The organism is uncultured Friedmanniella sp., from assembly GCF_964244005.1.
Classification (GTDB): Bacteria; Actinomycetota; Actinomycetes; order Propionibacteriales; family Propionibacteriaceae; genus Microlunatus.
Window position 1 is genome coordinate 1 of record NZ_CAXTHG010000033.1, and the last position, 46301, is coordinate 46301.

Sequence of the window (46301 nt, forward strand, 5' to 3'; positions counted from 1 at the left end):
GTGATCAAGGTCGGCGCGGCCACCGAGGTCGAGCTCAAGGAGCGCAAGCACCGCATCGAGGACGCCGTTCGCAACGCGAAGGCGGCCGTCGAAGAGGGCGTCGTCGCTGGTGGCGGCGTCGCGCTCGTCCAGGCTGCGGCCATCGTCTTCGAGACCCTGCACCTCGAGGGTGACGAGGCCGTCGGCGCGCAGATCGTCAAGGTCGCCGTCGAGGCGCCCCTGCGTCAGATCGCCATCAACGCCGGCCTCGAAGGTGGCGTCGTGGTCGAGAAGGTCAAAGGTCTGCCCGTCGGCCACGGCCTGAACGCCGCGACCGGTGTCTATGAGGACCTGCTCGCCGCTGGCGTGCCGGACCCGACGAAGGTGACCCGCTCTGCGCTGCAGAACGCGGCCTCCATCGCGGCGCTGTTCCTCACCACCGAGGCCGTCATCGCCGACAAGCCGGAGAAGGCTGCTCCGGCCGGCGGCGGCGACCCGTCCGGTGGCATGGGCGGTATGGACTTCTAGTCCGCTCAGATGGGCTGACTTCTGAGTCCAGGCACCTAGCACCAACAAGGAGAGGCGGTCCCCGACAGGGGGCCGCCTCTTCAGCGTCTCCAGAACCCGACTTGTCAGCGGCAGTGGCTGCTCCGGCGACCACTGCCGCTGACAAGTCGGAAGAGGGAGAGGCGTGGGCGCTAGGGTTCCTCAGGTGAGCACACTGCGGGTCGTGGACGGGCACAACGACCTGCCGTGGGCGATGCGCAAGGTGGGCTACGACTTCGCGGCCGTCGACATCGCGACCTCCCAGCCGCAGCTGCACACCGACCTGCCGCGACTGCGGCTGGGCGGCGTGGGCGCCCAGTTCTGGTCGGTGTTCGTCCCCTGCAGCCTGGTCGGTGAGTCCGCCGTGACGGCGACGCTCGAGCAGATCGACGCCGTCTACGACATGATCCAGCGCTACGTCAGCGACCTCGTGCTGGTCACCAGCGCCGACGGGCTCGAGCGGACCCTCGCCGACCCGTTCCTGATCGGCAGCCTGTTGGGCGCCGAGGGCGGGCACTCGATCAACAACTCTCTCGGCACCCTACGGACGCTCTACCGGCTCGGCGTCCGCTACCTGACGCTGACCCACAACGAGAACACCGACTGGGCCGACTCCGCGACCGACGCCCCGGCGCACGGCGGGCTGACCGCGTTCGGCCGCGAGGTGGTGGCCGAGATGAACCGGATGGGGATGCTCGTCGACCTCTCCCACGTCGCCCCGACCACGATGCACGACGCCCTGGCCACGACCGAGGCGCCGGTGATCTTCAGCCACTCCTCGGCCCGTGCCGTCTGCGACCACCCCCGCAACGTGCCCGACGACGTGCTCACCGAGCTGGCCACCAACGGCGGCGTCTGCATGGCGACCTTCGTGCCGCACTTCATCAGCCCCACCGTCCGCGCCTGGGCCGTGCAGGCCCAGGAAGCGGCCGAGGCAGCGGGCGTCGACAGCCGCGACCTGACCGCGATGGACGCGTTCTGGGCGACCTACCCCGAGCCGCAGCCGCCCGCCTCCGTCGACGACGTCGTCGCCCACCTCGGGCACCTGCGCGAGGTGGCCGGGATCGAGCACGTCGGCCTCGGCGGCGACTACGACGGGGTCACCTCCGTCCCGGTCGGCCTGGAGGACGTCTCCACCTATCCCGTGCTGCTCGACGCGCTACGGGCCAAGGCGTGGTCGGAGGCCGACCTGTTGGCGCTCACCTCGGCCAACATCACCCGGGTGTTCCGCGACGCCGAAGAGGTGTCGTTCCGGCTACGCGACGCCCGGCCTCCCTCGATCGCCACCATCGCCTCGCTCGACGGCCTTCGACAAGCTCAGGGAACGGGACACACTCAGGACACGACGCCCTCGTGAGTGGTCTGCTCGAGGTCATCGTCCGGCACGGCCCGGACGCGGAACGGGCCGAGGCCGGTGGGGCGGACCGGCTGGAGCTGGTCGGCAGCATGGATCATGGCGGCCTGTCACCCGAACCGGCCCTGGTGCGGGACGTACGCCGGGCCACCAGCCTGCCCATCCGGGTGATGCTGCGGCTGCGCGAGGGCTTTGGTACCGACGGGGGCGAGCTGGTCCGGCTGCAGGGTCTCGCCGCCGCGTACGAGGGGGAGGGTGCCGACGGACTGGTCCTCGGCTTCCTCAACGCCCACACCGAGGTCGACGTCGGCGTGGTCGAGGCCATCGTCGCCGACCGGGAGACGGGCTGGACCTTCCACCGGGCCGTCGACTCCTGCATCTCGACCGACCGGGCCTGGCGCGAGCTGCGACGGCTGCCGGGCCTGGACGCGGTGCTGACGGCGGGCTCAGCGCGCGGCGTCGCCGAGGGTCTGGACGAGCTGGTGCAGCGTGCCCGCGCCGACGACTTCGCCCGCCGGGTGACCATGGCCGGCGGCGGCCTCCAGCCCGAGCACGTCCCCTGGCTGGTCCGCGCCGGCGTCCGCGCCTTCCACATCGGTTCCTCGGCCCGGCCGCTCGGGGAGTACAAGGCCTACGTCGACCCCGAGCTGGTCCGCACCTGGCGGACGCTGCTCGACGAGCAGGTCAGCGCCCACCCCACCCCGTCCGCCCCGTGATCCTGGTCGACGCCCCGACCTGGCCCGGTCACGGCCGGTTCTGGTCGCACCTGGTCAGCGACACCTCCTACGACGAGCTGCACGCCTTCGCCGCAAGCGTCGGACTGCCGCCGCGGGCCTTCGAGCGCGACCACTACGACGTGCTGGACGAACGACTCGAGGCGGTCCTCGCCGCGGGAGCGACCCTGGTCACCTCGCGTGAGATCGTCGCCCGGCTGACCGCCGCAGGACTGCGGCGGCGCAAGGTCTCGCGGCTGGCCGGCTGACGTGTTCGCCTGCAGATGAGTCTCTCGTCGTACGCGGCTGTGAGGGGCAGGATGGGCAAGGACTGAGAGAGGAGCTCCGCCATGGCCAGGTGCGCCGATCTGGACAGCCAACCGCTGACCCCCGTCCCCGCGGGCTTTCGCTACGAGTGCGAGGACTGCGTCGCGGTCGGCGGCCGCTGGGTCCACCTGCGCCGCTGCCTGACGTGTGAGCACGTCAGCTGCTGTGACTCCTCGCCCGCCCGGCACGCCACCGCGCACGCGAAGGCCACCGGCCACCCCGTGATCACCTCGGCCGAGCCCGGGGAGACCTGGCGCTGGTGCTACGTCGACGAGGTCGGTGCGTGAGCCCAACCCACGTCGAGCCGGCGGACGCGAGCAGCCGGGAGCGCGTCGCCCGGCCCATCCTGCTGACCGTCGACGACGACCCGACCGTCTCCCGCGCGGTGGCCCGCGACCTCCGCCGGCAGTACGGCGAGCGGATGCGGATCATGCGCGCCGACTCCGGTCCCGAGGCGTTGGAGCTGATCCGTGAGGTCGTGCTGCGCGGTGAGCAGGTGGCGGTGATCCTCGCCGACTACCGGATGCCGGGGATGAACGGCGTCGAGTTCCTCGAGCAGGCGATGGACCTGGTGCCGCAGGCCCGGCGCGCGCTGCTGACCGCGTACGCCGACACGAACGCCGCCATCGCGGCGATCAACGTCGTCGACGTCGACCACTACCTGCTCAAGCCCTGGGAGCCGCCGGAGGAAAAGCTCTACCCGGTCGTCGACGACCTGATCGCCGCGTGGCAGCGCGAGGGCAAGCCGGCCGAACGCAAGATCAAGATCCTCGGCCACCCCTGGTCGCCGGCCTCGTACGAGGTCCGCGACTTCCTGGCCCGCAACCTCGTGCCGTACCGCTGGTACCACGTGGAGGAGGCCGACGGGCGGCGGCTGCTGGCGGCGGCCGGGGCCGACGCTGACCAGGCGCCGGTCGTGATCACCGCCGGCGGCGCCGCGCTGGTGCAGCCGAGCCTGCTGGAGCTGGCCAACGCGGTCGGGCTGAGCACGCTGCCCCAGGCCGAGCTCTACGACGTGGTGATCGTCGGCGGCGGCCCGGCCGGGCTCGGCGCCGCGGTGTACGCGGCCTCGGAAGGCCTCAAGTCGGTCGTCGTCGAGCGCGCGGCCGCGGGCGGTCAGGCCGGCCAGAGCTCGCGGATCGAGAACTACCTCGGCTTTCCCGACGGGGTCGCGGGCGGTCAGCTGACTGACCGGGCCCGGCGGCAGGCCCTGCGCTTCGGCGCCGAGCTGCTGACCGCCCGTACGGTCACCGGGCTGGAGGTCGCGGGCCCGGTCCGGCGGGTGGTCTTCGACGACGGCACCTCGGTGCTGGCGCACACGGTCGTGCTGGCCACCGGGGTCAGCTATCGCCAGCTCGAGGCCGACGGCGCCGACGACCTCGTGGGCCGCGGCGTCTACTACGGCTCGGCCTCCACCCAGGCCGAGGCGTGTGTCGGCCAGCGCGTGATCATCGTCGGCGGCGCGAACTCCGCCGGCCAGGCGGCCGTCTTCTTCGCCCGGCACGGGGCGTTGGTGACCATCGCCGTCCGCGGGGAGTCGCTCGAGCGGTCGATGTCGAGCTACCTGATCGACCAGATCGCCGCGATCGACACCATCGAGGTCCGCACCCGGACGACCGTGGCCAGCTGTGCGGGCACGGACCGGCTGCAGTGCGTCACCCTGAACCACGCCGACGGGACCCAGCAGGTCCTCGACGCCGGGCACCTGTTCGTCTTCATCGGCGCGGCCCCGCTGACCGACTGGCTGCCCGAGACCGTCGTCCGCGACGCGGCGGGGTACGTGGTGACCGGTCTGGAGCTGCTCACCGGCGACGCCCCGCCGCCGAGCTGGGACCTCGAACGCGACCCCTACCTGCTGGAGTCGAGCGTCCCCGGGGTGTTCGTGGCCGGTGACGTCCGGGCCCAGTCCGTCAAGCGGGTCGCCTCCGCGGTCGGGGAGGGCGCGCTCGCCGTCACCCTGGTGCATCGCTACCTGGCCGAGCAGTAGGAGCAGAGATGACCACTGGCGATCCGTTCCTTGAGGCTGCGGAAGGGCTCCAGCCCGGCACCGGCCGGCTGACCCCGGACGAGCTGGCGACGCTGTTCCTGTTCGAGTCTCTCGACGCCGCTCAGCTGGACTGGTTGAGCGTCCGCGGGACCACCGAGAGCCGCCCTACCGGCCAGGCGGTGTACCGCGAGGGTGAGGAGGCGACCTGCTTCTTCGTGCTGCTGTCGGGCACCCTGACGATGCGGCGCCAGGTCGAGGGGACCGACGTCGAGATCAGCCGGACCGGCCAGCGCGGCGTCTACTGCGGCGCCACCCAGGCCTTCATGCCGACCGAGGAGCGGCCGCGCTACCTCAACTCGGCGTTCGCCGTCACCGACTGCACCTTCTGGGTGATCGACGCCGACGAGTACGGGGCTGAGATCCGCACCTGGTTCCCGATGGCGATGCACATGCTCGAGGGGCTGACGATCGGGATGCGCTCCAGCCAGCTGATCGTCGGACAGCGCGAACGGCTGCTCTCCCTCGGCCGTCTCTCGGCCGGGCTGACCCACGAGCTCAACAACCCGGCGGCCGCGGCGGTCCGGGCGACCGCGGCGCTGCGGGAGCGGGTCAGCCGGATGCGCCGCAAGCTCGCCCACCTGGCCAGCGGCAAGGTCGATCCCGAGGCACTGATCGCGCTCACCGAGCTGCAGGAGTCGGCGGTGGAGCAGATGGTCAAGGCCGAGAAGCTCTCGCCGATGGCGGTGAACGACGCCGAGGACGCGCTCAGCGACTGGCTCGACGACCACCACGTGGCCGGCGGCTGGGACCTCGCGCCGACCCTGGTCGCGGCCGGGGTGAGCACCGACCTGCTGGACGAGATCGCCGAGACGGTGCCCGCCGAGCTGCTCCCCGACGGGATCCACTGGGTCGCGTACGCCCTGGACACCGAGCAGCTGATGGCCGAGATCGAGGACTCGACCACCCGTATCTCGACCCTGGTCGGGGCGGCCAAGCAGTACTCCCAGATGGACCGGGCGAACGCGCAGGACATCGACGTCACCGACGGGCTCATCTCGACGCTGGTGATGCTCGGGCACAAGATCAAGGAGGCCGGACTGACCGTGGTCAAGGAGCTCGACCCCGACCTGCCGCTGATCCCCGCCCACCCGGCCGAGCTCAACCAGGTGTGGACCAACCTGATCGACAACGCCGTCCAGGCCATGCCGGACGGCGGCACGCTGACGGTGCGGACGGGTCAAGAGCAGGACTGCGTGCTGGTCGAGATCGGCGACACCGGCGCCGGGGTCCCGGAACACCTGCAGGCCAGGATCTTCGAGCCGTTCTTCACCACCAAGGCGGTCGGTGAGGGCACCGGTCTGGGGCTCGACATCTCCTACCGGGTCGTGGCGCAACGGCACGGCGGTGACCTCCGGCTGGTGTCGGTGCCGGGGAACACCCGCTTCCAGGTGCGGCTGCCGCTGGTCGAGCCGGATGGGTCCACGGCACCCGAGATCTCAAGCCGTTAGCCTGGAATGATGGGAGCTCCTTCATCGCCTTCCCCCGGGGTGTCCGTGGGGGACGTCACCCTCGACCAGCGCCTCTGCCTGGCCCTGTACACCGCCTCGCGCGCCATGACGGCGCGCTACCGCCCGAGCCTGGCCGATCTCGGGCTGACCTATCCGCAGTACCTGGTGATGGTGCTGCTGTGGGAGCAGGGCGCCAGCTCGGTCACCGCCATCGGTCAGGGGCTGACCCTCGACTCGAGCACGCTCTCACCGCTGCTGAAGCGGCTGCAGGCGATGGGTCTGGTCACCCGGACCCGGGCGGCGACCGACGAGCGACTGATGATCATCGGGCTGACCGAGCAGGGTGCGGCGATGCAGACGGAGGCGGCCCACGTCGCCGTGGACCTGTGCGAAGCGACCGGGCTGCCGCTGGTCAACCAGCTCGAGCTGGTGCAGACGCTGCACGAGCTGACGAGCGAGCTGGACGCCTCCACCCGGGCCGCCCTCGCCCGACAGGCCTGAGTCGGGCCGATCAAGTCGCGCGCTACTGTCCTGCCGACGGCACCCATGACGACGAAGGAGAACCCATGGCCACGTTCGCGGTCGGGCTGGAGAACGGTACCCCCATCGAGCTGCACTACACCGACCAGGGCGACGGGACTCCCGTCGTCCTCATTCACGGCTGGCCGCTGAGCGGCCGCTCGTGGGAGTCCCAGGTCGGTGCCCTGGTCGCCGCCGGCTATCGGGTGATCACCTACGACCGGCGCGGGTTCGGTCAGTCGAGCCAGCCGTGGGAGGGCTACGACTACGACACCTTTACCGCCGACCTGGCCGGACTGCTGACCCACCTGGACGTCCGGGGCGCCACTCTGGTCGGCTTCTCGATGGGTGGCGGTGAGGTCGTGCGCTACCTGTCGACGTACGGCACCGAACGCGTCGACAAGGCGGTCCTCGCGGCGGCGGTCCCGCCGTACCTGTACAAGTCCGACGACAACCCCGACGGCGGTCTGGACGACGCCACCATCGCCGGTTTCCAGGCCGGGGTGACCGGTGACCGGGCCGCGTTCCTCGAGGAGTTCACGGTCGGCTTCTTCAGCGCCGGTCGCAAGCTGAAGGTGAGCGAAGCGGCTCGCCAGTACGCCGTCAGCCTCGCCGCGGTCGCCTCCCCGAAGGCGACGCTGGACTGCATCGCCGCGTTCGGGCGGACCGACTTCCGCGCCGACGTGGCCGCGGTCACCGTACCGACCCTGGTCATCCACGGCGACTCCGACGGCATCGTCCCGCTCGAGGTGAGCGGCCAGCGCTCCGCCGCGGCGATCCCCGGCGCCGAGCTGGTGGTGATCAAGGGCGGCCCGCACGGGCTGAACGTCAGCCACGCCGAGGAGTTCAACGCCGCCCTCCTCGCCTTCCTCGCCCGCTGAGGCTGCCGACTTGTCAGCGTCAGTGGTCGCCATGGCCGCCACCGACGCTGACAAGTCCGGTTTCAGGGCTCAGGCGCCGAAGGCACGGCGAGCTCGGACGGCAGGTCGGTCGTGTGCACGACCACCAGCGAGGTGACGGCGCGGGTCAGGCAGACGTAGAGCCGCCGTAGTCCGGTGAGGTGGTCGGGCTCGGCCGCGACGATCGCCGCCGGCTCGAGCAGCACGACGTGGTCGAACTCCAGCCCTTTGGCCAGGGTGGCCGGGACGAGGTCGACCCGATGGCCAAAGGTCTGCTCGGTCTCCCCGAGCAGGTCGAACGGCACCTCGGCGTCGGTCAGCGTGCTGCGTAGCCGGCCGGCAGCGCCGTCGGCCACGATCACCCCGACCGTGCCCTCGGCGGTCAGGGCCTGCCGGACGGCCCGCACCACGGCGGTGTCCGGGTCGGTGGTCGGTCGCAGGTCGAGCTCGCCACGGTGCCGCCGGACCGAGTGCGGTGGGGTCAGCGAGGGGGCGATCCGGGGCAGCAGCCGGGCCGCGTAGTCGATCACGGCGCCGGGGACCCGGAAGCCGGCGACGAGCTCCTCCACCACGGCGTCGGGCTGACCGAGATGGCCGAGCGACTCCGCCCAGGACCGGGTCGCCCACGGCGTGGTGGCCTGGGCGAGGTCGCCGAGCACGGTGACCGACCCGGTCGACGCGCGCCGGCCGACCGCCCGCAGCATCATCGGCGACAGGTCCTGGGCCTCGTCCAGCACGACGTGCCCGACGCTCGGGGTGCGGTGCAACAGGTCGGCGACCTCGTCCATCAACACCACGTCGGCCAGCGTCCAGCGCGCGGTGCCCACCGACCGTGCCGGTGAGGGCATCAAGATCAACTTCTGCTCAGAATCGTCCAGGATCCCTGTGCTGCTGGCCTTCAGGAAGTCTGGGTCGGTCAACAGCTTCAAGATCAACTTCGCCGCGTCGACGGTCGGCCACAGCTGTTCGGCGTACGCCTTGACCGGCCGGCTGCGGGCCACGGCGTTCTGCACCCGGTCGTCGGGGGAGTCCCCGGAGGCCTCCATCCGCAGCAGCACCTGGTGCGCCAGCCGCTGCGGGAGCATCGCCCGACCCGCCTCGTACCGGACGCCCCGGTCACGCAGCTCGGCCACCATCTCCCCGGCCAGGTACGCCCCCACCCGCCACTGGTAGGCGCCGCGGGGCACGACCAGGGGTTCACGGGCGGACCCGAGGTGGCTCCAGACCGCGCGCCGTAGCACCTCCGCCATCCGCGCGTCGCCCTTGGTCACCGCGGCGGCGGCCGGCTCGAGCCCCCGGACCGCGACCCCGGTGGCCTTGGCGACCAGCGAGGCGACGGTCGCCTGGGTCGCGTCGATCTCGCCGAGGGCGGGCAGCACGTCGGCGATGTAGGAGAGAAAGCTGTCGTTGGGCCCGATCACCAGCACACCCGAGCGGGCGAGCTGCTCGCGGTAGGCGTAGAGCAGGTACGCCGCCCGGTGCAGCCCGACCGCGGTCTTGCCCGTCCCCGGGGCGCCCTGGACGCACAGCGACTGGCTGAGTGAGGCCCGGACGATGCTGTCCTGCTCGGGCTGGATGGTGGCGACGATGTCGCGCATCGGCCCGGTCCGCGGGCGTTCGATCTCGGACTCGAGGATCTGCGACGGTTCGTGCCCAGGTGCAGGGGCCTGCTCGTCGGCCGGGACGGCCGGCCGCACCAGCTCTTCGTCCTCGAACGCCGTCAGCCGACCGCTCGAGAAGCCGAAGCGCCGCCGGTGCCTCACACCCATCGGCTCGCCCACCCGCGCCTGGTAGAAGGGCAGCGACATGCCGGCCCGCCAGTCGATCACCATCGGCTCACCGCCCGCCTCACCCGTCACGTGCCGGCGCCCGATGTAGAGCGTCTCGTCCCGCTCGGCCCCCAGGGCGGGGTCGTAGTCGAGGCGGCCGAAGAAGAGCGGGACGCTCAGGTCGTCCTCCAGCGCCTTCATCCGTCGGTACAGGACCTGCTTGAGGTGCTCGGTCGAGACCTGGTTGCCGCCCTCGGCGGACAGGCTCGCGGTGTGCTCCCGCATCTGCCGCAGCGCGGCCCGGGAGGAGGTGAGGTGGTCTTGTTCGGCGGCGAGGATGGCGGCGGCTTCGGGCATGCAGGCATCTCCGATGCGAATCGGCCGGGGTGAGGGAGCGAGGCGCCAACTTACCCCGCCGCAGCGCGCCGAACGAGCACATTCCGGCCCCCCGGGACCACGACGCCCGGGACGGTTCCTAGATTGGGTCTGTGACTGCTGACAACCCGACACCGACCGGAGAGAGCCCCCGCACCTTCGCCCCGGTGGAGAACCCGGCGCAACGGCCGCGGCGCACACGCCAGACCGTACGGGTGCTGCTGACCGACGACGACGAGCGGACCCTGCTGTTCGAGGACAGCGATCCCGGCCTGGAGGGCGCGCACTGGTGGGTGACGCCCGGAGGCGGCATCGACCCCGGCGAGAGCGAGGTCGAGGCGGCGATCCGGGAGGTCGGGGAAGAGACGGGGATCCGGCTGACGGCAGAGGACCTGGTGGGTCCGATCGCCCGCCGGCACGTCATCCACGGCTATTCCGACCAGGTCACCGAGCAGGACGAGTCGTTCTACCTCGCCCGGGTGGGACAGGTCGTCGTCGACGTCTCGGCCCACACCGAGGAGGAAAAGCTGACGTTCCTCCAGTTCCGTTGGTGGTCGACCGAGGAGCTGCGCAACACCGACGACTGGGTCTGGCCGCACGAGCTCGTCGAGCTGCTGCACCTGGTGGACGAGCCGGACCGCTGGCCGGTCGAGCTCGGCGTCCAGGAGGAGTCGACCGTCCTCGACGTCGTCAGCTGAGGCCGCCGGAGCCGGGTGGGCTGCCCGAGCCGTACTCGGCCGGGGACGCGCGCGGCCGACGGGCGTCGTTCGCACTCTTCCTCGCCGGCGTGGCTGTGTTCGCGCTGCTCTACAGCACCCAGCCGCTGCTGCCCGAGCTGAGCCGGCGCTACGCCGTCAGCCCGGCCTCGGCCAGTCTGTCGGTGAGCGTCACCACGCTGACCCTGGCGGTCGGCCTGCTCGTGGCCGGGCCGCTGTCGGAGCGCTACGGGCGGACGCGGCTGGTGAAGGTCAGCCTGATCGCCGCCACCGTGCTCGGACTGCTCTGCGCACTGGCTCCGAGCTGGCCGTTGCTGCTGACGGGCCGGGCGTTGCAGGGACTGGCGCTTGCGGGCCTGCCCGCGGTGGCGGTGGCCTACCTCGGTGAGGAGCTGCACCCGGCCGCCGCCGGGCAGGCGACCGGCCTGTACGTCGGCGGGAACGCGATCGGCGGGATGGCCGGCCGGCTGCTGTCCGGTGGGCTCGACGACCTCGGCGGCTGGCGGCTGGCCGTCGGCGGGATCGCGGTGCTGGCCGCCGGCTGCACGGTGGCGGTGCTGCGGCTGCTGCCCGCGTCCCGGCGTTTCGTGCCGGCCCAGCCCGGGCTCGGCGTCGTGCTGCGGAGCAGCGGGCGGGTGCTGGGCGACCCGGTACTGGTCGGGCTCTACCTGCTGGCCGCGCTGCTGATGGGCGCGTTCGTCTCGGTCTTCAACGCGCTCGGCTTTCGGCTGCAGGGGCCGCCGTACGGGCTGAGCGCCGCCGCGGCCGGGCTGGTCTTCCTGGTCTACGCGCTCGGGTCGGTCGCCTCCACCGCCGCCGGCCGGCTGGCCGACCGGCACGGACGCCGGGTGGTCGTCCCGGTCTGCGCCGTCGTGATGCTGGCCGGGCTGCTCGGGACCGCCGCTTCGCCGCTCGTCGTCGTGGTCGCCGCGCTCGCGGTGATGACGGTCGGCTTCTTCGGTGCGCACGGCGTCGCCAGCGGCTGGGTCGGGGCCCGCGCGCGGCTCGGCGGCCGGGCCACCGCGTCGGCCGCGTCGATGTACCTGTTCGCCTACTACGTCGGGTCGTCGGTCGCCGGGACCGCGGCCGGCCGGGCCTGGAGCAGCGGCGGCTGGACCGGCGTGCTCGAGCTGACCGGCGTCCTGGTCGTCGCCGGCTGCGCCGTCACCGTCCTGCTCGCCCGCAGCACCAGCCTGCTGCAGCCCGGCAACCCACCGGTCCCCGGCTGAGGAACGACCACCCGCCGCTGGGGTTGGCGACCGTCGTCAGCTCCTCGACCGATCCGATCGTGTCGTCGATCTTCGTCCCGGCCGACAACGACGACATCCACGCGCTGGACGTCTCTCAAGCGCTCGGCGGTGAAGCGGAAGCCGTCACCATCGACATCTTCTCGCCGGGCTGGAAAGCCTCAGTGCCTTGGTCAGGCGCCGAGCTCGCTGAGGACTTCGGGCAGCACGGGCACCAGCTCCCGGGCCAGGAACCCGAGCGTGCCGACCCGGGCGGCGAGGCGGTCGCCGGCGGCGGCGTGCACGTGGGTGCCCCAGCAGGCGGCCTGCTCGGCGTGGCCGGTCCGGCCCAGCAGGCCGGTGATCGCGCCGACCTGGACGTCGCCGCTGCCCGAGGTCGCCAGGCCGCCGTTGCCGGCGCCGATCCGCCAGACCTCGCCGTCGGCGTTGGCCACCACACCTGAGCAGGAGACGACGGCCGCGTAGCGGGTGGCGATCTCGACCACGTCGGACACCAGCTCGTCACCGTGCTCGGCGAGGTCGCGGTCGAGCAGTCGGCCGGCCTCGGAGGAGTTGGGGGTGAGCACGAGCCGGCCGCGGACCGGGGCGAGCACCTCCTCCTCGAGCCCGGGCAGCACGCCGAGCGCGTACGCGTCGAGCACCAGCCAGGTCTCCCCCCCGAGCTCGGGAACGAGGTGCCGTAGCAGCAGAGCGGTCTCGTCCGGGTCGTCGAGCCCGACGCCCACGGTGACCACGTCCGCCGAGCCGAGGTCGTCCGCGATCTGGCGCACGTCACCGCCGAGCACGCTGCCGCGCTCGTTCTGCGGCAGGCCGATCACGCCGGCCTCCGGGGTCGCGACGGCCATCGGCACAGCGGCCGAGGCGGCAACGGCCATGGTCAGGTGGCCGGCCCCGACCCGGAGCGCCGCGAGCCCGGCGAGCTGGACGGCGCCTGGCGTGGTCGCGGCCCCGCCGACGATCAGCACCTGCCCGCGCCCGTACTTCGAGTCCGAGACCGCCGGCAGCGGCCACCCCCGGAGCAGGGTGGGCGTGACCTCGTGGGCGGGGGCGGCGTCAGGCCGGGGCATCGGCATCTCCTGGATGTTCGGTCACCGCGGCCTCGGACTGCTCGAGGTGGGTGACGTCGTTGTACCCCCGCAGTACCCAGCCACCGTCGTCATCACGCCCCAACCGGGTGATCGACACGTTCTTGACCGGCGTCGTCGCTCCGATGTCGAGGACCTGCGCCTCGGTCAGGCCCTCGCAGACGTAGCGGAACGTCAGCACCAGGGCGTCGTGACAGAAGAGCACCGCCCGGGTCCCATCGGCCACGGCGTTCAGGTCGATGAGAAAGCTGCGGACGCGCAGTACGACGTCCGCCCACGACTCCCCGCCGGGCGGCCGGTGGTAGAACTTGCCCAGCCACTCACGGCGTTCGGCCTCGAGCGGGAAGCGGTTGACCACGCCCTTCCAGGTCAACAGGTCCAGCACGCCCAGCTCGCGGTCGCGCAGCCGCTCGTCCAGCCGGACGGGCAGCTGCAGCCCGGCGGCGCCCAGTCCCAGCTCAGCGGTCTGCTGGGCACGCACGTAGGTCGAGGACCAGACCAGGGTCGGGACGTCGTCGGCGAGCAGCGGACGGAGGCCTTGGCCCAGCGCCGTCGCCTGCTCGATCCCGGTGGGCGAGAGCTCGACGTCGGCGTCGCGGGCCCCGACCTCGATCACCTCGGCGTCGGCGGCGTACGCCTCGGCGCCCGCCGCGTTGCCCAGGCTCTCGCCGTGCCGGATGACGATCAGGTCGGACACGGCCACAGTGGCACTTCTCTCTTGCGCGGGGACTTGGACGACCATCACCGTAGCGGCCGCCCCCGACAGTCGAGGACGGGTAGCACTTAACCGGTACAGCCCACCGGTCCGCTGGTCAGGGGCGTCGGTAGGTTGGGGCTATGGACTTTCGCTACCTCGGCAACTCCGGTCTCAAGATCTCTGAGATCACCTACGGCAACTGGCTGACCCACGGCTCCCAGCTCGAGAACGACCAGGCGTTGGCCTGCGTCAAGGCCTCCCTGGAGGCCGGCATCACCACGTTCGACACCGCCGACGTCTACGCCAACACCAAGGCCGAGACGGTCCTCGGCGAGGCCCTGAAGGGCGAGCGACGCGAGTCGGTCGAGATCTTCACCAAGGTCTTCGGGCCCACCGGACCCAAGGGCCCCAACGACCTCGGCCTCTCGCGCAAGCACATCACCGAAGCGGTCAACGGCTCGTTGACCCGGCTGCAGACCGACTACATCGACCTCTACCAGGCGCACCGCTACGACTACGAGACCCCGCTCGAAGAGACGATGCAGGCCTTCGCCGACCTCGTCCGCGCGGGCAAGGTGCTCTACGTCGGGGTCAGCGAGTGGACCGCCGACCAGCTGCGCGCCGGCGCCGCCCTCGCGAAGGACCTCGGCTTCCAGCTGATCTCCAACCAGCCGCAGTACTCGATGCTCTGGCGCGTCATCGAGGGCGAGGTCGTCCCTGCCTCGAAGGAGCTCGGCATCTCCCAGGTCGTCTGGTCGCCGATCGCCCAAGGCGTGCTGACCGGCAAGTACGTGCCGGGCCAGGCCCTGCCCGAGGGCTCCCGGGCCACCGACGACAAGGGCGGCGCGACCATGATCGCCCGCTGGATGTCCGACGACGTGCTCGCCCGGGTGCAGCAGCTCAAGCCGATCGCCGACGAGGCCGGCCTGTCGATGGCCCAGCTGGCGATCTCGTGGGTGCTGCAGAACGAGAACGTGGCCACAGCGATCATCGGCGCCTCGCGGCCCGAGCAGGTCTTCGACAACGTGAAGGCGGCGGGCGTCACTCTCGAGCCCGCCCTGCTGAGCCGGATCGACGACGTCCTGGGCGACGCGGTCGTCACCGACCCGGCCAAGACCCTGGAGAGCTCGCCGAAGACCCGCGAAGCCTGAGGCTCCGCCCCCTCAAACCGGCGACTTGTCAGACACCAGTTGTCCTCTAGGTCAACTGGTGTCTGACAACTCGGCATGGGGAGGGGTCAGCCGGCGTCGGCGGCGGCTTGGAGGGCGGCGACGTCGAGCTTGCGCATCTGCAGCATCGCCTGCATGGCCCGGCTGGAGCGGCCGGGGTCCGGGTCGCCCAGCAGGTCGTTCAGCTGGCGAGGGACCACCTGCCAGGAGAGGCCGTAGCGGTCCTTGAGCCAGCCGCACTGGCTTTCCTCGCCGCCGTCGGCGGTGAGTGCGTCCCAGTAGTGGTCGACCTCGGCCTGGTCGGCGCAGTCGATCACGAACGACACGGCCTCGGTGAACTGGAAGTGTGGTCCGCCGTTCAGTGCGGTGAAGCGGACGCCGTCCAGCTCGAACTCGGCGGTGAGGATGCCTCCCGCGGAGGCCTCGGGCGTCCCGTCGGGGGCGGGCGTGGTGCTGAGGACGCGCGAGTTCGGGAACACCGAGACGTAGTACTGGGCGGCCTCCTCGGCCTGGCTGTCGAACCACAGGAACGGCGTGATGGCGGGCATCGGGATCTCCTCGAGTCAGGGGGCCGACGTCGGTTGGCCCTGTCCTGGTACTGACCGGCGGCCGACGCCGTAGTCATCGGCCCGGCTCTTCGAGGCTACGGCGGTGCGCCGCCATCGCCTCGGCGGCGGAGCTCAGGAAGCGCTCGATCAGCGCGAGCTCGTCGGCGTCGTAGCCGGCCATCGCCGCGTCGATGCGCTCACCGAGCGGGCCAAAAAACTCCTGCCCGATCTCCGGCCCGGACGCGTCGTGGTGCAGCCGGATCTGGCGGCGGTCGTGCGCGTCGGGCTCACGCCGGACGTGTCCGGCGCGGACCAGCCGGTCCACGGTGCCGGTGACCGCCCCCGACGTCAGGTTGAGCATCGTCCGCAGCACCCCTGGGGTGGCCGGTTCGCCCTGGCGTTCGGCGTTCAGGATCAGCACGAGCGCCTGCAGGTCGGTGGGGTGCATCGCGTGAGTCTTCGCGAAGATGTCCGTCACCCGGCTTGCCTCCGAGCCGAAGCGACGCAGGTGGTCAGAGATCCGCTCCCGCAGCGACGTCATCTGTTCGTCGTCGGCCACGGCTGCTCCTCCTCTTGCGTTTCCAGGGCGCTCAGCGCTAATCTCTCACTCACTAAGACTATCACTGACTGAGAGAGTGGCGAGATGCAGCGCTTCTGGGCAGGTATAGCAGGCCTGGTGACGGGACGGCGGACCGTCTGGCTGGTGATCGTGCTGGCCCTCGCCGGCAGCGGTGCGGTGATCGGCCTCGGGGGCTCGCTCGTCCTCGACCCCGACAGCACCGCCGGCCTACCGGCCAGTGCGCAGTCGACCACGGTGGCCAAGCTCCAGCAGCAGCTGCCCTCCGGACAGCTCAACCCGGCGCTGGTGGTCTACAGCCGGCCCGGCGGCACGCTGTCCGACGCCGACCTCGCCGACGTCAGCCAGCAGGCTGACGCCCTCGCCCGGATCGCCCTTGGCGGCCGGGTCTCGCCCCCGCAGCTCTCGCCGGACCGGACGGCCGCCCTGGTGGCCGTACCCCTCTCGGGTGAGGTGACCGGTGAGCAGACCGTCGCCAGCGTGAAGGCGATCCGGGCGGCCGTCGGCTCCGGGCTGCCGGCCGGCGTGATCGCCCAGGTCACCGGCGGGGCGGGTTTCAGCGCCGACATCTCCTCGGCCTTCGACGGCGCCAACGTCACGCTGCTGGTCACCACGGCCAGCGTGGTGGCCCTGCTGCTGATCCTGACCTACCGCAGTCCGCTGCTCTGGGTGGTACCGCTCACCGTGGTGGGGCTGGCCGACCAGACGACGACCAAGCTGGTGTCGCTGCTGTCCCGGCACAGCGACGTCCCGTTCGACCCGTCCACCACGGGCATCGTCTCGGTCCTCGTCTTCGGCGCCGGCACGGACTACGCCCTGCTGCTGATCGCCCGCTACCGCGAGGAGCTGCAACGGACGCCGGACCGGCACCAGGCCATGCGCGGCGCCGTCCGCGGGGCCGGGCCGGCCGTCCTCGCCTCAGGCACCACGGTGGTGCTCGCGTTGCTGACGCTGCTCGCCGCGACCTTCGGCGGCACCCGGGCCATCGGCGTGGCCGGGGCGATCGGCATTGCCGTCGCCCTCGCCTTCGGCCTGGTCGTGCTGCCCGCCGCCCTGGTCGTCTGTCCGCGCGGGCTGTTCTGGCCGCTGGTGCCGCGGGTCGAGAACGCGGCGCGCCGGGCCGCTCCCGGTGGCCGCGGCTGGCGCCGGATCGGGGACGCCACCGCCCGGCGTCCCTGGCCGGTCATCGTCGGCTCGGTCCTGGTCCTCGGCGCGTTCAGCCTCGGTATCGCCGGTACCGGCTTCGGGCTGAGCCAGGCCGACACCTTCCGTACGAAAGCCGAGTCGGTGGACGGGCTGAAGACCCTGTCCGCGTCCTTCCCGGCCGGGCTGGTGTCCCCGGTCGTCGTGCTGACCACCCCGGAACGGGCAGACGCGATGGTCACCGCGGTGCAGAACCTGCCGGGCGTGGCCTCGGCCACCCGGGGCGAGGCGGATGCGCAGCTGGCCGAGGTCGACGTCGTGATCACCGCGGCCCCCAACACCGCAGAGAGCGACGCGACGGTCGAGCGGCTGCGGGAGCAGACGGCCACGGTCGACCCCGGAGCTCTCGTCGGCGGCAGTGTCGCCGCCAGTCTCGACGCCCGCGACGCCTCCGTCCGCGACCTGACGGTGATCGTGCCGCTGATCCTGGCGGTGGTCGTGGGGGTGCTGGTCCTGCTGCTGCGCGCGCTGGTCGCTCCGGCGGTGCTGCTGGTCACGGTCGTGCTCAGCTACTTCGCGGCGCTCGGGGCGGGCAGTCTGGCCTTTCGCTTCGTCTTCGACTTTCCGGCGCTGGACGACCAGGTGCCGCTGATCAGCTTCTTGTTCCTGGTGGCCCTCGGCGTCGACTACAACATCTTCCTGGTCTCCCGGGCCCGCGAGGAGGCGGCGGCGCACGGCACCCGGGCGGGGATCGTGGATGCGCTGGCGGTGACCGGCGGTGTGATCACCAGCGCGGGCGTGCTGTTGGCCGCGGTCTTCGCCGTCCTCGGGGTGCTACCGGTGATCGTGCTCACCGAGGTCGGCGTCATCGTCGGGCTCGGCGTGCTGCTCGACACCCTGCTGGTCCGGACGGTGCTGGTGCCGGCGCTGGTACAGGTCCTCGGGGACCGCTTCTGGTGGCCGAGTGCGCTCAGCCGTCGCGGTGTACCTGCGGCGTCCCTGAAAATCGACCCCGAGACGGGCCAAAGTCACCCCCGCGAGGCACCTGCGCCTGTCTAGGGGTCGAAAACCAGGGAGCCGCCAGCCTCACTCAGCCGCGATGGCGTCCGTCGCGTCCATGATCCGGTAGCCGTAGCCCTGCTCGGCGAGGAAGCGCTGCCGGTGGGCGGCGAACTCGGCGTCGACGGTGTCGCGGGAGACGACGGCGTAGAAGCGGGCGGTGATGCCGTCGGCCTTGGGTCTGAGCAGCCGACCCAGACGCTGCGCCTCCTCCTGGCGGGAGCCGAAGGCACCGGAGACCTGGATCGCGACCTGAGCGGTGGGCAGGTCGATGGAGAAGTTCGCCACCTTGCTCACCACCAGCAGGTCGATCTCCCCGGAGCGGAAGGACTCGTACAGCCGCTCCCGTTGCCGCACCGTCGTCTCGCCCTTGATCAACGGCGCATCCAGCCGTTCGGCGAGCTCGTCGAGCTGGTCGACGTACTGACCGATCACCAGCGTGGGCACACCTCGGTGCTTGGCCACCAGGTCGACCACCACGTCGGTCTTGGAGTCGGCGGTGGCGGCCAGCCGGTACTTGACGTCGGACTCGGCCACCGCGTAGGTCATCCGCTCGTGCTCGGTCAGGGTGACTCGCACCTCGATGCAGTCGGCCGGTGCGATGTAACCCTGGGCCTCGATGTCCTTCCACGGCGCGTCGAACCGCTTGGGGCCGATCAGGGAGAAGACGTCGCCCTCGCGGCCGTCCTCCCGGACGAGCGTGGCGGTCAGCCCGAGCCGCCGCCGGGCCTGCAGGTCGGCCGTCATCCGGAAGACCGGCGCGGGCAGCAGGTGCACCTCGTCGTAGATGATCAAGCCCCAGTCGCGGGCGTCGAAGAGCTCCAGGTGCGGGTGCACACCGCCGCGCTTGGTGGTGATCACCTGGTAGGTGGCGATGGTGACCGGCCGGATCTCCTTGCGGGCACCGGAGTACTCGCCGATCTCCTCCGCCGTCAGCGTCGTCCTCTTGATCAGCTCGTCGCGCCACTGTCGGGCCGAGACGGTGTTGGTGACCAAGATCAACGTCGTCGCCTGCGCCTTGGCCATGGCCGCCGCACCCACGATCGTCTTGCCGGCACCACAGGGCAGCACGACCACCCCAGAACCGCCGTGCCAGAAGCCATCGGCCGCCTGACTCTGGTAGGGCCGCAGCTCCCGGCCGTCCTGGACCAGGCCGATCTCGTGCGCCTCGCCGTCGACGTAACCCGCGAGGTCCTCCGCGGGCCAGCCCAGCTTCAGCAGCACCTGCTTGAGGTGACCGCGCTCGGACGGGTGCACGACCACCGTGTCCTCGTCGACCCGGGCCCCGACCAGGCCCTTGACCTTGGCGCTGCGCAGCACCTCGGTCAGCACCGGACGGTCGGTGGTCACCAGCACCAGCCCATGGGTCGGGTGCTTCTCGATCCGCAGCCGGCCGTACCGGTCCATGGTGTCGGCGACGTCCACGAGCAGGGCGTTCGGTACGGGATAGCGGCTGTAGGTCAGCAGGGTGTCGACGACCTGCTCGGCGTCATGGCCGGCTGCGCGGGCGTTCCAGAGGCCGAGCGGGGTCAGCCGGTACGTGTGGATGTGCTCGGGCGCGCGCTCCAGCTCGGCGAACGGGGCGATCGCGATCCGGCACGCCCCGGCGTCGGGGTGGTCGACCTCGAGCAGCAGCGTCCGGTCGGACTGGACGACGAGCGGGCCGCTGCCGACGGCGCCGGGTGCCATCAGTGCTCCCCGGCCGTGGTCGAAGGCTCGGGCGTGCTCGCACCCTGGGCGGACTGGACGCCGTTCGGCTCCGCGCTCGCAGACGACCCGGGGGTGGGGGTGGGGGTGTCGCTCGGGGTCGGCGACGGGCTGGGCGGCTCGGCGGACGCCGACTCCGTCGGGGTCGCGGTCGGCGTCGGTTCCGGGGTGGGTCGCGAGACCATCAGGTTCGGCGAGCTCGCGCTCTCGTTGCCCGCCGCGTCGAGCGCCCGGACCTGGACGACGGTGGTGCTGAGGTCGTCGTTGAACCAGCGGACGGTCGCGTGGGTCTTCCGGGTCGTGGCCACCGTGAAGCCGTTGAGCACCACGCGGTACTGCAGCACCCCGACGTTGTCGGTGGCCGCCGGCCAGCGCACGGTCAACCGGTCCCGGCGTACGGCCCCGGTCGTGATGCCGGTGACCGGCTCGGGCGCCTCGTGGTCGTTGCTGGTCCGCGGGTCGTAGGCGGTGAACCCGGTCGTGGGGCGCCGGGGCGCCGGGCTGCGCCGAGCCGCCGCGTCCTGGTTGTCGACGGGGGGAGCCGAGGTCGTCGCGGGGCTCGCTGTGGCCAGGTCGGGGCCGTCGCTGCTGCGGTTCGTGATGGTGGTCGTCCGGGACGGCTGGCTGGTGGGTTCGTCGTCCGGCAGCGGTACGGCCACCTGGCCCGACCCGCCGGTCACGGCCGGGACGACGTACAGCGCACCCACGCCGACCGCGCAGACGCCGAAGACGAGCAGGCGTCGCAGGGTCACCGGATTCACCAAGTCAGTCTAGTGGCCATCCCGGCCGCTCAGACCTCGAACGTGCAGTGTCGGACGTTCAACGCGCATCAGGGCGCGACGCCCTGCCGCTCCGGCCCGACGAACGAGATGCGCGAGAGCGGAATCGTGACCACCTGGGCGTTCGCCCGGTCTACCGCGCGGACGGAGCCGCCGGACAGGTCGAGCGGGGCGAGCTCGCGTTCGGCGCGGGTGCCGTCGGCAGTGACGTAGCCCACCCAGACCGGGGAGGCGTCCTGGGTCGCCCAGCGCAGCCGGTCCAGCGTGGAGTCGGTGTCGGCGGTCGTGGTCTCAGCGACCGTGGGGTCGCGACGCTGCTGCCGCGGGTGGTCGCGCTCGGCGGCGAGCAGGGCGGCCGCCACCTCCTCGGGCTGGGCGGTGGCCGGCAGGTCCGGGCTCCGCGGCCGGGCGGCCCGCTGTCCCGGCGGCGGGGTCATCGTCCGGCCGCCTTCGTCCTCGACGGCGGGCGTCTGCCCCATGCCGTGCAGGAAGGCGACCAGCTCGGCCGGCTCGACCGAGGCCACGAGCACCCCCGGAGCGATCGGCCGTAGTCCCAGCGACCCCGCGTCGGGGTGGCTGAGCAGGGCCGCGGCCTCGCTGTCGTCGTCGGTCCGCAGGTACGCGGCCGCCCCGCCCACCCGGATGGTGCCGTGCCGGCGGCCGACGTCGTCGACGAGGTAGGTCAGCGGCTGAGGCACCGGGGTGGCTGAGTGCCCGGCCAGCCAGGTGTGCACCTCGACGGCCGACCAGCCCGCGTCGAACGCGCGCCGCAGCGAGGCGTCGCTGAAGCGGTAGACCCCGCCCCCGCCGCGGGACTCCTGCTCGGCCAGCAGCCGCAGCTCGCTCGCGACCGCGTGCACCAACGGCCCGGGGGCGACCGCGGTCAGGTCGGCCTGGACGATCACCTGCTCCACCGGCTCGGGGAACAGGGCCGCCAGCTCGGCCGGCAGCGGCCCTGCCGCCGTGACCGTCGGCGCGAACGCGCTGACCGCGTCCAGGGCGACCAGCCCGAGCCAGCTCGCCTCGTGCCAGGTCCAGTCGACCAGCGTGCCGGCCTCGACCGGTCCGCGCGCGAGCCGCGGCCGGTGCCAGACCAGCGCGGCCGTCAGCTGCTCCAGGTCCGGCCGGGTGCCGGCCGGCAGCGAGACCACCAGCTCGACCAGCAGCCGGCGTACGGTCGGCGCCGACGCGGCGTCGGCCTCGGGCCCGAGCGCGTGCGTCCCCGGCTCGGCCGAGGCCGAGAACCAGCGCGGGGCGGTCAACCAGGCCCGGCTCAGCCGCTGCCAGCGAGTCGGCGCGTCCTCGGCGACCCACCGGTCGTGGTCGGCGGTCGGCAGCAGGCAGAGGTTGCCGCCCGGGGCTGCCAGGCCGGCGGAGGCGGCGCACTCGAGCACGAAGGTCGCGTACGCGGTGTCGGTGCCGAGCCGCCGGGCCAGTGCCGTCACGTCGCGCGCCGCCACCCCGCCCGTCCGCAGCAACCGGTGCGGCACGGTCTCCAGGGTGTCGACGGCGAGCTCGACGTCGTGCAGCAGCCCGAACGCGGCGCCCGCGGCGGCGGAGTCGACCAGCCGTGGCGTCCGGGTCGGGCCGGTGACCACGGGAGGTTCGGGAGCGACCGGTTCACGGGTGAACCGCTCGCCGCGGAGCAGCCAGGCGACCTCGCGGGGCAGCACGACGGTGTCGGCGTCCAACGGTCGGAGCAGTCCGCGGGCCAGCAGCTGGTCGACCGGCGACCGCGCCGTCTGGGCCGAGACCGCGCGATCGGCGTTGCGGACCGCACCCGTGGGCGACCAGCGCAGCCGGTCGAGCACCGCGCGGGCTGCGGGGTCGCAGGCGTCGAGAGCGGTCTCGATCTGTTCGCGGGACAGCGGTCGCGGCGACGGCGACGCCAAGCCGCCGGGGAACGGCTCGAACGCCTCGCGGACGGCCCGGACCAGGTGCAGCTCGGTGTCGAGACCCCAGGCCAGGCTGCGCCGGCGCAGCTCCTGCACGGCGGGCCCGACGGCCTCGGGGTGCCCGACCAGCGCGGCGACGTCGCCGACCGCACTGGGGTCGGGCAGCGCCGCCAGGGCCTCGGCGACCGTACGGACCCAGGCGTCCAGCGCGTCGACGGCACGTCCGACCGAGGTGGCGGTGGTCGCGCGGACCGACAGGTCCGTCAGGTCGCGCGGCAGCGGGTACGTGAGGTCGGGACGCAGCCGTAGCAGGGTGGCCAGCTGGGCGTCGTCCATCGCCCGCAGGGCCTCGGGCAACGTCCGCCACCGGCCCGGCTCGACGGTCCGGGTCTTGTCACGGCTGCTCACGGTCGAGATCAGCCCCACGGCCCGCGGTAGGGGGGCGGCGGGGCCGGCGGCGTGGGGGTCTCGCCGCCGAGCAGCGCGCGGCGGACCAGCAGGACCGTGCTGATCAGCACCCCGAGGCTGACCAGCCGCGACCAGCTGCCCAGGAACGACCACCAGTCACCGAAACCGAGCGGGCCGGTGAACAGCCCGATCACCGCGAAGGTCCCGAGCGTGCCGAGGGCGATGACGAACGCCCGCTGTACCGCAAGCCGGGCGACCGTGGCCCGGCGGGCCAGCACGAAAGCCACCACCAGCAGCACCGGGGCGAGCACCGTGATGACGATCGCGAGCACCAGCACGAGCAGCAGACCGGGGGTCGCCCCGGCCAGCAGCGCTCGGACGTCGGCGCGGCCGGGCGTCGGCTGCTCCCCGTACGGGCCGGGCCCGAACCACGCCGGCGTCCCGGGTTCGGGGAAGCCGTTCGGCGGGTACGGGGCCGGGACCTGGACGGGCGGGAACTGGTCGAGGGCGGAGACCTGGCCGTGCGCCGGAAAGGGTGCGGTGGCCGAGAACGGGCCGGCGGGATCGACCGCCGCAGCGCCAGCGGGTACGGCGCCGTGCACGCCACCCCACGGGCCGCCGGTGGTCAGCGTGCTCGAGACCACCGCAAAGGCCTGCGCCGGGTCGCGGACGTCGGCCGGCGTCGGCACGAGGGTCGACAGCGGCGCGACCGGTGCAGACGGCTCGTTGAAGGCGGGCCGCTCGACCGGGGCGCCAGCGGCCGGCTGCGGGACAGGCGGGGCGATCTCCAGCGGCTGGACGGCCGGCTCGGCGAACTCGTCCGGGCGCACCAGCGGCGCGTACTCCGGTCCGTCCTGCCAGGTCGCCACCCGCCAAGGGTAGTGCCCCGACCGGGGGCCGTCCCGGTTCGCCGGTGCTGGCCCGAACCGCCGGTCCTCAGTGGTCCGACGGCACGATGTGCACGGGCAGCCGACCCGAGCCCCGGCGTACGGTCACCTCGAGGGTGAGGTGCGAGCGCCGGGCCATCGCCAGCCCGGCGGCGCCAGCCATCAGGACCACCAGGCTGCCGCACGCGAGCATGCTCGGCCGGGCGCCGACGTGGTCGATCAGCCAGCCCACCGAGGGGCCGCCGATCGCTTGGCCGCCGAGCAGCACCAGCAGGTAGACACTCATCACCCGCCCGCGGACGGCCGCCGTGGTCGTGGTCTGCACCAGTGCGTTCGTACCGGTCAGGAACTGCAGGGTGCAGAAGCCTGCGAGCACCAGCGCGCCGCCGAACAGCCACACGTTCGGCGCGAGCGAGGCCAGCATCACGACCAGCCCGAGCCCGACCAGGCTCGCGGTCAGCGCCCGCAGCCGTGGCGTCGACCGGCGTCGGGCCGACATGAGGGCCCCGGTGAGGGCGCCGATCGCGGTCAGGGAGCTGAACAGGCTGTAACCCGCGACGCCGGCGGTGAAGACGTGGTCGGCGAAGGCCGCGAGGATGACCGGCATGTTCAGCCCGAAGACGCCGATGGCGGCGGCCAGCACGATCGACCAGGCCACCTCCGACGTCTTGGCGATGTAGCGCAAGCCGTCGCGGAGCTCGCCGCGATGCTGTGCGGATGGGTGCGCCGACGTCGGGGTCCGGGCGGATACGTGCTTGGGCCGGATGACGGCGACCATGGTCACCACCACCAGGCAGGACGCGGCGTTGAGCAGGAACGACCAGCCCTGGCCGACGGCGCTGATCAACGCACCGGAGGCGGCCGGCCCGAGCAGTGCACCGAGCTGGAAGACCGAGGAGCTGAGGCTGACCGCGTTGCGGATGTGCTCGGCGCCGACGAGCTCGGAGACGAAGACCTGCCGGGTCGGGTTGTCCACCACGGTGACAAAGCCGAGCACGGTCGCGATCACGTAGACGTGCCAGACCTGCACCGACCCGCTGAGCGCCAGCAGGCCGAGGGTGAGCGCCACCAGCGCGGCGGTCGACTGGGTGATGACCAACAACGTGCGCTTGGGGTAGCGGTCGGCGATCACCCCGCCGACGAGGCCGAACAGCAGCATGGGCAGGAACTGCAGGGCCACCGCCACGCCGACCGCGGTGACGCTGCCGGTGAGCTCCAGGACCAGCCAGTCCTGAGCGATGCGCTGCATCCACAGGCCGGTGGTGGCGACGAGCTGCGAGCTGAGGTAGAGCCGGTAGTCGCGGACCTGGAGGGCGGAGAGGGCCTGCGGCCACGGGCGGCCGGAGCGAGCGGGAAGGGCGTGGACGGTGTGGACGGCTGGTGCCGCGGACACAGGGAGTCACCAGAATTCGTGCAGTGAGCGAGGAGCCGGAGGCTCGGGAGGGCCGGCTCGGCGGTGAGCGACTCGTCCAACGTAACGGCGCCCGGCCTCGCGCGAGTCATAACTCTGGGTCATGGCCGCTATATTTGTCATTGCGTTTCGCAATGAGTGACGGACGAGGGAGTGCTGATGGCGGCCGAGACCAGCTTTGACCCGGTGGTGCTGCGGACCTTCCTGGCGGTGGCCACCGGGCTGAGCTTCACCCGGGCGGCCGAGCAGCTCGGGCTGAGCCAGCCCACCGTCTCTCAGCACGTGCGGCGGTTGGAGGAGGCAGCGGGACGTCAGCTGCTGAGCCGCGACACCCGGACCGTCGCCCTCACCGACAACGGTCAGGCCATGGCCGGCTTCGCCCGGACGATCCTGGCCGCCAACGACGAGGCGGTCGCCTACTTCACTGGCTCGGCCATGACCGGACGGCTGCGGTTCGGCGCTGCCGACGAGCTCGCGCTCAGCGAGCTGCCCACCATCTTGTGGGAGTTCCGGCAGCTCTACCCCCGGATCAACCTGGAGCTGACCGTCACCCAGAGCGGGACGCTGCACCGGCGGCTGGTGGCCAACCACCTCGACCTCGTCTTCGTCAACCAGGAGGCCGACCTCGGCCGGGGCACCCTCGTCCGCCGGGACCGGTTGGTCTGGGTGGGCGTCGAGCGGCTGCAGCTCGACCCGGCCCAGCCCGTACCGGTGATCACCTACCACGCGCCCAGCCTCAGCCGGTCGGCCGCGATCGACTCCCTCGAACGCGCCCACCGCACCTGGCGGATCACCTGCAACACCCGCGAGATCAACGGGGTGCTGGCCGCCACCCGGGCCGGGATCGGGATCTGCGTCCTGGCCCAGAGCCGGGTGCCCGGTGACCTGCGGATCCTGTCCGGACGCTTTGACCTGCCGGCGCTGCCGGACGTCGAGATGGCTCTGGTGGACAACCCGCGCTCGCCCCGCGGACCGGTCGAAGCCCTCAGCCGGGCCATCGTCAACCTGCCCCTCGGCCCGCACGCGTCGTCCCGCCGCTGAGCGGCCCGTCAATGATTGGGAGGCCGACACGCGAACGGCTAGGCTGCGGGCCGAGAAGCGTGCCGAGATCGGCCACGAAGATGATGCGGGGACAGTGACGTGCCAGTTGGCAAGGTGAGGTTCTACGACGCCGAGAAGGGTTTCGGCTTCCTGACCAAGGACGAGGGTGGCGACGTCTACGTGCGCGCCACCGCGCTGCCGCCCGGCGTCACCGCCCTGAAGGCCGGGCAGAAGGTCGAGTTCGGCGTGGTCGAGGGTCGCAAGGGGGAGCAGGCGCTGTCGCTGCGGGTCGTCGAGGCGCCGCCGTCGCTGTCCAAGGCCCAGCGCAAGGCGCCGGAGCAGATGATGATCATCGTCGAGGACCTGATCAAGATGCTCGACGGCGTGGGCAACGGCTATCGGCGTGGCCGGCACCCCGACCCCAAGATGAGCGGCAACGTCGCGACGGTGCTCCGTGCCGTCGCCGACGAGCTCGAGCTCTGACCGCTCTTCCCTGACTGCCCACCGAACCGAACAGGATCCATGGCTCCCAGCGCCCGCAGCATCAAGCCCGACGCTCAGTGCCTCGCCGCGCAGGACCAGGCGCGGGCGGCCGCTGAGGAGACCGCCGGCGACATGGGGGTCGGGGACCACCTCGGCTTCCAGGCCGAGGACGACCGGGTGCTCACCCACTTCTTCGGCTGCCCGCACGCGGCGTACCGAGGCTGGCGCTGGTCGGTGACGGTCGTCCGCGCCTCGCGCGCCAAGGTGGTGACCGTCGACGAGGTCGTGCTGCTGCCTGGCGAGGGTGCGCTGCGGTCCAAGGAGTGGGTGCCGTGGGCCGAGCGGATCCAGCCCGGCGACGTCACCCCGGGGCTGCTGATGCCCACCCCGGAGGACGACCTCCGGCTCGAGCCGGGCTACACCGGCGGTGAGCACGCCGCCGACCTCGAGCCCGCCGAGGCGAGCCTGGCCCGGATCGTCGTGGCCGAGCTGGGTCTCGGCCGCGAGCGCGTCCTCACCGGCGTCGGGCGCGAGGAGGCCACCGAACGCTGGCTCGCCGGCGAGGGCGGTCCGGACAACCAGATGAGCAAGCTCGCTCCTGGCGTCTGCGAGACCTGCGGCTTCTTCTCCCGACTCCAAGGCGGCCTGGGGCTGCTGTTCGGGGCGTGCGCGAACGCGTACTCGGCCGCGGACGGTCGCGTCGTCAGCGTCGACCACGGTTGTGGCGCCCACTCCTCGGTGCCGCAGGAAGACCACGCGGAGGAGCTGCCGCCGCCGGTCTGGGAGACCATCGCCTGGGACGAGCCCGTCTCGCTCTTCGACTGACCAACGACCGATGGCCAAGTCGTCGTCCGTGCACCGGACCGAGATCGAGGAGGTTCGTCGCCTCGTCGCGGCGTACGTGGCCGTCGGTGCCGACGAGTCGGTGCAGCGGGTAGTCACCGCGGTGCACCGGCTGTCCCGCCGGCTCAACCAGTGGTACGACCGTCAGCTCGCCGACATCGACGTGACCACGGGGGAGTGGGCGGTGCTCAGCGAACTGGCCCGCAAGGGCGACGGCGTGCCCTGCACCCCCAGTCAGCTGGCCGTTGCGGCCAACGTGGCGCCGTCCTCGATGACTCACCGGCTCGACCGGATGGTTGAGCGGGTGATGATCACCCGCGACCCCGACCCGGACAACCGCACCCGGGTCCTGGTCCGGCTGACCGACCAGGGCTACGCGCTCTACGCGGCGGCCATCCGCGACGCCAACCTCGTCGAGTCCGACCTGCTGCACTCCCTCAGCAAGGCCGAGGTCGACCAGCTCGGCGGGCTGCTCGAGAAGGTCCTGTCCGGTCTGGACCACGGCGAGGTCTGAGCGCCGGCCTGAGTCTGGGCTGAGCCTGGGCGGGGCCTGGGGCTGGGGCGGGGCTGGGCGGAGCCTGTCCCCCACTTCACACCCTTACGGGCGACCTCACACCCCGTGGATGAGGCGCAAGGACCCCCGTAAGGGTGTGAAGTGACCGGCCAGGGGTGACGTGGAGGGGTGAAGCCCGCCGGCGCGAGGTGGACCGGCTGCGGACTTCAGGCTGACGCGCGCCGACGCCGGACCAGACGCCAGCAGTAGAGCAGGCCGAGCAGTCCCAGGCCGAAGCCGCTGAGGCAGACCCCGAGCCACCAACCCCGGCCGTCGGCGTCGAGCTGCGGCCGGACGAGCGAGAGCACGACCGACGCCACGCCGAACAGGGCCGTGCCGACGCTCACCACGCGGATGCCGTCGGCGTCCACGGCTGCGACCGGGGCCTGGACCAGGAAGTGGTGCTGCGCCGGCTCGCTCATGATCGGCAGCCTACGGCCCTCAAAACTCACACCAGCTGCGGCGACACGCCGGCTCGCGTCGGCGTGTCACGGCAGGTGGAGGCAAGTATTGAGGGCGCCGCGCGTCAGCCACGGTCGTCGTGACGGGCCATGGCCGTCAGCCGCTCGTTGTAGGCGCGCAGGTCGGCGTCACCGTCCCGGTCGGCCTTGCGGTCGAGCCGCTTGGACTCCGACGAGTCGCTGCGGAACCAGCTGACCAGCAGGGCCAGGCCGAGCAGCAGGGACGGGATGTCCCCGGCCCCCCACGCGATCGCGCCGCCGGTCTGCTGGTCGGCCAGCAGGGCGGCGTCGTCGGTCTGGCCGAGCGCGTGCCACCAGTCCGGGGCGAGCAGCGTGCCCGAGGACATCAGCGAGATGCCGAAGAAGGCGTGGAAGCCCAGCACGACCAGCAGCAGTACCAGCCGCAACGGGTACGGCGGCCGCTGCGGACCCGGGTCGATCCCCACCAGGGCCCAGACGAACAGGTACCCCGACAGCAGGAAGTGTGCGGTCATCAGCACGTGCCCGGTGTGGGTGGCCATCGCCAGCCCGAACAGCCGGGAGTAGTAGAAGATGACGAGGCTGGCGGTGAACAGCCCGGCCGCGACGACCGGCTGGCCGAGCACCCGCAGCACGCGCGAATGCACCAGCTGCAACAGCAGCTCGCGGGGGCCGAAGCTGCCGTCGGTCCGGGCCGGCAGCGTCCGCATGGCCAGGGTCGCCGGTGCGCCGAAGACGAGCAGCAGCGGGACCACGATCATCAGGCTCATGTGCTGCAGCATGTGCAGGCTGAAGTGCACCCGCCCGTACACGCCTGGTCCGCCGCTGGTGACGAAGACCAGGGCGAGCCCGCCGGCGACCCAGAACAGCGTCCGGGTGATCGGCCAGTGGTCGCCGCGGCGGACGAGCTTGACCACGCCGGCGAGGTAGAGGCCGACCATCGCGGCGGCGACGGTCAGCCAGAGCGTCTCCGCGTGGAAGGCGGTGAGGTAGCCGACGGCGGTCACGGGCGGGGGCAGCGGATAGCCCAGCAGCGCGGCGACCGGGTCGGCTCCGATCTCCGGTACCGGCGGCGCCGAGCGGGAGAGGGCGACAGCCAGCCCCATGGTGGCGCCCATCACCACGACCTCTGCGGCGGCCAGCCGGACGAACCAGCGGCGGTCGTCCCCGATCCGGCGCAGGGTGGAGCGGCGGTGCCAGAAGCCGGCGCCGCCGAGCAGCAGCAGCGCCGTCGCCTTGCCCACGACGAGCAGCCCGTACGTGGTGCCGAGGTTGGCAAAGGTGTCCAGCCGCAGCGCGGCGTTGACGAAGCCGGAGAGCGCGACGACGACGAAGCACCAGCCGGCCAGGGTGGAGTAGCGAGCGGCGACGGGGGCCAGCTGCGCGCCGAGGCGGCCGCGCATCAGCAGCAGCGCGGCGAGACCGCCGACCCAGACGCAGACGCCGAGCAGGTGCAGGGCCAGGCTGTCGACGGAGTTCATGTGGTCCTGGCTGCCCGCGGAGTGGCCGGCGAGCGCCAGCGGCAGCAGGGCGACCAGTGACAGCGCCGCCGCCCAGGCCACGGTCACGACCTTGGTGGCCAAGATCACCAGGTTGAGCAGCACCGCGACCACCAGCACGCTCGCCAGCAACGCCCGGCCGAGGTCGACCTGGGAGACGAAGGACATGACGATCCCGCCGAAGCCGGGAGTGCCCACCGGCAGCCCGGCGACGTCGGCCGTGGTCAACAATATGACCAGCACGCCGGCCACCAGCCAGACCGCCGCCGCTCCCGCCGCGGCCTTGGCGGTCGCGCGCCGGGCGCCGCTCAGCCGGTCGGGCCGGGTGCCGGGATCGGGGGCCACCAGCCAGGCGGCGGTGACCAGCAGGCCGACCGTCAGTGCGGCGGCGAGGTCGTGGACCGTCCGGACCGCCGGCAGCCCGTAGCGGACCAGGGCTCCCGGGTCGAAGCCCGTGGCGGCCACCGCCGCCAGCTCGCCGGTCGCCGCGAGGACGCCGACGGCCACGCCCAACGCGGCAACCAGCGCCGCGACGCCGACCAGGAGGCGGCCGCGGACCGGCACCGGTCGTACCGCCACCGGGCGGGTGGGGAGGGTCTGCACCTGCCCAGTCTAGGAACTTCTGGCCCCGCACTACCGTGAGGCACGACACCTACTGTTGGCCGCGCGACAGCGGCCGGAACGGAGAGCCGATGAGTCTCGCAGACAAGGCCGCCCACAAGCTCGACGAGGTGGCCGGCAAAGCCAAGTCCGCCGCGGGCGACGCCACCGACAACCCCGACCTGCAGGCCGAGGGCGAGGCCGACCAGGCCGGTGCCCACGCCAAGCAGGCGGGCGAGCACGTCCTCGATGCCGCCGGCGACCTGAAGAACGCGTTCAAGGGCTGATCCCCACCCCGATTTGTCAGCGTGGGTGGCCGCTCTGGCGACCACCCACGCTGACAGGTCGGGAATCTGGACCCGCTCCGATGAGTTGCGCCTGACGTGACGACCGATCCCGACCCGCGTACGGCTGCTCCGGCGACGCCAGAAGACGGGCCCAGCCGCGTCAGCCCCGAGCTCTTCAAGTCCGTGTTCCGGCGGCATCCGGCGGGCGTCGCCGTGATCACCTTCGCCGACGGTGACCTCCGCTACGGCTTCACCGCCACCTCGGTGATCTCCGTCTCGGCCGACCCGCCGATCCTGACCTTCTCGATCGACTCCGGCTCGTCGTCCTGGCCGGCCCTCGCCGAGGCCGACACCCTCGTGATCAACTTCCTCGCCGCGACCCAGGCCGAGGTTTCGGCCCGGTTCGCCACCCGAGGTATCGACCGCTTCGCCGACGGTGGCTGGAGCCGGCTGCCGACCGGCGAGCCGGTGCTGGACGGCTCGCTGTCGTGGGTGCGCGGCCGGGTGCTGCAGCGGACGGCGATCGGGCGCAGCTTCCTCGTCTCGGTGCTCGCCCTCGAAGCCACCGAGGGCGACGACGCCGCGCCGCTGGTCTACCACGACCGGACCTACCACGCGGTGAACGAACGGACCGCCATCTGATTCATTAGCACGGCTAACCTTGAATTTAGCAGTGCTAAAGACTAGGCTCGTCGCATGACGACGGCCACGAAGGACCACCTGCACACCGCAGCCGGTCTGGCCAGCGAGCTCCGCCCGTCGGTGATGCGGCTCGCACGCCGGCTACGACAGGTGGCTGACGACCGCGAGGGGCTCAACCCCAACCAGCTCTCGGCACTGGCGGTCCTCGTCAACGCCGGCGACCTGCCGATCGGCGAGCTGGCGGCGGCGGAGCGGGTGCAGCCGCCCTCGATGACCCGGATCGTCAACGGGCTGGAGGAGCGGGCGCTGGTCACCCGCGAGCCGGACCCCATCGACAAGCGGTCGAGCCGGGTGCACCTGACCCCCGCGGGCCGACAGATCGTGCTGGCCAACCGACGTCGCCGTGACCAGTGGCTCGCGGTCCGGATCGCCGAGCTCGACGAAGACGAACGCGAGGTGCTGCGGTCAGCTGTCCGCATCCTCGAGAAGGTGAACCACGCATGAGTGCTGAAGTGGCCGAACAGTCCACGACCAGCCCCGACGGATCACGCCCGACCGATCCGGCCGCGACCACCGAGCGCGGCGGCATGTTCGCCGCCCTGGCCAACCGCAACTACCGGATCTACGTCTCCGGTTCGTTCGTGTCCAACATCGGCACCTGGATGCAGCGGGTGGCCCAGGACTGGCTGGTGCTCGAGCTGTCGCACGGCTCGGCCCTGGCCGTCGGCATCACCACGGGCCTGCAGTTCCTGCCCATGCTGCTGCTCAGCCCGTACGGCGGCCTGATGGCGGACCGTTTCGACAAGCGGGCGGTCCTCAAGATCACCCAGGCCTGGCTGGCACTCTGCGCCGCCGTCCTGGGCATCCTGGCCATCACCGGTGTAGCCCAGACCTGGCACGTCTACCTGATCGCCTTCGCCTTCGGTATCGGCACGGCGTTCGACAACCCGGCGCGGCAGTCCTTCGTCTCCGAGGTCGCCGGCCCCGAGCACCTCGCCAACGCGATCGGCCTCAACTCCGCGACCTTCAACGCTGCCCGGATCGTGGGCCCTGCCGTCGCGGGGCTGGTGATCGCCGCGTACGGGTCCGGCTGGGCGATCCTGTCCAACGCCGTCACCTACGCCGCCTTCATCACCGCCCTGCTGCTGCTCGACCCGACCAGGCTCACCACGGTGAAGCCAACGGTGCGGGGCAAGCGGCAGATCCGGGAGGGGCTCGCCTACGTCCGGCGGCGTCCCGACCTGCTGCTGGTGCTGGGCACGGCGTTCTTCGTCGGCACGTTCGGGATGAACTTCCAGATGACCTCGGCGCTGATGGCCCAGCAGGAGTTCCACCGCGGCGCGCAGCAGTACGGCATCCTCGGCACGTTCATGGCCGTCGGCTCGCTGGCCGGGGCGCTGCTCGCGGCCCGTCGCCGCTCGGCTCCCCGCGGACGGTTCGTGGTCGGGATGGCGATCGTCTTCGGTCTGGTCGAGATCGCCGCCGGGCTGATGCCCACCTACTGGTCGTACGCGGCGGTCCTGCCGCTGCTCGGACTGGTCGCGCTGCTCACCCTGACCGCCGCGAACGCCTCGGTCCAGCTCGGCGCCGACTCGCGGCTGCGGGGGCGGGTGATGGCGCTCTACATGATGGTGCTGATGGGCGGGACGCCGATCGGTGCGCCGTTGCTCGGCTGGGTCGGTCAGGTCTTCGGCGCTCGATGGACCCTGATCGGCGGCGGCGGGCTGAGCGTGCTGGGCGTGCTGCTGACGATCGCGCTGGTCGCCCGCCGGCAGAACCTGCACCTGGTCGCGTCCCGGCACCCGCACCCCCACGTCAGCCTGGAGCGCCGCGCGGCCTGAGGGCTAGGGTCGGCAGCATGAGCGACCCGGTCGTCACCGTGCGCGGCACGGCCTCGCTGGAGTGCCCGCCCGACCTGGCCACGCTCAGCTTCACCGTGCACCGCGCCGCCAGCAGCGCGGCCGAGGTGCACGACGCGCTGGCGGTGGCCGTCGCCGAGCTCGGCGACCAGGTGGAGCGCTTCCGACCGGCGTTGGAGCAGTCGAGCAGCGGCGGGCTGCACGTCGCGCCGGTGTTCAGCAGTCCCAAGGGCGCCCGGCTGACCGGCTACCGGGGCAGCTACACCGCGACCCTGGTGGTGGCCGACTTCGACGCCCTCGCGCCGCTGGTCCAGGCGGTCACGGCCGTGCCCCGGCTGGAGATCGACGGACCCTGGTGGTCGCTCCGTCCGCACAGCCCCTGGCCGCGACAGGCGCGGCTGGACGCGATCAGCGACGCTCGTCGACGGGCCGACGACTACGCCGCCGCCTTCGGGGCCACCCTGACCAGCGTCGTCGAGGTGTCCGACCTCGACGGCGGCTACGAGGGTGCGCCAGCCGGGGCCCCGCGACGGTTCGCCCTGGCCCAGAAGGGGCCAGGGGAGCAGCCCGAGCTCGACTTCGAGCCCGCACCGCAGACCGTGCACGGCACGGTGACCGTCCGGTTCACCATGTCCGCGCCCGTGCTGGACCCCACGCCCTGAAGATCGACCCCGAGACGAGCCTTTTGGGGCTTTGCAGCCCGAATCAGCCGATCTCCGGGTCGGTTTTCAGGGCGCAACCCCGCTGCCACCTGCTGGGCCACGTCGTCTGGCGGTAACAAGCGCTGAGATAGATTCCGGCTATGTTCGCCAAGGTCCTCGTAGCCAACCGGGGTGAGATCGCCGTACGCGCCTTCCGGGCCGCGTACGAGCTCGGAGCCCAGACCGTCGCGGTGTTCCCTTGGGAGGACCGCAACGCGGTCCACCGGATCAAGGCGGACGAGGCGTACACGATCGGCGAGCGCGGACACCCCGTGCGCGCCTATCTCGACATCGAGGAGATCATCCGGGCCGCGCAGGAGTCCGGCGCCGACGCGATCTATCCCGGCTACGGCTTCCTGAGCGAGAACCCGGACCTGGCGCGGGCCTGCGACGCTGCTGGCATCACGTTCATCGGCCCGCCCGCCGACGTGCTGCAGCTGGCCGGCAACAAGGTCCGGGCACTCCAGGCCGCCAAGGCCGCGGGCATCCCGACGCTCAAGTCGACCCCGCCCTCGGCCGACCTCGACGAGCTGCTCGCCGGCGCGGAGGAGATCGGCTTCCCCGTCTTCGTCAAGGCGGTCGCCGGTGGCGGCGGTCGTGGCATGCGCCGGATCGACGACCCCAGCCAGCTGCGGGAGCTCGTCGGCTCGGCGATGCGCGAAGCCGAGGGGGCGTTCGGCGACCCGACCGCCTTCATCGAGCAGGCCGTCGGCCGACCGCGGCACATCGAGGTGCAGATCCTCGCCGATACCGCGGGCACCACGATGCACCTGTTCGAGCGCGACTGCTCGGTGCAACGGCGGCACCAGAAGGTGATCGAAATCGCTCCGGCCCCGCACATCAGCGACGAGCTGCGGGCCGCGCTGTGCGCCGACGCGGTGAAGTTCGCCGAGTCGATCAGCTACTCCTGTGCCGGCACGGTGGAGTTCCTGGTCGAGACCGAGGGGCCGCGCGCCGGCCAGCACGTCTTCATCGAGATGAACCCGCGGATCCAGGTCGAGCACACGATCACCGAGGAGATCACCGACGTCGACCTGGTTCAGGCGCAGATGCGGATCGCGGCCGGGGAGACGCTGGCCGACCTCGAGCTGAGCCAGGACCGCGTCCGGATCAACGGTTCGGCGCTGCAGTGCCGGATCACCACCGAGGACCCGGCCAACGGCTTCCGGCCTGACACCGGCACCATCACGGCCTACCGCTCCGCCGGTGGCGCCGGGGTCCGGCTGGACGGCGGCACGGTCGACACCGGCGTGGAGGTGAGCGCCTACTTCGACTCGATGCTGGTCAAGCTGATCTGCCGCGGCCGGACCTTCCCGACCGCGGTCGCGCGAGCCCGCCGCGCCCTGGCCGAGTTCCGGATCCGCGGCGTCAGCACCAACATCCCCTTCCTGCAGGCAGTCCTGGAGGACCCCGACTTCCTGGCCGGCGACGTCTCCACCGCGTTCATCGAGGAACGCCCCGAGCTGCTCACCACGCACGCGCCCGCGGACCGCGGCACCCGGCTGCTGCGGTGGCTGGCCGAGGTCACGGTCAACCAGCCGAACGGGCCCGCCCCGACCCTGCTCGACCCAGGCGTCAAGCGGCCGGCCGGCATCGACCTGGCCAAGCCCTCGCCGCAGGGCTCGCGGCAGCGGCTGCTCGCGCTCGGACCCGAGGGGTTCGCGGCCGACCTGCGCGCGCGGGTCGGGGTCGAGGTCACCGACACCACCTTCCGGGACGCGCACCAGTCGCTGCTGGCCACCCGCGTCCGCACCAAGGACCTGTTGCGGATCGCCCCGTACGTGGGCCGGATGACCCCGGAGCTGTTCAGCGTCGAGTGCTGGGGCGGCGCGACGTACGACGTGGCGCTGCGCTTCCTGTCCGAGGACCCGTGGGAGCGGCTGGACGCGCTTCGCTACAACATGCCCGGACTCGCGCTGCAGATGCTGCTCCGCGGTCGCAACACCGTCGGCTACACGCCGTACCCGACCAAGGTCACCACCTCGTTCGTGGCCGAGGCGGCACAGACCGGCATCGACATCTTCCGCATCTTCGACGCGCTGAACGACGTCGAACAGATGCGACCGGCGATCGAGGCCGTCCGCGAGACCGGGACGACCGTGGCCGAGGTCGCGCTCTGCTACTCCGGGGACCTCAACAACCCAGGCGAGGACCTCTACACCCTCGACTACTACCTGCGGCTGGCCGAGCAGATGGTCAAGGCCGGTGCACACATCCTGGCGATCAAGGACATGGCCGGGCTGCTGCGCCCGCCCGCCGCGGCCACGCTGGTCACGGCGCTGCGGGAGAACTTCGACCTGCCGGTGCACCTGCACACCCACGACACCGCCGGCGGCCAGCTCGCCTCGCTGCTGGCTGCGGTCGGGGCCGGCGTGGACGCGGTGGACGTGGCCAGCGCGCCGATGGCCGGCACCACCAGCCAGCCGCCCGCCTCAGCCCTGGTCGCGGCGCTCGAGCACACCGGACGCGCGACCAACCTCGACCTGCGCGCGGTGATGGACCTCGAGCCGTACTGGGAGGCCATGCGCAAGGTCTACCGCCCGTTCGAGTCCGGGCTGCCCAGCCCGACCGGCCGGGTCTACGACCACGAGATTCCCGGCGGCCAGCTGTCCAACCTGCGCCAGCAGGCGATCGCGCTCGGGCTGGGAGAGAAGTTCGAGCAGATCGAAGCCATGTACACCGCGGCCAACCAGATCCTGGGCCGGCCGACCAAGGTGACGCCGTCGTCCAAGGTGGTCGGCGACCTGGCTCTGCAGCTGGTGGCCGTCGGTGCCGACCCGAAGGACTTCGCCGAGCACCCGCAGAACTACGACATCCCCGACTCCGTCGTCGGCTTCCTCTCCGGCGAGCTGGGCGACCCGCCCGGTGGCTGGCCCGAGCCGTTCCGGACCAAGGCGCTGCAGGGACGTACGGCTCCGGTCCGCGAGACCGACCTGGCCGAGGACGACTCCGCCGCGCTCGACGTCGAGGGCCGGGTCCGCCGCGAGACGCTCAACCGGCTGCTCTTCCCCGGCCCGACGAAGGAGTACCTGACCGCCCGCGAGACGTACGGCAACGTGTCCCGGCTCGACACGCTCGACTACCTGTACGGGTTGCAGCCGGGTGAGGAGCACACGGCGCGGATCGGTCGCGGCGTCAGCCTGATCCTCGGCCTGGAGGCGATCGGCAGCCCCGACGAGCGCGGCATGCGGACGGTGATGTGCACCATCAACGGCCAGCTGCGTCCGATCCGGGTCCGCGACACCTCGATCAAGGTCGACGTCAAGGTGGCCGAGAAGGCCGACCCCACCCGGCCCGGCCACGTCGCCGCCCCGTTCGCAGGGGTGGTGAGCGTCAAGGCCGCGGAGGGCGACACGGTCGAGGCGGGCGAGACCGTGGCCACCATCGAGGCGATGAAGATGGAGGCGGCGATCACCGCTTCGGTCGCCGGGACGGTCTCCCGGCTGGCCATCGGCTCGATCACCCAGGTCGAGGGCGGCGACTTGGTGCTGGTCATCGATCCCGCTCCCTGAGCCTGTGGAAGGGCCGACGTGTCAGAACTCAGTTGTCCCATGGGACAACTGAGTTCTGACAACTCGGGAAGTTACCCGGCGTAGAAGCCGACGAGGTCGGGGACCGGGCGGCCGAGCGAGGGGGCGACCGAGGCCCACGGGACAAAGCCGTCCAGCCAGCTGGCCAGGGCGTTCACCATCTCCTGCTGCTCGGTCGTCTTGATCTGAGGCATGGCCGAGCGGTAGGCGCCCGCCATGGCCAGCGCCGTCTCGTACGGGTGCCAGCCGACGGTCAGGCCGGCGACCGGCAACAGGTTGAGGCTGGCGGTGCTGCCGAGCAGGTGCCGCAGCCCGACCGAGGACGACACGCCGCCGCGGGCGAGGGCGAAGTCGAGGTCGTCGAGGGACTGGGACGTGAGGGCCAGTCGGGTCGACCCCCAGGCGATGTCGGCCACGATCGTCTCCAGCACCCGCCAGGTCGCGCCCGCTCGCTCCGGCGCCACGTACGCCCCGGCCAGCAGCACCTCGACGTCGTGCGGTTCCGGCTGGGTCGGCGAGATCACCTGGACGGTCGGCGGTCGGCGAAAGATCGGTCCGAGCTTGGAGAGCAGGCCCGACCGGGCCTCGTCCGGGGCGGGCGCGAACGCCTTGGTCGCCACCTCGCGCAGGTGGGCGGCCTTGTCGGTGGAGGCGCCGGAGATGCCGCGCACCTCCTCGATGCCGACCGCGTACAAGCGCAGCTCGCCCATGGCCGCCACGCTAGTACGCCCGCGTTCGCGCCGGGCCCATAACCTGGAGGGATGAACCCCCGGGCGCGTCGGCTGATCGTCTCGGGTGTGCTCGCCGCGCTGGTCGTGATCGTGGTCGTCAGCGCGCTCTGGGGTCAGCTCCGCTGACGCTTGCGGTTGCCTGCGCTGTGGCCGTTTCCTGAGCCTGTCGACGGGAAGCGGACGGCTTTCCTCGCGTACGCTCCTGCCATCATGGCGCGCGCGAAGGGGTCCCGACCGGCCGGTGGTGCGCTGGGGGCGGCGTTACTGGCGCTGTTCCTGGCCGGCGGCCTGCCCACCGTCGCGGCCGCCAAGGACAAGGTCGCGTTCACGATGCGCGACGACCGGATCACCGAATCCTCAGGCCTGGTGCGCGACACGGCGGCACAGCTCTACTGGACGGTCAACGACTCCGGCTCCTCGGGCGTCGTCTACGGCGTCACCGCGAGCGGCGCGGTACGGGGCACGCTCCGCTATCGCGCGCCGGTGCAGGACGTCGAGGCGGTGGCGTTGCACGACAACCGTCTCTACGCCGCCGACATCGGCGACAACGACGAGAAGCGCGACCAGGTCACGGTCTACTACTTCCTCAACCCGCGGGCCAACGGACTGACCGTCACCTACAACGCCTACGACTTCCGCTATCCCGACGGCGCCCACGACGCCGAGACCCTGCTGGTCGATGGCGCCGGCCGGCTCTACCTGGTGACCAAGGGCGCGACCGGCGGCATCTACGTCGCGCCGAAGGAGCCCTCGCGCGACGAGGTCAACGTGCTGCGCAAGGTCGCCGACGCACCGGCCCTGGTCACCGACGGCGTGTTCCTGCCCGGGGACGACCAGATCGCCCTGCTGACCGCCTCCTCCGTCGAGGTGCTCGACGCCGGAACCTACCGCACGGTGGCCACCGCACCCCTCCCGGCCGTACGGCAGCCCGAGTCCCTTGCGGTGAACCTGGCCGGCAACGGCTTGCTGGTGGGCACCGAAGGCACCAACAGCAAGGTGTATGCGGTCGCCATCCCGACCGCGGCCAGCGCCACCCCGTCCGCCACGCCGACGGCCTCCTCCGCGCCCGGCGACACCGATGACTCCGGCGACACCGACGCCGCGACCCCGACCGCCCAGGCTCGCCGCGGCACCTACCTCGCCGTCGGGCTGGCCGCCCTGGTCGCGATCGTCGCCGGCGTCGTGGTCGGCGTCGTCCGCAAGCCCTGAGCTCGGCGCCCTCAGCTTGTGGTGCGTTGGGTCAGGCCAGGCGCTCGACCACCCAGTCGATGCAGGCGGTCAGCCGGCTGATGTCGTCGGGCTCCACGTTGGGGAACATGCCGACCCGCAGCTGGTTGCGGCCGAGCTTGCGGTAGGGCTCGGTGTCGACGACGCCGTTGGCCCGGAGGGTGGCGGCGATGGCCTTCGCGTCGACGCCCTCGAAGTCGATCGTCGCCACCACCGGCGAGCGGTAGGCCGGTTCAACGAACGGCACGGCGTACGGCGACGCCTCGGCCCAGGGGTAGATCCGACTGGCGGAGTCGGCGGTCCGGGCGGCGGCGTAGGCCAGCCCGCCCTGCTCGAGCAGCCAGCCCAGCTGGTCGTCGAGCAGGAACAAGGTGGCGATCGCCGGCGTGTTCAGGGTCTGGTCGAGCCGGGAGTTGGTCAGCGCGACCTGCAGGCTGAGGCTTTCGGGGATCCAGCGGTCCGAGGCGGCGACTCTCCCCGTCCGGTCGACGGCGGCGGGGGAGAGCAAGGCGATCCAGAGCCCGCCCTCAGAACCCAGGCTCTTCTGCGGCGCGAAGTAGTAGACGTCGGTGGCGGACACGTCGACCGCGACCCCGCCGGCGGCGGAGGTGCCGTCGACCACGACCAGCGCGCCCTCATCGACGCCGTCGATCCGCCGGACGGGGGCCAGTGCGCCGGTGGAGGTCTCGTTGTGGGCCCAGGCGTACGTGTCGGCGCCGGCCACCGCCTCGGGCAAGGCCACCGAACCAACGGCGGCGGTGGTCACGGTCGGCTCGGCCAGGTAGGGCGCGGCCGCGGCAGCCGCGACGAACTTGGCCGAGAACTCTCCGAAGCTCGCGTGCGCGCTCTGCCGCTCGATCAGCGAGCCGACGGCGACGTCCCAGAAGGTGGTCGACCCGCCGTTGCCCAGCACCACCTCGTAGCCGTCGGGGACGGCGAACAGCTCGGCCAGCCGGGAGCGGACGCTGCCGACCAGGTTCTTGACCGGCGCCTGCCGGTGCGACGTCCCCAGCAGGGCCGCGCCCCGGTCGGCCAGCGCGGCGACGGAGGCGGCGCGGATCTTGGCCGGACCGCAGCCGAAACGGCCGTCGGTAGGCAGCAGGTCGGCGGGAATCTTGAGCGCGGTCACGGTCGTCGATTCTTCCACGCGGCCCGAGCGTCGCCCGCCGGTTAGCCGCCGCCTGGAAGGATGGCCGGTATGCCGGATCTTGCGCAGGAACGCGTCGACTACGCGGGCGAACAGCTGCTGGAGAGCGAGGTGCCGGCCGAGCCGTACGCGTTGTTCGACCGCTGGCTCGCTGCGGCCTTCCAGGCCAAGGCGGACGGTCTGCTGCCCGAACCCACCGCCATGGTCGTGGCCACCAGCGCCGACGGCCGACCGAGCGCCCGTACGGTGCTGCTCAAGGAGGTGGGACCGTCCGGCTTCACCTTCTTCACCAACTACGACTCGCGTAAGGGCGCCGAGCTCGCCACGAACGCGGCCGTCGCGCTGCACTTCGGCTGGTACCCGCTGCAGCGCCAGATCCGGGTCGAGGGCACGGCCGCGCACGTCTCGCGCGCAGCGTCCGAGGCCTACTTCGCCGTCCGGCCGCGCGGCTCCCAGATTGGTGCCTGGGCGTCCCGCCAGTCCTCCGACGTCGCTTCCCGCGACGAGCTGAAGGCCGCGTACGCGGAGGTGGAGCGGCGCTTCGCCGACGTGGAGGTGCCCTGCCCGCCGCACTGGGGCGGCATCATCGTCACCCCGACGCTGGTCGAGTTCTGGCAGGGACAGGCCAGCCGGATGCATGACCGCCTCGCCTACCGGCTGCTGCCGGACGGCGGCTGGTCGCTCACCCGCCTGGCTCCCTGAACCCGACTGTCACAGCCCCGCATCTTTTTTCCGGGTGCCCTGTGGATAACTAGTTTGCCCCCCCTTGTGGCACTTAGGGTCGTCGACGGAGCTGGTGCAGCTCGAGTCGACGAGGCAGAGACCTTGGTTCCGAAGGAGAGTGCAACATGGCAGGTCGGGTTCTTTCATCTGAGCTGGCGAAGACGTCGATTCAGCAGATTCAGTCGATCATCAACGGCGGCTTGACCGACCAGATCTCGCAGCTGGACTCGCAGGGGAAGACGTTGTCGGACCCGAACGTGTGGGACGGGCCGTTGGCGGAGAAGTTCCGTAGTGGCACCTGGCCGGAGACGAAGTCGGCGTTGGACAAGGCCCTGTCGGAGCTAGAAGAGCTGCGTGGTCAGCTGCAGCAGATCTCCACGAACATCATGTCCGCGGGTGGCGGCAGCTGATCGGATTCTGGCGGTCGGGGGGCAGTGATGGCTGATCTCGGTGTGATCGAGGCTGACGTCGTCTTTGACGTCGGGGTCGCGGACGCGTTGATCGCGAAGTTCGAGGCGGCGGCGGTCGCAGTCGAGGGTCAGGCGGGGTCCCGGTTGTCGTGGCAGATCACGGCTCAGATTGATTTTGCGGGTCATTTCTCGAAGGTCTTCGCGGCCAATGCCGCTGTGGCGGCCGGTGACGCGGTGGAGCTGTGTGCCCGCCTGCGCGAGGTGACGACGGGGGCGCGTCTGCTGAAGGAGGAGGCGCGCAAGGAGCAGCAGCGGCGGGAGACGGCGCGGGCGTGGCAGTCCGAGCACGACGCACGCAGCAACTGGGACAAGGTCGGCGACTTCTTCTCCGGCGGGGACGATCCGCCGGTGGGGCCCCCGGCGGCAGAGCCGACCATCCCCGTCTCGGCGCCGGTGAACCGGAGCCGGGAGACCCCGGCGCCCGGGTCTGGTGGTAGTAGCGGTGGCGGGACGTCGTCGGCGCGTCCGGCGGACCTGCGGACCTTTGCCACAGGTTCGACGGGCGCCAACGACGAGCTGCGGCCGCAGCCAGTGGTCCTCCGGGCCGCGCTGACCAGCTTCGACCAGTCGTGCCAGTGGGGCCGGTTGGACGCCTGGGGAGTGGCGGCCGGGTTCGAGCGGTGGCTGGCCGCCAACGACGAGGACGTCCGTTGGGCCTCGACCCTGGCGACGGCGTTTGCCGCGGCCGGTGGGGATCATGCGGTCTCCACCGTGTCGAACAACGCGCTGTCGGCGGCGTTGAAGGCGGCGCACGTCGACGCCTCGCGTGAGGATCTGGTGATCGAGGCGCCGCAGGCGCACGGAAACCCCCCGACGACGGGCTATGCGAACGATCCGGTGAACACCGCGACCGGCAACTTCGTCGAAAACGAGACGGACCTGTCCTTTCCCGGAGCGGCCTCTGGCCTCGCGCTCACCCGGTGCTACAACTCGGCCGACCTGAGCGGGGGAGCGTTCGGGCCGGGCTGGTCGTCGTGGTCGGAGGCCGGGCTGGTGTTCGACAGCGGGCAAGGGGTGGCGAGGTTCCGGCTGCCGGACGGCCGCGTGATCGTGTTCTCGCGGCTCGGTACGGGCTGGGACCGCGCGGTCGGTGAAGCTCTGTGGCTGACCGGCGACGAGAACGCCCTCCAGGTCACCGACAACGCCGGCGGCTGGTGGCGGTTCGACCTCGACGGCACGCTGCTCGCCGCGGGCACAGGTCCGGAAAGTGACGGCAACGCCGTTCGGCTGCACCGAGATCCAGCCGGACGGCTCGCGGGGTTGGCGCACGGCCGCGGCCGCTACGTCGACCTCGACTGGGGCACCGTCGCCGGTGCCGAGCGGCTCGTGGCCGCCGCCGCGTCGGACGGACGGAGCGTCAGCTACCGCTACGACGAGGCCGGTCGGCTGATTGCCGCCACCGGTCCGGCCGGCACCCGTTCGTACGGCTGGGACCCCGCCGGTCTGGTGGTGAGCGTGACCGATGCCGATGGTGTGGTCGAGGTGGAGAACGTCTATGACGGTCAGCGCCGGGTGGTGTCGCAGCGGTCCCCGTTCGGTCGGGTGACGCGGTTCGCGTATCTCCCCGGCCGGGTGACGGTGGTTTCGGACGAGGACGGGAACCGGTCGAACACGTGGATCGCGGACGAGCGGGGCCGCCTGGTCGGGGTGGTCGACGCCGAGGAGCAGCGGCAGTCGACCTCCTATGACCGGTACGGCAACCCGGTGCTGTTGACCGAGCGCGATGGTGCGGCGACCGTGCATCAGTACGACGGTCGGGGTCGGCGGGTCCGGACGGTGACCCCGTCCGGTGCGGACGTGACCTACGGCTATGACGAGCTTGACCGGGTCACCACGGTGGTGGCGGAGCAGGGTGCGGTCACCGAGTACACGTACGAGGGTGAGCAGCGGAACCCGTCGAGGATCGTGGATCCGGAGGGTGGGCTGACCCGGCTCGTCTGGTCCGACGGTCTGTTGACCAAGATCGTCGACCCGACCGACGTCGTCGTCCGCTTCTCCCACGACCAGCACGGCGACCTGATCGGCACCACGAACGCCGAGGGGCAGACCGCTCGGCTGGAGCGGGACGCGTGGGGTCGGGTAACTGCGGCGGTCACTCCGTCGGGTCACCGCACGCTATTTACCTGGGACCCGACGTCCGGGTCGTTGGTGCAGCGGCAGGATCCGGACGGCGCGGTGTGGCGGTATGAGCACACGGTCGCTGGCCGGTTGACCGCGACGGTGGATCCGCTCGGGGCTCGGACGTCGGTCGAGTACGGCGTGTACGGCGAGGAGGCGCGGACGGTCGACCCGTTGGGTCGGGCGGTCACCCGCCAGCTGGACGATCTGGGACGGGTGGCGTCTGTTGAGCTGCCGGACGGTTCGTCGTGGCGGTTTGTGCATGACTCGTTGTCGCGGCTGGTGGCGACGACGGACCCGACCGGCAGCATCTGGTCGCGGGCTTACGACCCGGCCGGTCGGCTGGTAGCCACCGTCGACCCGACCGGGGTGCGGGTGGGGGTCGGGTTCGACCAGGCGGGCAGCCAGGTCGAGGTCGCCGACGGTGCCGTCTCGTCGACGACCGGGTTCGACCCGTTGGGGCGGCTCACCTCGGTGGGTCAGGTGGACGGAACGGCTGCGGTCTACACCTACGACCGGTGCGGACGCCCGGTGGAGGCGCTTAATGCGGACGGCGGGCTGACGCGGATTGTCCGGGACCCGGCGGGGCGGCCGATATCGGTGACCAGCCCGTCAGGAGCGACGACGCGGTACGGCTACGACCGCTGCGGTCGGCTGGTCACGGTGACCGACCCGCTTGGCGGGACGGTGACGGTCGGCTATGACGTCGACGGTCAGGCCGTGACGCAGACGTTGGCGACAGGTGAGGTGGCGCGGTCGCGCTTCGACGCCTGCGGCCGGTTGGTGGAGCACACCGCGCCGGGGGTCGGGATGAGCGGCTGGGTTTACGACCTGGCCGGTCGGGTCGTGGAGTGGGTCAACCCGCAGACGGGCCGCTCGACCTACCGCTACGACGCGGCCGGGCAGCTGGTGTCGGCGACCGACGGCAACGGCGGGGTCACCACGTACCGCTCGGATGTGCTGGGTCGGACGGTAGAGGTCGTCAACCCGTTGGGTGGGGTGACCCGGCGGGAGTTCGACGCGATGAACCGCTGCATCGCCGAAACCGACCCGTTGGGTCGGACCACCACCGCCGGCTATGACGCCGCCGGACGGCTGGCTTGGCAGGAGTCTCCGGACGCGTCGGACCACGTGGACCTGTGACGCATCGGGTCGGGCCGCCACGATGGCGGTCGACGGGCGGACGGTGACCGCGTTGACCCGAGACCTACGGCGCCGGACGGTGCGGATCAGCGAGAGCTCGGATCCGTCGGGTCGGGTGTGTGAGCATGAGCTGGAGTGGAACCGTCGTGGGCAGCTGGTCCGCCGCACCCGCGGCGACCGTTCGGTCGAGTGGACCTACGACGCCGACGGCCGGCGCACCTCGATGAGCACGCCGGACGGGTCGACCACCGCCTACGGGTATGACGCTGCGGGTCGGCTGGTGTGGCTGGACCACACGACGTTGGGTCGGGCAGCGTTCGACCGGGACGCGGCGGGCCGGCTGGTGTCGGCGGTGGCGGGTGGGTTGATCCAGTCCTGGGAGCACCGGGACGGTTTCGTTGTTGCGCACATCATCACCGACGGTGATGGTGCGACGCGGACCGAGATCGGCCGCGACGAGCAGGGGCGTGTCACCCGGGTCGCCAAGGGTGATGGTGTTGACCTGTCTGTGACCGAGTACGGCTACGACGGCGCCTGTCAGCTGATCGAGTCGCGGACCCGGGCTGGGATCGGGACGGCGACTGGCCGTTGGGCCTACGACGCGGCCGGGAGGCTGGTGACGGAGACGATCGACAACCAGGTCGACGCTGCGACCGGTCCGACGGGTCCGCAGGTGACACGGCATGTCTACGACCTGGTCGGCCAGTTGTTGTCGACGGTCGACGCGGCCGGTTTGCACACTCGCTACAGCTATGACGGTGCGGGGCGGCGGACGTGGTCGCGCCGGAGTGACGGCACGGCGCGGGAGTTCCGGTGGAACCCGTCCGGCTACCTGGCCGGGATCGTCCGCCACGACCGCGACCGGGTCCGGAAGATCACCGTCCACGCCGATGCGTTGGGTGAGCTGGCCAGCGTCGACGGGACGGAGTTCTTCTGGGACACCGCCGGCTATGCGGGCGC

Annotated in this window: 41 protein-coding genes and 1 pseudogene; 28 read left to right on the top strand and 14 right to left on the bottom strand. The window is 71.9% G+C overall.

All coding sequences use genetic code 11. The features are described from left to right. From ACFE76_RS17375 to ACFE76_RS17415, 9 genes are all read left to right on the top strand, one after another. The coding region (locus ACFE76_RS17375; protein ID WP_375433037.1) for a TCP-1/cpn60 chaperonin family protein at window positions 1-507 on the top strand (507 nt) is incomplete at its 5' end. A 184-nt stretch (window positions 508-691) separates the two neighbouring features. Beyond that, a complete protein-coding gene (locus ACFE76_RS17380; RefSeq protein WP_375433038.1) occupies window positions 692-1882 on the top strand; it encodes a dipeptidase in 1191 nt (396 codons plus the stop codon). Beyond that, on the top strand, window positions 1879-2595 hold the full coding sequence (locus ACFE76_RS17385; protein ID WP_375433039.1) for a copper homeostasis protein CutC: 717 nt from the start codon (window positions 1879-1881) through the stop codon (window positions 2593-2595). Before ACFE76_RS17380 ends, ACFE76_RS17385 begins: the two co-directional genes overlap by 4 nt. Then, entirely contained in the window at window positions 2592-2861 is a 270-nt protein-coding gene (locus ACFE76_RS17390; RefSeq protein WP_375433040.1) for a DUF4031 domain-containing protein, read from the top strand. The genes ACFE76_RS17385 and ACFE76_RS17390 overlap by 4 nt, the downstream gene beginning before the upstream one ends. Before the next feature lie 81 nt (window positions 2862-2942). Further along, window positions 2943-3206 (top strand): UBP-type zinc finger domain-containing protein, encoded by a 264-nt coding sequence (locus tag ACFE76_RS17395; RefSeq protein ID WP_375433041.1) that lies wholly within the window; start codon window positions 2943-2945, stop codon window positions 3204-3206. Further along, a complete protein-coding gene (locus tag ACFE76_RS17400; protein ID WP_375433042.1) occupies window positions 3203-4906 on the top strand; it encodes an FAD-dependent oxidoreductase in 1704 nt (567 codons plus the stop codon). The genes ACFE76_RS17395 and ACFE76_RS17400 overlap by 4 nt, the downstream gene beginning before the upstream one ends. Window positions 4907-4914: 8 nt before the next feature. Beyond that, a complete protein-coding gene (locus ACFE76_RS17405) occupies window positions 4915-6414 on the top strand; it encodes an ATP-binding protein (protein WP_375433043.1) in 1500 nt (499 codons plus the stop codon). A 9-nt stretch (window positions 6415-6423) separates the two neighbouring features. Next, window positions 6424-6915, top strand: a complete 492-nt coding sequence (locus tag ACFE76_RS17410) for a MarR family winged helix-turn-helix transcriptional regulator (RefSeq protein WP_375433044.1) — start codon at window positions 6424-6426, stop codon at window positions 6913-6915. Between the two features lie 65 nt (window positions 6916-6980). Further along, a complete protein-coding gene (locus ACFE76_RS17415) occupies window positions 6981-7814 on the top strand; it encodes an alpha/beta fold hydrolase (RefSeq protein ID WP_375433045.1) in 834 nt (277 codons plus the stop codon). A 62-nt stretch (window positions 7815-7876) separates the two neighbouring features. Here the strand turns inward: ACFE76_RS17415 and ACFE76_RS17420 are convergent, their stop codons facing one another. Next, a complete protein-coding gene (locus ACFE76_RS17420) occupies window positions 7877-9958 on the bottom strand; it encodes a HelD family protein (RefSeq protein WP_375433046.1) in 2082 nt (693 codons plus the stop codon). 131 nt (window positions 9959-10089) lie between these two features. On the opposite strand from ACFE76_RS17420, the gene ACFE76_RS17425 reads away from it, so the two are divergent. Together ACFE76_RS17425 and ACFE76_RS17430 are read left to right on the top strand one after the other, a co-directional pair. Continuing rightward, complete coding sequence (locus tag ACFE76_RS17425; protein ID WP_375433047.1) at window positions 10090-10674, top strand: NUDIX hydrolase; 585 nt, start codon at window positions 10090-10092, stop codon at window positions 10672-10674. A gap of 20 nt (window positions 10675-10694) precedes the next feature. Next, on the top strand, window positions 10695-11921 hold the full coding sequence (locus ACFE76_RS17430) for an MFS transporter (protein ID WP_375433077.1): 1227 nt from the start codon (window positions 10695-10697) through the stop codon (window positions 11919-11921). Between the two features lie 191 nt (window positions 11922-12112). Here the strand turns inward: ACFE76_RS17430 and ACFE76_RS17435 are convergent, their stop codons facing one another. Next, window positions 12113-13006 (bottom strand): NAD(P)H-hydrate dehydratase, encoded by an 894-nt coding sequence (locus tag ACFE76_RS17435; protein WP_375433048.1) that lies wholly within the window; start codon window positions 13004-13006, stop codon window positions 12113-12115. After that, the gene (locus tag ACFE76_RS17440) at window positions 12993-13727 is read right to left on the bottom strand and encodes a histidine phosphatase family protein (RefSeq protein WP_375433049.1); all 735 of its coding nucleotides are present in this window, start codon (window positions 13725-13727) and stop codon (window positions 12993-12995) included. Before ACFE76_RS17440 ends, ACFE76_RS17435 begins: the two co-directional genes overlap by 14 nt. A 134-nt stretch (window positions 13728-13861) precedes the next feature. On the opposite strand from ACFE76_RS17440, the gene ACFE76_RS17445 reads away from it, so the two are divergent. Then, a complete protein-coding gene (locus ACFE76_RS17445; protein ID WP_375433050.1) occupies window positions 13862-14872 on the top strand; it encodes an aldo/keto reductase family protein in 1011 nt (336 codons plus the stop codon). A gap of 86 nt (window positions 14873-14958) precedes the next feature. Here the strand turns inward: ACFE76_RS17445 and ACFE76_RS17450 are convergent, their stop codons facing one another. Further along, window positions 14959-15438 (bottom strand): VOC family protein, encoded by a 480-nt coding sequence (locus ACFE76_RS17450; RefSeq protein ID WP_375433051.1) that lies wholly within the window; start codon window positions 15436-15438, stop codon window positions 14959-14961. A 73-nt stretch (window positions 15439-15511) separates the two neighbouring features. Next, a complete protein-coding gene (locus ACFE76_RS17455; RefSeq protein ID WP_375433052.1) occupies window positions 15512-15997 on the bottom strand; it encodes a MarR family winged helix-turn-helix transcriptional regulator in 486 nt (161 codons plus the stop codon). A gap of 117 nt (window positions 15998-16114) precedes the next feature. On the opposite strand from ACFE76_RS17455, the gene ACFE76_RS17460 reads away from it, so the two are divergent. Next, window positions 16115-18217, top strand: coding sequence for an MMPL family transporter (locus tag ACFE76_RS17460; protein WP_375433053.1), 2103 nt, complete (start codon window positions 16115-16117; stop codon window positions 18215-18217). Window positions 18218-18244: 27 nt separating this feature from the next. Here ACFE76_RS17460 and ACFE76_RS17465 read toward each other — a convergent pair whose 3' ends face one another. The 5 genes from ACFE76_RS17465 to ACFE76_RS17485 form a co-directional block, all read right to left on the bottom strand. After that, complete coding sequence (locus ACFE76_RS17465; protein WP_375433054.1) at window positions 18245-19906, bottom strand: DNA repair helicase XPB; 1662 nt, start codon at window positions 19904-19906, stop codon at window positions 18245-18247. After that, the gene (locus tag ACFE76_RS17470; protein WP_375433055.1) at window positions 19906-20685 is read right to left on the bottom strand and encodes a hypothetical protein; all 780 of its coding nucleotides are present in this window, start codon (window positions 20683-20685) and stop codon (window positions 19906-19908) included. Before ACFE76_RS17470 ends, ACFE76_RS17465 begins: the two co-directional genes overlap by 1 nt. A gap of 68 nt (window positions 20686-20753) precedes the next feature. After that, window positions 20754-23006, bottom strand: a complete 2253-nt coding sequence (locus ACFE76_RS17475; RefSeq protein WP_375433056.1) for a helicase-associated domain-containing protein — start codon at window positions 23004-23006, stop codon at window positions 20754-20756. An 8-nt stretch (window positions 23007-23014) separates the two neighbouring features. Next, a complete protein-coding gene (locus ACFE76_RS17480; RefSeq protein ID WP_375433057.1) occupies window positions 23015-23875 on the bottom strand; it encodes a hypothetical protein in 861 nt (286 codons plus the stop codon). Window positions 23876-23942: 67 nt separating this feature from the next. Continuing rightward, on the bottom strand, window positions 23943-25286 hold the full coding sequence (locus tag ACFE76_RS17485) for an MFS transporter (RefSeq protein ID WP_375433058.1): 1344 nt from the start codon (window positions 25284-25286) through the stop codon (window positions 23943-23945). A gap of 156 nt (window positions 25287-25442) precedes the next feature. Between ACFE76_RS17485 and ACFE76_RS17490 the strand changes: the two genes are divergently transcribed. The 4 genes from ACFE76_RS17490 (at window position 25443) to ACFE76_RS17505 (ending at window position 28185) form a co-directional block, all read left to right on the top strand. Further along, window positions 25443-26345, top strand: coding sequence for a LysR family transcriptional regulator (locus tag ACFE76_RS17490; protein WP_375433059.1), 903 nt, complete (start codon window positions 25443-25445; stop codon window positions 26343-26345). A 99-nt stretch (window positions 26346-26444) separates the two neighbouring features. After that, window positions 26445-26828, top strand: a complete 384-nt coding sequence (locus ACFE76_RS17495; protein WP_375433060.1) for a cold-shock protein — start codon at window positions 26445-26447, stop codon at window positions 26826-26828. Window positions 26829-26867: 39 nt separating this feature from the next. Next, on the top strand, window positions 26868-27653 hold the full coding sequence (locus ACFE76_RS17500; RefSeq protein WP_375433061.1) for a DUF3027 domain-containing protein: 786 nt from the start codon (window positions 26868-26870) through the stop codon (window positions 27651-27653). 10 nt (window positions 27654-27663) lie between these two features. After that, window positions 27664-28185: a MarR family winged helix-turn-helix transcriptional regulator gene (locus ACFE76_RS17505; RefSeq protein ID WP_375433062.1), complete on the top strand. Its 522-nt coding sequence runs from the start codon at window positions 27664-27666 to the stop codon at window positions 28183-28185. Window positions 28186-28391: 206 nt separating this feature from the next. Here ACFE76_RS17505 and ACFE76_RS17510 read toward each other — a convergent pair whose 3' ends face one another. Both ACFE76_RS17510 and ACFE76_RS17515 read right to left on the bottom strand, forming a co-directional pair. Continuing rightward, complete coding sequence (locus ACFE76_RS17510; protein WP_375433063.1) at window positions 28392-28646, bottom strand: DUF2530 domain-containing protein; 255 nt, start codon at window positions 28644-28646, stop codon at window positions 28392-28394. 104 nt (window positions 28647-28750) lie between these two features. Then, window positions 28751-30766, bottom strand: a complete 2016-nt coding sequence (locus ACFE76_RS17515; protein ID WP_375433064.1) for a cytochrome c oxidase assembly protein — start codon at window positions 30764-30766, stop codon at window positions 28751-28753. Window positions 30767-30855: 89 nt separating this feature from the next. Between ACFE76_RS17515 and ACFE76_RS17520 the strand changes: the two genes are divergently transcribed. From ACFE76_RS17520 to ACFE76_RS17545, 6 genes are all read left to right on the top strand, one after another. Continuing rightward, window positions 30856-31050: a CsbD family protein gene (locus ACFE76_RS17520; protein ID WP_375433065.1), complete on the top strand. Its 195-nt coding sequence runs from the start codon at window positions 30856-30858 to the stop codon at window positions 31048-31050. A gap of 96 nt (window positions 31051-31146) precedes the next feature. Next, window positions 31147-31692, top strand: a complete 546-nt coding sequence (locus tag ACFE76_RS17525; RefSeq protein ID WP_375433066.1) for a flavin reductase family protein — start codon at window positions 31147-31149, stop codon at window positions 31690-31692. 54 nt (window positions 31693-31746) lie between these two features. Next, on the top strand, window positions 31747-32196 hold the full coding sequence (locus ACFE76_RS17530; RefSeq protein ID WP_375433067.1) for a MarR family winged helix-turn-helix transcriptional regulator: 450 nt from the start codon (window positions 31747-31749) through the stop codon (window positions 32194-32196). Further along, window positions 32193-33533 carry an MFS transporter gene (locus ACFE76_RS17535; protein WP_375433068.1) on the top strand — a complete coding sequence of 447 codons (1341 nt, stop codon included), beginning with the start codon at window positions 32193-32195 and terminating at the stop codon, window positions 33531-33533. Before ACFE76_RS17530 ends, ACFE76_RS17535 begins: the two co-directional genes overlap by 4 nt. A gap of 17 nt (window positions 33534-33550) precedes the next feature. Then, entirely contained in the window at window positions 33551-34213 is a 663-nt protein-coding gene (locus tag ACFE76_RS17540; protein WP_375433069.1) for an SIMPL domain-containing protein, read from the top strand. Between the two features lie 140 nt (window positions 34214-34353). After that, window positions 34354-37764 carry a pyruvate carboxylase gene (locus ACFE76_RS17545; RefSeq protein ID WP_375433070.1) on the top strand — a complete coding sequence of 1137 codons (3411 nt, stop codon included), beginning with the start codon at window positions 34354-34356 and terminating at the stop codon, window positions 37762-37764. Between the two features lie 71 nt (window positions 37765-37835). Here the strand turns inward: ACFE76_RS17545 and ACFE76_RS17550 are convergent, their stop codons facing one another. Continuing rightward, window positions 37836-38492, bottom strand: a complete 657-nt coding sequence (locus tag ACFE76_RS17550) for a hypothetical protein (RefSeq protein ID WP_375433071.1) — start codon at window positions 38490-38492, stop codon at window positions 37836-37838. A gap of 231 nt (window positions 38493-38723) precedes the next feature. On the opposite strand from ACFE76_RS17550, the gene ACFE76_RS17555 reads away from it, so the two are divergent. Beyond that, window positions 38724-39722, top strand: a complete 999-nt coding sequence (locus ACFE76_RS17555; RefSeq protein WP_375433072.1) for a hypothetical protein — start codon at window positions 38724-38726, stop codon at window positions 39720-39722. 31 nt (window positions 39723-39753) lie between these two features. Here the strand turns inward: ACFE76_RS17555 and serC are convergent, their stop codons facing one another. Continuing rightward, window positions 39754-40869, bottom strand: a complete 1116-nt coding sequence (serC, locus tag ACFE76_RS17560; protein WP_375433073.1) for a phosphoserine transaminase — start codon at window positions 40867-40869, stop codon at window positions 39754-39756. Between the two features lie 69 nt (window positions 40870-40938). Between serC and pdxH the strand changes: the two genes are divergently transcribed. From pdxH to ACFE76_RS17580, 4 genes and pseudogenes are all read left to right on the top strand, one after another. Then, window positions 40939-41589: a pyridoxamine 5'-phosphate oxidase gene (gene pdxH, locus ACFE76_RS17565; RefSeq protein ID WP_375433074.1), complete on the top strand. Its 651-nt coding sequence runs from the start codon at window positions 40939-40941 to the stop codon at window positions 41587-41589. Window positions 41590-41735: 146 nt separating this feature from the next. Next, entirely contained in the window at window positions 41736-42020 is a 285-nt protein-coding gene (locus ACFE76_RS17570; RefSeq protein WP_375433075.1) for a pyrophosphorylase, read from the top strand. 27 nt (window positions 42021-42047) lie between these two features. Then, on the top strand, window positions 42048-45341 hold the full coding sequence (locus ACFE76_RS17575; RefSeq protein ID WP_375433076.1) for a DUF6531 domain-containing protein: 3294 nt from the start codon (window positions 42048-42050) through the stop codon (window positions 45339-45341). 43 nt (window positions 45342-45384) lie between these two features. Continuing rightward, window positions 45385-46301, top strand: a pseudogene (locus tag ACFE76_RS17580) (hypothetical protein); the annotation flags it as partial.

What these genes read in the sequence shown, in the direction of transcription:
- ACFE76_RS17575 (WP_375433076.1), top strand. Translation starts at nt 42,048, where the DNA reads ATGGCTGATCTCGGTGTGATCGAGGCTGACGTCGTCTTTGACGTCGGG.
- ACFE76_RS17535 (WP_375433068.1), top strand. Translation starts at nt 32,193, where the DNA reads ATGAGTGCTGAAGTGGCCGAACAGTCCACGACCAGCCCCGACGGATCA.
- ACFE76_RS17450 (WP_375433051.1), bottom strand. Translation starts at nt 15,438, where the DNA reads ATGCCCGCCATCACGCCGTTCCTGTGGTTCGACAGCCAGGCCGAGGAG.
- ACFE76_RS17530 (WP_375433067.1), top strand. Translation starts at nt 31,747, where the DNA reads ATGACGACGGCCACGAAGGACCACCTGCACACCGCAGCCGGTCTGGCC.
- ACFE76_RS17465 (WP_375433054.1), bottom strand. Translation starts at nt 19,906, where the DNA reads ATGGCACCCGGCGCCGTCGGCAGCGGCCCGCTCGTCGTCCAGTCCGAC.
- ACFE76_RS17520 (WP_375433065.1), top strand. Translation starts at nt 30,856, where the DNA reads ATGAGTCTCGCAGACAAGGCCGCCCACAAGCTCGACGAGGTGGCCGGC.
- ACFE76_RS17435 (WP_375433048.1), bottom strand. Translation starts at nt 13,006, where the DNA reads ATGCCCCGGCCTGACGCCGCCCCCGCCCACGAGGTCACGCCCACCCTG.
- ACFE76_RS17550 (WP_375433071.1), bottom strand. Translation starts at nt 38,492, where the DNA reads ATGGGCGAGCTGCGCTTGTACGCGGTCGGCATCGAGGAGGTGCGCGGC.
- ACFE76_RS17540 (WP_375433069.1), top strand. Translation starts at nt 33,551, where the DNA reads ATGAGCGACCCGGTCGTCACCGTGCGCGGCACGGCCTCGCTGGAGTGC.
- ACFE76_RS17415 (WP_375433045.1), top strand. Translation starts at nt 6,981, where the DNA reads ATGGCCACGTTCGCGGTCGGGCTGGAGAACGGTACCCCCATCGAGCTG.
- ACFE76_RS17405 (WP_375433043.1), top strand. Translation starts at nt 4,915, where the DNA reads ATGACCACTGGCGATCCGTTCCTTGAGGCTGCGGAAGGGCTCCAGCCC.
- ACFE76_RS17505 (WP_375433062.1), top strand. Translation starts at nt 27,664, where the DNA reads ATGGCCAAGTCGTCGTCCGTGCACCGGACCGAGATCGAGGAGGTTCGT.
- ACFE76_RS17500 (WP_375433061.1), top strand. Translation starts at nt 26,868, where the DNA reads ATGGCTCCCAGCGCCCGCAGCATCAAGCCCGACGCTCAGTGCCTCGCC.
- ACFE76_RS17445 (WP_375433050.1), top strand. Translation starts at nt 13,862, where the DNA reads ATGGACTTTCGCTACCTCGGCAACTCCGGTCTCAAGATCTCTGAGATC.
- pdxH (WP_375433074.1), top strand. Translation starts at nt 40,939, where the DNA reads ATGCCGGATCTTGCGCAGGAACGCGTCGACTACGCGGGCGAACAGCTG.
- ACFE76_RS17395 (WP_375433041.1), top strand. Translation starts at nt 2,943, where the DNA reads ATGGCCAGGTGCGCCGATCTGGACAGCCAACCGCTGACCCCCGTCCCC.
- ACFE76_RS17555 (WP_375433072.1), top strand. Translation starts at nt 38,724, where the DNA reads ATGGCGCGCGCGAAGGGGTCCCGACCGGCCGGTGGTGCGCTGGGGGCG.
- ACFE76_RS17420 (WP_375433046.1), bottom strand. Translation starts at nt 9,958, where the DNA reads ATGCCCGAAGCCGCCGCCATCCTCGCCGCCGAACAAGACCACCTCACC.
- ACFE76_RS17545 (WP_375433070.1), top strand. Translation starts at nt 34,354, where the DNA reads ATGTTCGCCAAGGTCCTCGTAGCCAACCGGGGTGAGATCGCCGTACGC.
- ACFE76_RS17410 (WP_375433044.1), top strand. Translation starts at nt 6,424, where the DNA reads ATGGGAGCTCCTTCATCGCCTTCCCCCGGGGTGTCCGTGGGGGACGTC.
- ACFE76_RS17570 (WP_375433075.1), top strand. Translation starts at nt 41,736, where the DNA reads ATGGCAGGTCGGGTTCTTTCATCTGAGCTGGCGAAGACGTCGATTCAG.
- ACFE76_RS17510 (WP_375433063.1), bottom strand. Translation starts at nt 28,646, where the DNA reads ATGAGCGAGCCGGCGCAGCACCACTTCCTGGTCCAGGCCCCGGTCGCA.